The sequence below is a fragment of the Pseudomonas jessenii genome, assembly GCF_002236115.1.
In the GTDB taxonomy this organism is placed as follows: Bacteria; Pseudomonadota; Gammaproteobacteria; order Pseudomonadales; family Pseudomonadaceae; genus Aquipseudomonas; species Aquipseudomonas jessenii.
Genome location: NZ_NIWT01000005.1, coordinates 400,499 through 457,592 on the forward strand (window position 1 = coordinate 400,499; position 57,094 = coordinate 457,592).

The following is a 57,094-nucleotide window of genomic DNA, read 5'->3' on the forward strand; positions in this document are numbered from 1 at the left end:
TTGAAGCTCCATTGCACACCTCGACTCAGACTCGTGACAGATGTCTAAGCTAATGCGGCTTTGATTGGATGACTACCGATTTTTTGCAGGACATGACGACTGCTGACTTGAGGCTCCCATCGCGAGCAAGTTCGCTCCCACAGAGAAGTCTCTGGTGCTCACAAGATTTGTGCTCACTGAAGATCGACTGTGGGAGCGAGCTTGCTCGCGATGGCGATATGTCAGGCGACAAAAAACTTACTTTTCAAACCCGCTGGAAGGAAACACATCCGTCCCGCGCCAGCGCCGTACCGAACGCTGGAAGAACAAACTGTTGGGCACCTGCACCATGGCGCTGCCAGTGCCGACTTCTTCGGCCTCGATCAGCGTGGTGTAAAGAAGATTGATCGCCACTACCCGGCCTTTGACGCCGGGCTTGTCGGTGGTGTCCACCAACTCGACCACGTCACCTATGCGAAACGGGCCGACGGTAAAGATCAGGATCGCGCACAGCAGGTTCGAGAGCACGCTCCACATGGCGAAAAACGCCACCGCCGCGACTGCGACGAAACCGGACAACGCGGTCCAGAGCACCGTGGCCGAAACACCGAGGCGTTCCAGCACGAAAATCAATGCACTGCCCATGATGAGCCAGCGCAGGCCACCGCGCAGCGGCATCAGCAACTGCGGCGGAAACGGATAGCGCTCGCCGAGACGGGTCAGGCATTTGGCGACGAAACGCTGGGCGATGTATCCGGCCAGCAGGATCAGCAGGATTTGCACGCCGAGCCAGATCGGCTCGACCCACACCGCCGGCAGCGGCAGCTTGAAGGCGTCCATCAGGACAGCTCCTCCAGCTCCGCCTGCATGTTTTCCAGCAACTCCAGGGCTTCCATCCAGGCTTCTTCCAGCTCCGCCTCACGCACCTTCAGCTTGGCCTGTTCGGCCAGCAGATCCCGCAATTCGTTCTTGCGCGCCGGCTCGTAGATGTCGCTGTCGCCGAGGCTGGCATCGATCTTCGCCAGCTTTTCGTGGAGCTTGCCGAGTTCGGCTTCAAGCTTGTCAGCTTCGCGCTTGTGCGGCGCCAGTTGCTGACGCAACGCAGCAGCGGCCTGACGCTGGGCTTTCTTGTCGGTCTTGTCCGGGTTGACCGGCGTGTTGCTGACCGGAGCGTTGCGCTGGCGATACTCCACCAGCCAGCGGGTGTAGTCCTCCAGGTCGCCGTCGAATTCCTCGACCTTGCCGTCCGCCACCAGATAGAAATTGTCGGTGGTGCTTTTGAGCAAGTGGCGATCGTGAGAGACCACCAATACCGCACCACTGAATTCCTGCAGGGCCATGGTCAGCGCCAGACGCATTTCCAGGTCCAGGTGGTTGGTCGGTTCGTCGAGCAGCAACAGGTTCGGTCGGTCCCAGGCGATCAAGGCCAACGCCAGGCGCGCCTTTTCGCCACCGGAGAAATTCAGTACCGGCTCGTCGATTCGCGCACCACGGAAGTCGAATCCGCCGAGGAAGTCGCGCAGGGTCTGCTCACGCTCGGTCGGTGCCAGGCGTTGCAGGTGCAGCAACGGGCTGGCCTTGGAGTCCAGCGAATCCAGCTGATGCTGGGCGAAGTAACCGACAACGGTGTTCTCGCCACGGGTCAAGCGGCCGGCCAATGGCGAGAGCTCACCGGCAAGGTTCTTGATCAGGGTCGATTTACCGGCGCCATTCGGGCCGAGCAGACCGATTCGCGCACCCGGGGTCAGTTGCAGCTTGACCTTCTCCAGCACGGCCTTGTCGCCGTAACCCAGGCGGGCATCGGACAGGTCGATCAGCGGGCTGGAAATCTTCTGCGATTCACGGAAGACAAAGTCGAACGGCGAATCGACGTGGGCAGCGGTCAGCTCTTCCATCCGCTCCAGTGCCTTGATCCGGCTCTGGGCCTGACGGGCCTTGGTAGCCTGGGCCTTGAAGCGGGCGATGTAGCTTTCCATGTGCGCACGTTGCACCTGCTGCTTCTCGTACGCCTGCTGTTGCTGGGCCAGGCGTTCGGCACGGGCACGCTCGAAGGCGCTGTAGCCACCGCGGTACAGGGTGATCTTGCGCTGATCGACGTGGGCCACGTGGTCGACCACGGCATCGAGGAAGTCCCGGTCGTGGGAAATCAGCATCAAGGTGCCGGGATAACTCTTGAGCCACTCTTCGAGCCAGATGATGGCGTCGAGGTCCAGGTGGTTGGTCGGTTCGTCGAGCAGCAGCAGGTCCGATGGGCACATCAAGGCCTGCGCCAGGTTCAGGCGCATCCGCCAGCCACCGGAGAAATCCCCGACCTGGCGATCCATCTGCTCGTTGGTGAATCCAAGCCCGGCCAGCAGCTTGCGCGCCCGGGCATCGGCGGTGTAACCGTCGGCGCTGTCGAGTTCCGAGTGCAGTCGGGCCTGAGCGGCACCGTCATGGGCCGCTTCGGCTGCCGCCAGGTCGCGTTGCACCTGGCGCAGGCGCAGGTCGCCATCGAGCACGTAGTCGACCGCCAGGCGTTCGAGGGTGTCGACCTCCTGGCGCATGTGGGCGATACGCCAGTCGGCCGGCAGGAAGCAATCACCCGAGTCCGGGTGCAGCTCACCCCGAAGCAAGGCGAACAGGCTCGATTTGCCGGCGCCGTTGGCACCGATGAGGCCGGCTTTCTGGCCGGCGTGCAGGGTCAGCTCGGCGTCTTCTAGCAGACGTTGCGGGCCACGCTGTAAAGTCAGGTTCTGAAGTCGAATCATAATGGCGGCGGAGTCTACCAGCTTCGCTCGCAACTGGCGCGAGTAGCACTATGTCCTCTGACCTGTGGAGCTTTTCCCTAAGTACTTATGCCCAGCCCGGCGTTGAACCCGCATGCCTGCAATTGCAGTCGGCGGGCATCAATGTGTGCTTGCTACTCTGCGGACTGTGGCTGGGAGAACGTGGCGTCGCCTTTAACGAACACCGATTGCAGCAACTGCGTAGCGTGGCCGAGCCATGGGACGCAGAAGTGGTGCGACCGCTGCGAGCCTTGCGGGTGAATTGGAAGGTCGTTGCCGCCGACGACGGCGAACTGAATGCTTTGCGCGAGCAAGTGAAGGCACTCGAACTGGAAGCCGAGCGACATCTGTTGGTACGACTGGAACGAACGGCGTTGAGTTGGCCGCAAGGTGAGGCGACCGATCTATCGGCCTGGCTCAATGGTGTGGCGGCAGGCGCCGCCCACCTGGACCGCGACGCGCTGCATCAGCTGCGCGTCGCGGTAACCGGCACTTAGGAAGCGCTGGTTGGGGTGGTTGCTGCGATCGATGCGGCGGCCGGCGTTGGCGCTGGCGTGCCTGTCGAGGTGGCTGCTGCTAAAGCAGACGGTGCACCCGGAGCCGGATTGGCTGGCTTGGCAACTGGCGCGGCGGCCGGCTTGGCGGCAACAGGTTTCACTGCTGGTTTTGCAGCTGGCTTCGCCACCGCTGGCTTGGCAGCGGGCTTGGCGGTGGCCGGTTTGGCAGCAGCGGCTGGTTTAGCCGCAGCAGGTTTGGCTGCCGGTTTAGCGGCTGGTTTAGCGGCCGGCTTGGCCGCTGCTTTTACAGCGGGTTTGGCCGCAGTTTTCGCAGCAGGTTTTGCAGCGGTTTTAGCCGCGACAGATTTGGCGGCCGGCTTCGCAGCAGGTTTCGCTGTTGCAGTTTTGGTTGCTGGTTTTGCTGCGGGTTTAGCGGCTGGTTTTGCAGCCGGTTTAGCGGCGGCGGTTTTAGCCACGGCTGGCTTGGCAGCAGCGGCTCTTGCAGCGGTAGGTCGTGCGGCGGCTGGTTTGGCAGCCGTGGTTTTAGCCGCAGGTTTTGCAGCGCTGGCAGCAACCGGTTTTCTCGCAGCCGATTTGGCTGCAGGTTTGGCTGCGGCAGGTTTAGCTGCTGGCTTGGCAGCTGCAGGTTTTGCGGCAGGTTTGGCCGGTGCTTTTGCAGCAGCCGGTTTGGCAGCGGCTTTCTTCGCAGGTGCCGCAGCAGGCTTGGCCGCACGCAAGGACAACACCTTGCCGACAGCCTCTTGTACACGACCGACGCCCTGGGCCAGTTTCAGGCTTTCCTGAGCATCGCGCTTGAGTTGCAGAATGTAGCCGCGGGTTTCCGATTGACGATCCTTGAGGGCATCGAGCAGCTCCTCAAGATCGGCCACTGCGCCCTTGGCCTTGGCTTGTGCCTTGGCTTTTCCGGCCGCCGCAGCGTCCTGCAATTTGGTGCGGGATTTGTGCAGTTTTTCTTGCGCTTTTCCGCGCTGCTTTTCCAGCTTGGCGAGCAGTTTTTCAGCATCAGCCAAGGCTTCGGAACAAGCGGTTTCCAGATGCTCGAGCAGGCTGCTCGAGAGTTGTTGGAGCAAGTGCAACGGAGTGTTTACTGGCTTCTTGGTGGCCGACATGGTTTACCTCCTGGCTGAAGTGAGTGCGGCTCATACTAGACCTCTGCTGCAACCGCCGCTAGGGCATGTTGACACTATCGAAAGCGCTGTGTTGCAAAGGATTGAAAAACTTCTGCCTCGGCGCAAAAGCAGTTCACCGTTGCGCGCATTCTCGCTGGCATAATCGCCCGCAATTCAGGTCGGAGAGTGCCCATGTCGCGCTACCTTTTTTTATCGCTGTGCGTGTTTTTTTCGGTGGCCCAAGCCGGCGAAACAACGCAGAAAAATGAAGCCCACGATCTCGCTTACAGCCTGGGTGCAAGCCTTGGCGAACGCTTGCGCCAGGAGGTTCCCGACCTGCAACTCCAGGCATTGGTCGAAGGATTGCAGCAAGCCTATCAGGGCAAACCGCTGGCGCTGAAGGACGAGCAGATCCAACAGATACTGACCGAGCATGAAGCCCGCATCGCCATGCAGTCCGACGAGCCGCAAAGCGAAATGGCACTGGAAAAAGAACAGCGTTTTCTCACCACAGAAAAAGCCAGGCCCGGCGTGCGCGAACTGGCTGATGGCGTGTTGCTGACCGAGTTGACGCCAGGTACCGGCACCAAGGCCGGACCGAACGGCAAGGTGCAGGTGCTGTACATCGGTCGATTGCCCGACGGCACTGTGTTCGATCAGAACAGTCAGCCGCAGTGGTTCAGTCTCGACAGCGTGATCGCCGGATGGCGCAGTGCGCTGCAAAACATGCCGGTCGGGGCGAAATGGCGACTGGTGATTCCATCGGCTCAGGCCTATGGCGCCGACGGTGCCGGTGACGTGATCGCACCATTCACACCACTGGTGTTCGAAGTCGAACTGCGCGGCGCCACCAGCTGACGATGCAAACGAAAAACGGCGTGCCTTGGCACGCCGTTTTGGGATCTTGCAGGAAGTGCTTCAGGCCTGAACCGAGTCGGCTTCCTTGTGGGCAGTGTGCAGCACTTCGATCAGGCAGTCTTCCAGTTCAAAGCGCTCATGCAACAGTCCGCCGAGTGTCTTGAACTCTTCGGCGACACACTTACCTGCGTCACACAGGTCATTGAAGGCGAGCAGCTTTTCGGTGATGACGTCGATACGCGGGTAGATGGTCTCGGCGAGCTCCAGGCCACGCTTGTCGTTGAAGGCCTTGGCCTCCCCCGTCAGCTGCTCGTAGATCTCGAAGTGCCCGGCCGATACATAATCGACCAGCACGCCGCAGAATTCCTGCAAGGGCTTACGGTGCTCACCCAGCGCCTCAGGCTTTGCGCCGAGAGCGTCATAGGCCCCGATCAGTTCGTGTCGTTCCTGCAACCAGCGATCGATCAGCAGGTGCACTCCGCCCCAGCGTTCCTGAGCATTCTGACAACTTTCGAGCATGGTGATCTCTCTTCCCTTGTGGGTCAGCTGCTCTATGCCCGCTCGCCTCTTGTAACGTCGGTGGGCGGTCAGGCAGAGCGTCATCGAGCAACATAATTCCAATGACACGTGCGGGCCAGATTATGCCCGCACGACACTGGCTTCAAGGTACGCAGGCGATAAAGTTCATACAAGTGTTTAATCACCCGCAAAGGCCCGGTGCGACGACTCGCCGCTGAGTGGTCGCTGATAGCCGGTCCAGACCAGTCGCAGCGACTGGTAAACGGCCAGAATCATCATCGCGACGAAGAGCAGCAGGCTCCACTCGGTGAGACTCAGATCGAACAGCGTCCAGGAAATTTCCACACAATCGGCAGCGCCCTTGAACATTTGCTGTACGACCGAAAGCCACGGAGAGTTGGCCAACAGGTCCGCCAGATGAGTCGAGCACGCCGCTACCTGTTCCGCAGGAAGGCTTTGCAGCAGGACCTGTCGCCATGCAGTGACAGTGCCGGCCAGGCTGCAACAAAGACTGAACAGCCAATAGAGAACGTTTCCGATGCGACCGGGGCCATGGACCGAAGCCATCAGGCAGACGCCGGTAAGGAGCGCCAGGCAAAACCGCTGCACAAGACACAAGCCACAAGGCCGCAGGCCGACTGCATATTCCAGGTAGTAGGAAACACCCATCGCCAGGGCACCCGCAATGAAAGCCATGAAAAACAAGGAGCGTGAGCAGGCCAAAGACATGGCTTTTCCGTAAAAGTAGTGACAGACCATTACGGTAGAGGAAAGCGCGACAGCCTTTCAAGGCAAGTGCCCACAGAGACTTCAGCGCAGGTGTAAGGAAATCCCGACGCAGGCGAGAGGATAAAATGTAGTCCTCTGTAGGACTTTGTCTGCGATGAAATTTCGCGACTGAATTTCAACTAATCATCGCACTGCGGCGAGGGTGATTGCTCCCTCGTCGCAGGTCATCGCTCAGGCGCCGGAGCCCGGTGCCTGCGAGTGGGTCAAGCGCCGACTGGCGTTGGCAGAGGGGCCGCGAGCAAGCGCTCATCCAACAACCCCAGGCCTTCCTGAAACAGCTGGTTGCTGCGCTCGGCATCGCCCATTTGCGCCAGCAAGCGTGCCAGTTCGGCACAGGCTTCCGGATTGCGCTGTACACGCAGGCTGCTTTCCAGATAGTCCCGGGCCTTGCCCCACAAACTGTTTTGCAGGCATAGACGACCCAGTGTCAGCAGCAGACCCGGATCGGCCGGATGGTCCTTGAGCCAGCCTTCGGCGGCCTGCAGCTGGCGGGCCGGATCATTGCCGCGAACCAGTCCGTAGAGTCGGGCCAGATGACTGTCGTAGCTGCGCTTGAGCGCGGTGCGCAGCACTTCTTCGGCCTCGACCTGAGCCCCCAGTTGCCGCAACTGCTCGGCATACGCCAGCACCAGTTGCGGCTCTTGACGCTGTGCCGAAGTCAGTTGCTGCCAGGCACGCTCCAGCGATTGCTTCCCCACTGTTCCGTCTTCTTCCCGTTGCGCCGCCAGGGACAGGTTCGCCCCCCAGGCCCGACGCTCCAGCTCGGCGAGCTCCGCCGCCGGCAGGATTTTGTCCTTGCGCAGCTCCGGCAGCAGGCGAATCACTGCCGACCAGTCACCACGCTGCTGAAGCAGGCGCTGCAACTGACGCAGGGTCTGTGCGTTATGAGGATGGCGTTCACGCATGGCTTGCAGGGTGGCCAGGGCGCCTGCGGTGTCACCGCGATCGGTCTGTAACTGAGCGTGGCTCAAGGCGATCGCCAACTCGGCCTGGGGCTGACGCTCGAGGGCGCGCTCCAGCAAGTTGTCGCTTTCTTCGTGATTGCCGAGTTCGTTCGCTGCACGGGCAGCGCCGAGGTAGTAAAGCAGCGGCTGACGCTCGGCTTCGGCAGCCCGATGCAAGTGACGCTGCGCGCTGGCCCAGCGACCCTCGGCCAGGTCCAGTTGACCGTGCTCGATCGCCACCTGCACTCGACGGCTGCGGTTACGCCGTGACCACGGATTGACTACGCCACTGGAAGCCATCACCAGTTCGACCAGCGACCTGATGCCCCAGATCACCAGCCAGAGCACAGCCACCAGCGCCAAAGTAGCCCACAGGCTCGACTCATAACGGAAGGTCTTGTAGGCAATCAGCACGTAGCCGGAATGCTCGGCAATCGCCAGCCCCAGCGCAGCGGCAGCGGCGATCACGAGGAACACGATCACATAGAGGCGTCTCATGGCGTGGCCTCCGGCGCGGCGTTCGCGGCAGGCCTGGCCAGTGGCTTGACCGAGTCCTCGGCGTTGACGTTGCGCCGTTCCAGATACCCCTGCACCGCGCTCAGGGTGCCGGTCATATCCGGCGTGACGACAGTGACAGGTTGCACGCTCAACTCGGCCACCTGTTCAAGCATGACTTTGCTTTGTGCGTTGTCCGGATTGAAGTTGCCGTTGAGGATGTCCCGCGCCTCGTCCAGCACTTGGGAGTAAACCGCTGGCTGGCCATTGAGTGCGGCCCACTGCGCCTGCTCCAGCGCCAGACTCAGGGCCAGGCGTACCTGGCTCAGACTCTGGCCTGCCAGCAATGGGCGAACGTTCTTGTCGGCATTGAAGTCGATGCGGATGTAGCGCGAAATCTGATCCCACCATTGCGCCCAGCGACTGGCACCGTCGCCATCGGCAGTCAGGCCCAGCAGCGAATCGCCACGGTCCTTGTACTCCGGTGCCAGCTCGGTGAGGCTGGCCACTTGATCGCGCAGCGCGCCCAGACGCAGAAACAGCCCGGTGCGATCCGGTTGTTCGGTGCTGCGCAAGGCGATCAGGGTCTTGGCCACCTGCTCGCGAGCGGCAAAGGAGCCCGGATCGTTTTGCTCACGCAGTATCTCGTCGGCACCCTGGACCAGTGCCTGGGCACTGCTGATGTCCTGCAAGGCGGACAGTCGCAGGCTGGCCAGACGCAGCAGGTGCTCGGCCTCGGCCAGACGCCAGTCTTTGCGGCTGGCACCGAGAACGGTTTCCAGCCGTTGGTTCAACCGCTGCTGATCACCTTGCAGCTGAATCACCAGACGACTGCGTGCTTCCAGTTCATCGGCTGGAGGCAATTGCGCCAAGCGTGCGCTCAGGCGCTCCTCATTGAGTTTGAGGTTTTGCGCCTGGTCATTCAGCGCCTGCACCTGGCTCAGTTGCTGCTGATTATTGGCCTGCAGGTGACGCACCTGCCAGACACCCCAACCGCCTACCGCTACACCGGCCGCGCCCAACAGCAGCGCGATGATTGCCAGACCATTGCCTCGACGCTGCTCGGCAGCAGGTGGCGGCGGCGGCATTTCATCAACAGGTGCATCAACAGGTGCATCAAGCACCGGTCGCGAGTCATCTTTAGGCAAGGCTGTTTCGCTCACGTATCCATCCTTTGCATTAGAAAACGGGTACGGGATGCTCCCGTAACGCCGTCAGCAAGGCCGCGGCACTGGCGCCACGACAATCCACAACTGTTTTGGCCCCGGCGGCACGCGCCAGCTCGGCAACCCTGGGGCTCGGTACAAACAACGGCAACCGCGCCAACTGCGGCCAGGCATCGCCGGCCAGTTGATGCAGGTGCTCAAAACCTTGTCCACTGCTGACCACCAGCCCGTTCAGGCGCTCCGCCTGGATCCGTTGCGGCAGTAGCGTCGGCGGGTAAATCGGCAATCCCCGGCGGTACAGCTCCAGATACTCGACACTAGCACCAAGCTCACGCAAACGCTCAGCCAGCAACTCGCGCCCGCCCTCCCCGCGCAGGATCAGCACTCGTGCATCGGGTTGTGCGATAGCCTCGCGCAGTCGGGAAAGTTCGAGCAAGGCTTCACTGTCATCGCCTTCTGCCGGGAAGCTCACGTCCAGCCCGTGATCCCCGAGGATCTGCGCGGTCGCCGCGCCGACGCTGAACCACTTCACACCGGGCGGTGTTGGCCAATACCGCTCGAGCAGTTCGACGCCGATCCGGGCGGCCGGCTTGCTGACCACGATGACGGCGCAGAACTGATCCAGCGCCAGAATCACCTGGCGCATTGTGTCAGTGGCCTCAATGGGCATGATGTCCAAAAGCGGCAGACTGTTACTGAATATCCCCTGCTCGGCCAAAAAACCGCTCAGCGCCGCCGCTTCTTCGGCGGGACGCGTCAGCAGCAGGCGCCAGCCGATCACTCGTGACCAGCCTCGCCATAGACCGCTTTGAGGATGGCGTCGGCACCCTGGCTGAGCAGGTCTTCAGCGACTCGTACACCCAATGCCTCGGCATCGCCGCGAGGGGCGCGGGCTTGTGCGCTGAGCAGCAGGCCACCGCCTGGATCGCCCACCAGCCCGCGCAACCAGACCTGCTCACCCTCCAGCACGGCGTAGCAGGCAATCGGCACCTGGCAGCCGCCATTGAGGTGCTTGTTGAGGGCTCGTTCGGCGGTCACGCGGGTGGCGGTGTCCTGGTGATGCAGGGGTGTCAGCAACGCATGGATTTCACTGTCGGCGCTGCGGCATTCGATACCCACCGCGCCCTGGCCACCGGCCGGAAGGCTGTCGTCGACACTGATGGCCGAGGTGATGCGGTCTTCGAATCCCAGACGGATCAGGCCGGCAGCGGCGAGGATGATGGCGTCGTATTCGCCGGCATCGAGCTTGGCCAGGCGGGTGTTGACGTTGCCGCGCAGGAAGCGGATTTCCAGATCCGGGCGACGGGTCAGCAATTGAGCCTGGCGGCGCAGGCTGGAGGTACCGACGATGCTGCCCTGGGGCAACTCATCCAGGTTGGTGTAAGTGTTGGAAACGAAGGCATCGCGCGGGTCTTCCCGCTCGCAGATACAGAACAGACCGAGGCCTTCGGGGAAGTCCATCGGCACGTCCTTCATGGAGTGCACGGCGATGTCGGCTTCATTTTCCAGCAGCGCGGTTTCGAGTTCCTTGACGAACAAGCCCTTGCCGCCGATTTTCGACAACGGAGAGTCAAGCAGCTTGTCACCACGGCTGACCATGGGGACGAGGGTCACCAGCAGGCCCGGATGGGCTGCTTCAAGACGGGCCTTGACGTATTCGGCCTGCCACAGGGCGAGAGCGCTTTTGCGGGTGGCGATGCGGATCTGGCGAGAGGACATGGATCAATCCGTACTGAATAGATATGACGGATAATAACAGCTCAGCCAAATCCACTTTGACTTGTATCAGATACTACTCGGCCTCCCTGGCCCCGGATGTCCGGCAATCGGGTGTGAAATTGGCCTGCGAACAGCTTTTTAAAGCTGTTGCATCATTTTGCGCACCCCAGCCACATGACGACGGCTGACGATCAGCGCATCACCGTTGAGGCCTTTGAGGAACAGCTGAAAATGCCCCAGGGGTGTGCGTTGCAATCGCTCGATACGCTCGCGGGCGACAAGTGCATTGCGATGGATACGCACGAATCGGTCACCGAATTCATCTTCGAGGGCCTTGAGCGGCTCATCGAGCAGCACTTCGCCGCTTTCGTGGCGCAAGGTCACGTATTTGTGGTCGGCAATGAAATACACCACCTGATCCAGCGGAATCAGCTCGATCCCTTTACGGGTTCGGGCGCTGATATGGCTGCGCGGGCCGTTGCCGCTTTCGGCAGCAGGGCGGGTCAGGGCGGAGAGCTGGGCACGATTGGGGCGCTCGGCTCTCTTTAATGCGTCATGTAATTGTTCAGTTCTCACAGGTTTCACCAGATAGCCTACGGCGCTGGCCTGTAAGGCTTCCACGGCAAATTCATCGGGCCCGGCGCAGAACACCACGGCGGGGGGAGTTTCGCGTTCACACAACCGAGCAGCCACTTGCAGGCCATCCAGGCCGGGCATGCGGATATCGAGCAGCACGATATCCGGCTTGTGGCTGTCGATCAGTGCCAACGCCTCTTCGCCATTCGTGGCACTAGGCTCCAGGACACTGTACCCCTCGAGTTCGCCAACCATTCGGCTCAGGCGCTCGCGGGCCAAGGGTTCGTCATCAACGATCAGGACATTCATATTGCGCTGGATTCCTGCGTGAGTCTCGCACAAGGATAGCGTAGACAGGTGAAGTGACGTCCGTCACCGCGATCCACGCTAAGACTAGCGCGAGCGTCAAAAAGTGCCGCTGGTCCGACGGCTAAATTTTCATCTACCGGGCGATTGGCGGCCCAGGCCCGCGTTGGCGATGCATCGCCACAGGGTTTGCTGATACGCAATATGAACACCCCACTCTTCTTATAGTCAGCGGCTGCACCGAGAAATGCGCTGATCCTACTGTCCAACTGTAGACGGTTGCCGGGACGATATTGCTCAATTGGAAAATATCGTTCGGCAAAAATGCGCGGCTCTTGCCCCGGCCCGGACTTTCCCTCCCCCAAAAAAACGTATCGACCAGTGTCAGCGACAGGATTGGCAACCCTGTTATTATCCGCGCCAGCGTTCCACGCCTTCTTACTTCAAGCCGATACGAGCGAATTCATGAGCACTGACAAGACCAATCAGTCCTGGGGCGGCCGCTTCAGTGAACCCGTCGACGCCTTCGTCGCCCGCTTCACCGCCTCCGTCACCTTCGACCAGCGCCTGTATCGCCACGACATCATGGGCTCGATCGCCCACGCCACCATGCTGGCCAAGGTCGGCGTGCTGACCGATGCCGAGCGCGACAGCATCATCGATGGCCTGAACACCATCCAGGGTGAAATCGAGGCCGGTCAGTTCGACTGGCGCATCGACCTCGAAGATGTCCACATGAACATCGAGGCGCGCCTGACCGACCGCATCGGCGTGACCGGTAAAAAACTGCACACCGGCCGCAGCCGTAACGATCAGGTCGCCACCGACATCCGTCTGTGGCTGCGTGACGAGATCGACCTGATCCTGGCTGAAATCACCCGCCTGCAAAAAGGCCTGCTGGAGCAGGCCGAGCGCGAAGCCGCCAGCATCATGCCGGGGTTCACCCACCTGCAGACCGCACAACCGGTGACGTTCGGGCACCACATGCTGGCCTGGTTCGAAATGCTCAGCCGCGACTACGAACGCCTGGTCGACTGCCGCAAGCGCACCAACCGCATGCCACTGGGCAGCGCGGCACTGGCCGGCACCACCTACCCGATCGATCGCGAATACACCGCCCAACTCCTGGGTTTCGACGCGGTTGGCGGCAATTCGCTGGACAACGTCTCCGATCGTGATTTCGCCATCGAATTCTGCTCGGCGGCCAGTATCGCGATGATGCACCTGTCGCGTTTCTCCGAAGAGCTGGTGCTGTGGACCAGCGCGCAGTTCCAGTTCATCGATCTGCCCGACCGTTTCTGCACCGGCAGTTCGATCATGCCGCAAAAGAAAAACCCGGACGTGCCAGAGCTCGTGCGTGGCAAGACCGGTCGCGTGTTCGGCGCGCTGATGGGCCTGCTGACCCTGATGAAAGGCCAGCCCCTGGCCTACAACAAGGACAACCAGGAAGACAAGGAACCGCTGTTCGACGCCGCCGACACCCTGCGCGACTCGCTGCGGGCCTTTGCCGACATGGTCCCGGCGATCAAGCCCAAGCACGCGATGATGCGCGAAGCGGCCCTGCGCGGCTTCTCCACCGCCACCGACCTGGCCGACTACCTGGTGCGTCGCGGTCTGCCATTCCGTGACTGCCACGAAATCGTCGGCCATGCCGTGAAGTACGGCGTGGACAGCGGCAAGGATCTGGCAGAAATGAGCCTGGAAGAACTGCGCAAGTTCAGCGACCAGATCGACCAGGACGTGTTCGCCGTGCTGACCCTGGAAGGCTCGGTCAATGCCCGTAACCACATCGGCGGCACCGCGCCGGCGCAGGTGAAGGCTGCAGTGGCTCGCGGTCAGGCGTTGCTCGCCAGCCGCTAAATCGCCAAAAGCTTCGCGAGCAAGCCCGCTCCCACATTGATCGTCACACACAAAATCCGTGTCTGACGCATACCTCGTGGGAGCGAGCCTGCTCGCGAATGCGATCTTCAGAGCGCAACAGAACTACTTTTTGGCAGCAATCATCGCCATGAACGCCGGCATCGCGGCCTCCCGGTCCGCCGCCACACGCTGCACATTCGGGTTCCCCCCCAAAAACTCCAGCAGCGCCTTGGCCTTCGGCATCTCGGCCAACAGATCGATGCCAAACAACTTCTTGGCGACCCCACACGCCAGCGGCACGCTGAACAGGAAATACAGATCCGCCACGCTCAAGCTGTCGCCAGCCACGTAAGGACTGAATTTGGCATGCCGGCCCAGCGCAGCCATCCCCAGCAACAATTCGGCTTTGGTTTTTTCCTTGATCGCATCCGGCAGGGTCATGCCGAAAAAGGCTTCGGGATAGCAGGCCCGGCCTGGCAATTCGATGTACAGCTCGATTTCCTTGGCCAGTGCCAGCACCTGCGCACGCTCGAACGGATCGCTCGGCAGCAGCGGCGTGCCTTTCTGGCTTTGCTCGATGTATTCGAGGATCACGCTGGTTTCATTGATGAAGCCCTGCTCTACCTGCAGCACCGGGACCTTTCCGCGAGGGCTGATGGCCAGTGCCTCGGGGCTGGTGCCAGCGTAAAACGGTACTTCTTCGAAGGGCAGGCCTTTTTCCAGCAGCGCCAGTTTGACCATGTTGTAGTAGTTACTGACGGAGAATCCATAAAGCTTGATCATCACAAAGCCTCCAGGCCATGCGGGGTGGGCAGTGCCTGTTTATAGAACGCTGCCGGGATTCTTGCCAGCAGCATCACGCCGCTGAATGCGGGTAAACTGGCCGCCTTTCCCTGAGGAGCCTGCCATGAGCGAGCCAACCGATATCGACAACGACGAAGAAGAGTTCGCCGAAACCACCCTGATCCAGGCCATCGAAAACCAGATCGAAAGCGACAACCCGCCGGCTGCCAAGGCGACGTTCAACAAGCTGACGCTGGTGGGTTACGAGCGGGAAGAAATCCTCAACTTGATGGCCCACGTTTTGGCGGTAGAAATCGACGCGATCCTCGAAGAAGACCGCGCGTTCAATACCGAATGGTACGAAGCTGCCCTGCGCGCCTTGCCCGAGTTGCCGCCGGAAAAGCAGTAAGCCCACACATCCCTGTAGGAGCGAGCTTGCTCGCGAAAAACCCGAGAGCGCCACGGGGCATCTGGTTTTACGCGTCATAGTTGACGACCTTCGCGAGCAAGCTCGCTCCTACAGAGGAAAAAAACCCTGTCGCGAGCACTGGACATGCCGGACAAGCGGGTTCACCTTAGGGGCGCTGTCGTCCAATTCCTAGAAAGTCTGGAGTCCTTATGTCGCTTACCCCTGAGTTGGTTGCCGAACTGGAAGTCCTCGCACTCTTCAACCTGGACAGTTCCCAGGAAGGTCTGAAAATTCATCAGACCGCTGCCCCGAAACACGTTGCCGCCGCCAAACGCCTCTTTGAAAAAGAACTGACCGACCAGCCTGATGGCGGTTACCTGACCAGCCTGGGTCGTGACGCCGCGCAAAATGTGCAAACCGTGCTGACCATTCTTAACGCCGAAGTAACAGCCTGAATTCTGCCGCATCGCCCACGGAGACCCCGATCCAGGGATTTCCGCGGGCACATCCCCCCTGATTCCTGTCTGCAGCCGATAGAAATCTGACGCCAGAAAAACAAAATCAGCTTAAAAGTCCTCGCCTCAAGGCGCTAAACTGCCCCTCATCCAAAGAGCCCCACGTCCGAGCCCTGCGAGCCGGTTTGAGCTGACATGACGCGCACCCACGAAATCCGCCCCGATCTGGACGAGGGAATCGACCGCAAGGTTCTCAGCCAGCTGCGCGCACGTTTTCTGAAACTCAACGAAGGACGCATGGCTCGCGCCATGGAAGGGTTGTCGACCCGCCAGCAAGGGGTCCTGACCTTGCTGCCGCTGTTTTTCCACGTTAACCATCCGCTGTTGCCCGGTTACGTTTCCGGCAGTACGCCGGCCGGGCTGTCGAATTTCGAGCCGGATGCCAATGTCCTCGCTGAAGCCCAGCGCCTGACCCGCTCGTTTTCCTACAAGCCGCGCCACGGCAGCAACCCGCCGAGGCCGATTCACGGACTGTTCCTGATGGGCAGCCTCGGCACCCTGGCCCAGGCCGACCAGAGCGACATGGATGTGTGGGTCTGCCATGGGCCGGACCTTACCGAGAACGAACTCGCCGAACTGCGCAAGAAATGCCAGTTGCTGGAAGCCTGGGCCGCCAGCCAGGGCGCCGAAGCGCACTTTTTCCTGATCGACCCGACCCGTTTCGTCCGTGGCGAGCGCGATACCCAACTGAGTTCGGAGGATTGCGGCACCACCCAGCACTACCTGTTGCTGGACGAGTTCTACCGCACCGCGATCTGGCTGGCCGGGCGTACGCCGATCTGGTGGCTGGTGCCGGTCTATGAAGAGTCGAGCTACGACCGCTACACCCATACCCTGATCTCCAAACGCTTTATCCGCGGCGATGAAACCCTCGACCTTGGCAACCTGGCCTTCATCCCGCCCGGCGAATTCATCGGTGCCGGGCTCTGGCAGTTGTTCAAGGGCATCGAGTCGCCCTACAAGTCGGTGCTCAAGCTGTTGCTGACCGAGGTTTACGCCAGCGAACACCCCAGGGTCCATTGCCTGAGCCTGCGCTTCAAGCAAGCGGTGTTCGCCAACCGCCTCGACCTCGACGAACTGGATCCGTATGTCGTGGTGTATCGGCGCATCGAGGAATACCTGATCGCCCGCAACGAACCGGAACGTCTGGAACTGGTGCGGCGCGCGCTGTACCTGAAGGTCAATCGAAAACTCACCGGCAACAGCCGCACCCAGAGCTGGCAGCGCTCCTTGCTCGAACGCCTGGCCCATGAATGGCATTGGGACCAGCGTCAACTGACCCTGCTCGACAGCCGCAGCCAGTGGAAAGTCCGCCAGGTCAGCTCCGAGCGGCGGGCACTGGTCAACGAGCTGAACTACAGCTACCGCTTCCTCACGCAGTTTGCCCGTCACGAACAAACGGTCAGCCGCATCAACAAGCGCGACCTGAGTGTCCTCGGCCGCCGCCTGTACGCCGCTTTCGAGCGCAAGGCCGGTAAAGTCGAATTCATCAATCCCGGCATCGCCCCGGACCTGGCTGAAGACACCCTGACGCTTGTGCACGCACCGAACAGGAAAGAGCCGGGGCAAAGCCAGTGGGGCTTGTACAACGGCAGCCTGACGGCACTGGAGTGGGAGCATTTCGCGCCGATCAAACGCAGCCGTCACTTGCTCGAACTGCTGACCTGGTGCCACCGCAATGGCGTGATCGACAGCAGTACCCGCCTGGCCTTGCACCCCGGCACCAGCGACTTGAGCGAATTCGAACTGTTCAACCTGCTCGGCAGCCTGCAACAGACCATCGCCCTGCCCTTGCCCACCGTCGCCGAGGAACCTCTGTTGCGCGCCAGCGTGCCGAGTGAAGTGCTGATCCTGGTGAATGTCGGCATCGATCCGCTCAAGCACCATCGCGACCTGAACATCCTCATGACCACCGAACGCACCGACTCACTGAGCTACGCGGGTGTCCGGGAAAATCTGGTGCTGACTCTGGACCAGGTCACGCTCAATAGCTGGAACGAAGTGCTGGTTGGCCGTTACGACGGCCCCCACGCCCTGCTCGACTGCATCCGCGACTACCTCAACAACCTGCCGGCCGGGCCGCAACAGCCGAAGCTGCGAGTGCGTTGCTTCTGCCATAACCGCGCGCAGTTCATTGCCCAACGGGTCGAGGAAATCCTCGATACCGCACAGAACCTGCTGCTGAGCCGGCTCAATCATCGTTACCTGATCCAGGTCCAGCAGCACTACCACGTGCTGGAGTTGGTGCCGGGCCAGGTCCAGCACATCGCGCTGGCCACTCTGCCGGCACTGATCGATTACCTGGGCGAAGAAATGGCGAGCTACAGCCCGTTGCACCTCGATCCGAAGGCACTGGAAGACCACGACCTCGCGCTGTTCCTGCCAACGGGCCAACCGGACTGCATTCAAGTGTTCTATAGGGTCAACGAAGATCAGGCTGATCTGTACGTGCTCGATGAGTTCAACGCCCTGTGGCAGCAACGCCTGCCCTGGCACGATGAGCAAAGCCTGCTGGTGCCGCTGCAGCGTTTCCTGCAATCGATCCAGTACCGTCGCGATGCCTTGTTGCCGATGGACGCAGCCCACCCGCTGAACCTCGACACCCTGTACTGCCAGTTGCTGCCGTCAGGCCCTGGCCGCGCACGCCGCATCGAAGCCCGGCCGGTGCCGCAGACGCCAGTGAACAAGCCGTTCTACGACGTGCAGGCGATCGTCGGCAAAGCCGCACCGGGTCAGGTGCAGGTGACGCTGTATTGCAATCAACGGGAATTTTCCGAGCTGGAACATGGCGACCAGCTGTTCCGCGTGGTCGCCCGGGAAATCGTCGGGCAGCGCCGGGAAACCGAACGCTACCGCTGCTACATCACCGACCTCGACCTGTCAGGCCTGCTCGGCGAAGGTCAGAGTTCCACCCATTTGTACCTGCGCTACAAAGCCGACCTGGAGCACGCATTGAACGAGGCGCTCGATCAGGTCTGAGGGGGAGTCACTCCGGGAACGCGCCGCCATTGGCCGGCTGCGATTCGACTTCCAGCAGTGTCAGCTTCAGGGTCTTGCCGCCCGGAGCCGGCCAATCGATGTGCTGGCCAACCTTCAGGCCGAGCAGCGCGCTGCCCACCGGCGCCAGGATCGAGACCTTGCCTTCGTCGGCGTTCGCATCCTTGGGGTACACCAGGGTCAGGTGGTAGTCCTTGCCACTGCCTTCTTCGCGGCAATGCACACGGGAATTCATGGTCACGACATCCGCCGGCACTTCATCGTGACCGACCACGGTATCGGCGCGGTCCAGTTCTGTTTGCAGCGCGATAACGCCCGGCAGCGTCTCGTCCAGGCTGTCGATCAGGCGCTCCAGACGCTGGACGTCCAGACGGGTAAGGGTGATGGAAGGTGCGGTCATGATCTGGGCAGACTCCTTTCTTCTGCACGAAAAAAGCAAAACCCCGCCAGAAAAAGGCGGGGTTTTCACAAGCCTCGATGGGTTGAGGCGTTTCTGGACACTATCACAGCTCAAAAAATATACAAGTCATGGCCAAACCGACGCTATGGACTTGTAGAGAACTCCTGTGGCGAGGGGGCTTGCCCCCGTTCGGCTGCGCAGTAGCCGTAAAAACCTGGGGCCGCTACGCGACCCAACGGGGGCAAGCCCCCTCGCCACAATGACTCACTAGGCTGAAGCTTTGCGGTGGGCAGCCTGCTCGCAAATGACGCGCCGACGCTGATCATCGGCCGAACGCCACTCACGAATATCTTCGACATGACGGAAGCAGCCCAGACACACTTTTTGCTCGTCCAGCCGGCACACACCGCTGCAGGGCGACGGTACCGCCGGGCTGACGTTGCTGTAGAGCGGTTTGGGCGCACGGACAGGCGCAGGCTGGGTCACGATCTCACAGGCCTTCGAAATCGAGTTCGACACCGGCCTGCTGCTGGACGATACGCTCAAGCATTTCACCCAACTGCTCTTCGCTCTTGTCGCACATCCAGCGCTCGCTTTCTTCGTCGTAGTCGAAGTGGAAACCACCGGACACCGCCGCCAGCCACAGCTGGCGCAGCGGCTCCTGGCGACTGAAGATCAACTGGCTGGCGTTCTCGAACTTGACCGTCAGCACGCCGGCCGAGCTTTCGAGGTCGATATCCAGGTCGCTTTCGTCAAAGATGTCCTCCAGGGTTTGCTGGGTGGCATCGACCAGGTCATGGAAACGCGCTTCGGACAAACTCATTACGGCAACCTCAAAAAGTGTCTGATCAGGCTCAAGCGCCGCAAGATACGACCGAGCTCCGTCGATTGCAAAGGATAACGACCTGTGGGAGCGGGCTTGCTCGCGAATACGGACTGACATTCAACATTGATGTCGACTGACACGACGCCTTCGCGAGCAAGCCCGCTCCCACAAGGATTGCATGATACCGACCGGCATCGGGCCGAGCCCCGCCGGACGGGCGGTCCGTTGCATAGGCAAGCTGCCGGGTGGCCGGTATACTCCGGCGCAATTAATGCATTTTCAAGGATTTCGCCATGAAGCGCCTGATCTCTTCCCTTGCTGCGCTCCTCGCGGTTGCCTGCCTTGTGTCGGCCTGCGGTCAAAAAGGCCCGCTGTACCTGCCCGATGAAGACCAGGACCCTGTGGAGCAAGCCAAGTCGTCGCAGCAGCAGCCTGCCTCCAAAGCACACAAGCACGACGTCTACCAATAATAAGGGAACCTCATGGACGCTTTTAACTACCGTGACGGTGAACTGTTCGCGGAAGGTGTTGCCCTGTCTGCCATCGCCGAGCGCTTTGGTACACCCACCTACGTTTACTCGCGCGCGCACATCGAAGCCCAATACCTGGCTTACGCCGATGCGCTGGTCGGCACACCGCACCTGGTGTGCTACGCGGTCAAGGCCAACTCCAACCTGGGCGTCCTGAATGTCCTGGCGCGTCTTGGCGCCGGTTTCGACATCGTCTCCCGTGGCGAGCTGGAACGCGTACTGGCCGCTGGCGGCAGCGCCGACAAGATTGTGTTCTCCGGCGTCGGCAAGACCCGTGACGACATGCGTCGCGCCCTGGAAGTCGGCGTGCACTGCTTCAACGTCGAATCCACCGACGAGCTGGAACGCCTGCAAGTGGTCGCCGCCGAACTGGGCGTTCGCGCGCCGATTTCGCTGCGCGTGAACCCGGACGTCGATGCCGGCACCCACCCGTACATTTCCACCGGTCTCAAAGAGAACAAGTTCGGCATCGCCATCGCCGACGCCGAAGACGTGTACGTGCGTGCCGCGCAGCTGCCGAACCTGGAAGTGGTCGGCGTCGATTGCCACATCGGCTCGCAACTGACCACCCTGCCGCCTTTCATCGATGCTCTCGACCGCCTGCTGGGCCTGGTCGATCGCCTTGGCGATTGCGGCATCTACCTGCGCCACATCGATCTCGGTGGTGGCCTGGGCGTGCGATACAAGGACGAGGAGCCACCACTGGCTGCCGACTACATCAAGGCCGTGCGCGAGCGTCTCGACGGCCGTGACCTGGCGCTGGTGTTCGAGCCGGGCCGCTTCATCGTCGCCAACGCCGGCGTGCTGCTGACTCAGGTCGAGTACCTCAAGCACACCGAACACAAAGACTTCGCCATCGTCGACGCCGCCATGAACGACCTGATCCGCCCGGCGCTGTATCAGGCCTGGATGGACGTCACTGCCGTGAGCCCGCGCACCTCCGCTGCCCGCGCCTACGACATCGTCGGCCCGATCTGCGAGACCGGCGACTTCCTGGCCAAGGATCGTCAGCTGGCGCTGGAGGAAGGCGACCTGCTGGCCGTGCATTCGGCCGGTGCCTACGGGTTTGTCATGAGTTCCAACTACAACACCCGCGGCCGTGCCGCAGAAGTGTTGGTGGACGGTGATCAGGCATTTGAAGTGCGTCGCCGTGAAACGGTAGCCGAGTTGTATGCTGGCGAAAGCCTGCTGCCGGAGTAAAACCATGCTGCTGCGTTTTACCAAGATGCACGGCCTGGGCAATGATTTCATGGTCCTCGACCTGGTCAGCCAGCACGCGCACATTCTGCCCAAGCATGCCAAGCAATGGGGTGACCGGCACACCGGCATCGGTTTCGACCAGTTGCTGATCGTTGAAGCGCCGAGCAACCCGGACGTGGATTTCCGCTATCGGATCTTCAACTCCGACGGTTCCGAAGTGGAACAGTGCGGCAACGGTGCGCGCTGCTTCGCCCGTTTCGTGCTCGACAAGCGCCTGACTGCAAAACGTGTGATTCGCGTCGAGACCAAAAGCGGCGTCATCGAGCTCGACGTGCGTAACGACGGCCAGATCAGCGTCAACATGGGCGCCCCGCGCCTGGTACCGGCGGATATTCCGTTCCAGGCACCGGAGCAGGCCAAGAGTTATCAGGTCGACGTCGACGGCACCCCGGTCGATCTGGCCGCCGTGTCCATGGGCAACCCCCATGCCGTGCTGCGGGTCAGCGATATCAACAACGCGCCGGTGCATGAGCTGGGCCCGAAAATCGAACATCACCCGCGCTTCCCGGCACGGGTCAATGTCGGTTTTCTCCAGGTCATCGACCGGAGCCGCGCGCAATTGCGCGTCTGGGAACGTGGAGCCGGGGAAACCCAGGCTTGCGGAACCGGCGCCTGTGCCGCCGCAGTGGCCGCGATCAGCCAGGGGTGGATGGATTCGCCGCTATTGATCGACCTGCCTGGCGGGCGCTTGTCCATCGAATGGGCAGGCCCTGGCCAACCGGTGATGATGACCGGCCCGGCAGTGCGCGTATATGAAGGACAAGTGCGTCTTTGAGTGAGCGAAATCCATGACCGACAAGCCTCAGGTACCCGCACGACAAGCTGACGAATCACCGTCCGAAAGCCTCGAGGCGGCGGCTGTAGCCGCGTACCTGGAGGCTCATCCGGACTTCTTCGTCGAGCACGAAGAACTGCTCCCGTCCCTGCGTATCCCCCATCGGCGCGGCGATACCGTGTCGCTGGTCGAGCGTCAGATGACCATCCTGCGCGACCGCAACATTGAACTGCGTCATCGCCTGTCGCATTTGATGGACGTGGCCCGGGACAACGACCGCCTGTTCGAAAAGACCCGTCGCCTGATCCTGGCATTGATGGATGCTGCCAGCCTGGAAGACGTGGTGATGTGCGTCGAAGACAGCCTGCGCCAGGAATTCCAGGTGCCCTTCGTCAGCCTCATCCTGCTCGGCGACAACGCCATGCCGGTGGGCCGCTGGGTCACCCACGCCGAAGCTCAAGTGGCCATCGGCGGTTTGCTCTCGGAAGACAAAAGCGTCAGCGGCAGCCTGCGCGAGCATGAACTGGACTTCCTGTTCGGCGAAGAACAGCGCAAGCAGATCGGCTCCACCGCGGTTGTCGCCATCAGCCACCAGGGCATCCACGGCATCCTGGCCATCGCCAGCCGTGATCCGCAGCACTACAAAAGCTCGGTGGGCACCTTGTTCCTGAGCTACATCGCTGAAGTCATGGGTCGCGTGCTGCCACGGGTCAACAATTCCCTGCGCTCGGTACGCTGAACATGGAACGACAACTGGACGCTTACTGCGAACACCTGCGCAGTGAGCGGCAGGTGTCGCCGCACACACTGTCGGCCTACCGCCGCGACCTCGATAAAGTGCTGGGCTGGTGCGTCAAACAGAATATCGGCAGCTGGACGGCGCTGGACATCCAGCGCCTGCGTAGCCTGGTTGCCCGTCTGCACGCCCAAGGCCAATCGTCCCGCAGCCTGGCGCGATTACTGTCAGCCGTTCGCGGGCTCTATCACTACCTGAACCGCGAAGGCCTGTGCGACCACGATCCGGCCAATGGCCTCGCACCGCCCAAAGGCGAACGCCGCCTGCCGAAAACCCTCGACACCGACCGCGCCCTGCAACTGCTGGAAGGCGGGGTCGAGGATGACTTTCTGGCACGTCGGGACCAAGCGATTCTCGAGCTGTTCTATTCCTCCGGCTTGCGGCTTTCGGAGCTGACGGGGCTCAATCTCGATCAGCTCGATCTGGCTGACGGCATGGTCCAGGTGCTCGGCAAAGGCAGCAAGACCCGCCTGCTGCCTGTAGGAAAAAAGGCCCGCGAAGCGCTGGAGCAGTGGCTGCCATTGCGAGCCATGGCCAACCCGACGGACGATGCGGTGTTCGTCAGCCAGCAAGGCCGCCGCCTCGGCCCCCGGGCGATCCAGGTGCGGGTCAAGGCTGCCGGCGAGCGCGAACTGGGGCAGAACCTGCATCCGCACATGTTGCGACACTCCTTCGCCAGCCATTTGCTGGAATCGTCCCAGGACCTGCGCGCGGTGCAGGAACTGCTCGGACACTCGGACATCAAGACCACACAGATCTACACCCACCTGGACTTCCAGCATCTGGCAGCCGTCTACGACAGCGCCCACCCACGGGCCAAACGCATGAAAGGCGACGATTCATGAGTATTCAGTTGATCACCTTCGACCTCGACGACACCCTGTGGGACACCGCCCCGGTGATCGTCAGCGCCGAAGCCGTTTTGCGTGAATGGCTGACCGAGCACGCGCCCAACCTGGGGGCAGTGCCGGTGGAACATTTGTGGGCCATTCGTGAGCGCGTATTGAGCAACGAGCCCAGCCTCAAGCACCGCATCAGCGCCCTGCGTCGGCGAGTGCTGTTCCACGCACTGGAAGAGTCCGGTTATGGGCATGACGAAGCCTCGGACCTGGCGGACAAGAGTTTTGAAGTATTCCTGCATGCCCGGCATCAGATCGAAGTGTTTCCGGAGGTCGAACCGACCCTGGAAATCCTCGCCAATCATTACGCCCTCGGCGTGGTCACCAATGGCAACGCCGATGTGCGTCGGCTGGGCCTGGCGGATTACTTCAAGTTTGCGCTTTGCGCCGAAGACATCGGCATTGCCAAACCCGATGCGCGATTGTTCCAAGAGGCCTTGCAACGCGGTGGCGTGACCGCTGAATCGGCGGTGCACATTGGCGATCATCCAGGTGATGACATTGCCGGTGCGCAGCAGGCGGGAATGCGGGCAATCTGGTTCAACCCGGCGGGCAAGGTCTGGGAAGCCGAACGGTTGCCGGATGCGGAGATTCGCAGCCTGAGCGATTTGCCGGCATTGCTGGCGCGGTGGAATTCGGTATCGAACTGACAAAAAACCCGTGGGAGCGAGCTTGCTCGCGATGAGGGCTTAACATTCAAAGTAAATGTTGCCTGACACTCCGCCATCGCGAGCAAGCTCGCTCCCACAGGGATCACCACAGGTTTCATGTTTTTTGTTTCAGGCATGAAAAAGCCCGCAGCGACGGCGGGCTTTTTCAGTAAGCGGGTAGCAGGCTCAAATAGGCCGGCTGCCGTACTTGTTGTCCGGCTTCTTGGGCGGATCGGCGACCACATTGGCCTCCACTTCCTGCACCTTGCCACCCTTGGCCAAAAACTCCTCCATGGCCCGCGCGAGAGCATCGCGTTCCTTGTTCTTGGCTTCGACACTCGGCAGCTCATCGACCGATACCGCTGCCTTGGCCTTGCCTTTGGCGGTCGGAACCGGCGCATCACCACCGTCGTCTTCAGCGACGTCTTCCGCCGCTGCTTCCAGACCTTCTTCGGTTTCGTCGTCGTCGCCTACTTCGAGGTCGTCGTTTTCCAGATCATCGTCGCTCATGTTCTACCTCATGACTTGCGAAAAGCAGATTAGTTATAGCCCAGCTTTGCCCTCTGTCGAAGGCTGCCGGAAAAAAATCAACAGCCGCTGCTGACCAGCGGTTATGCCCCTTCACCGTGCACGGTGGCGAGGACTTTACGGGCACCGCCATGATCACGGTGCTCGCCCAGATAAACGCCTTGCCAGGTCCCCAACGCCAACCGGCCTGCCGCAATCGGCAAACTGAGCTGACAGCCAAGCACGCTGGCCTTGAAGTGCGCCGGGAGGTCGTCCAGGCCTTCGTCGTTATGCTCATAGCCGTCTGTTCCTTGTGGGATCAGACGATTGAAAAATCGTTCGAAGTCGCGACGTACCGCCGGATCGGCGTTCTCGTTGATGGTCAACGACGCCGAGGTATGCTGCAGCCACAAGTGCAACAGACCGACCCGACACGCCTTGAGTTCAGGCAGGCCGGCGAGTAACTCGTCCGTTACCAGATGAAAGCCCCGGGGCCTCGCCCGCAAGGTAATCAGAGTCTGTTGCCACATACAGTTCTCCGCACGTTCGGGGCGCATTCTAGCGCGCTCTGTGAAAAAACAAAGGCCCTAATATTCCTTCAATCCTGTAAGCCTTTGGCTGCACAAAAACACCCGACGTAAACATCATAAAACCTGTAGGAAAAAACCTTTCAGCTCGGCCTTCAACGACAAATTCCAGACAAAAAAATGCCCGGCAAGCCGGGCAGTTTTTTACGCGCTTGCTTACAAGTTGTAGCCGCGTTCGTTGTGAAGCGCCAGATCGATGCCGACCGCTTCTTCTTCTTCGTTGATACGCAGGCCCATGACCGCATCCAGCACCTTGAGGATGATGTATGTAGCGATCGCGGTGTAGATCACCGTGAAGCCCACGCCTTTGCACTGAATCCACACTTGTGCGGCGATGTCGGTCACGGTGCCGAAGCCACCCAGGGACGGAGCAGCGAACACACCGGTCAGGATTGCGCCGAGGATACCGCCGATACCGTGCACGCCGAAGGCGTCCAGGGAATCGTCATAGCCGAGCTTGCGCTTGAGGGTGGTAGCGCAGAAGAAGCACACCACGCCAGCCGCCAGACCGATTACCAACGCGCCCATCGGGCCAACGGTGCCGGCAGCCGGGGTGATTGCCACCAGACCGGCAACCACGCCCGAAGCGATGCCCAGTGCGCTAGGCTTGCCGTGGGTGAGCCACTCGGCAAACATCCAGCCCAGTGCAGCAGCAGCGGTAGCGATTTGCGTCACCAGCATCGCCATGCCGGCGGTGCCGTTGGCCGCAGCGGCGGAACCGGCGTTGAAACCGAACCAGCCAACCCACAGCATGGCCGCGCCCATCAGGGTGTAACCGAGGTTGTGCGGCGCCATCGGCGTGGTCGGGAAACCCTTGCGCTTGCCCAGCACCAGGCAAGCAACCAGGCCTGCTACACCGGCGTTGATGTGCACCACGGTGCCGCCGGCGAAGTCCAGAACGCCCCAGTCCCACATCAGGCCACCGTTGCCGGACCAGACCATGTGCGCAATCGGCGCATACACCAGGGTGAACCAGATGCCCATGAAAATCAGCATCGCGGAGAACTTCATCCGCTCGGCGAACGCACCGACGATCAGCGCCGGGGTGATGATCGCGAAGGTCATCTGGAAGGTGATGAACACCGCCTCGGGGAACAGCGCTGCCGGGCCGGTCAGACTCGCTGGCGTGACACCCGCAAGGAACGCCTTGCCCATGCCGCCGAAGAACGAGTTGAAGTTGACGACGCCCTGCTCCATGCCCGTGGTGTCGAACGCGATGCTGTAGCCATAAATGACCCACAGGACGCTGATCAGACCGGTAATGGCGAAGCACTGCATCATCACGGAAAGAATGTTTTTCGACCGAACCATGCCGCCGTAGAACAGCGCGAGGCCGGGAATGGTCATGAACAGCACGAGAGCTGTCGAGGTCAACATCCAGGCGGTGTCGCCGGAGTTGAGGACTGGGGCCGCCACTTCGTCTGCCGCCAGAGCAAGGCTGGGCATTACGATGGACAACAGGGCTCCTAGCCCTGCGAATTTACGCAGAGTCATATTGTTTTCTCCTGGGGCGTTGGGTTTGTGGCGGCTTAGATCGCGTCGGTATCGGTTTCGCCGGTACGGATGCGAATCGCCTGTTCCAGATTGACCACGAAGATCTTGCCGTCACCGATCTTGCCGGTGTTGGCAGCCTTGGTGATGGCCTCGATTACCCGGTCCAGATCCTTGTCGTCGATGGCGACGTCGATCTTCACCTTGGGCAGGAAATCGACCACGTATTCCGCGCCGCGATACAGCTCGGTGTGACCCTTCTGCCGACCAAAGCCTTTGACTTCAGTGACGGTAATGCCCTGCACGCCGATCTCGGACAGCGACTCGCGTACGTCGTCCAGCTTGAACGGCTTGATGATGGCAGTGACTAGCTTCATGAAAACTCTCTCCCGAATTTGGTGGACTTGCCCCAGGAAAACAAACCCGTCTCAAGTCTAAGCGCAGTGCCTGGCTTTGTAACGCATCGTCGGCCCTGACCTGCCCGTCCGACGCCCCTCACGAAACACTCCCCCCGCTTCGCTTGGCGCACTGCGTTCGTCACAGTGACTGCATCAGTGCATGGGTCATCAGGGTCTAAGCAGAAAGCTTGCCATCTCCATAAAAACTACTGTTTTCAAGCCTTTACCCGCAGATGACTGCTACTTCGCAACAATACCCGACGCGATACGCACTACAACGGTGCGACAGCGTCCGTCCCCATGCGCGAAAATCGTGCATCCCTTGCCCGCGCAAATGACTATAGACACTGCGTGATACACTGCCCGTCATTGTTTCCAGGACATTGCCCATGCTCGCGCCAAAAGACTTCCTCGACGCCCTCACCGGCACCGCCTCCCGCCTTTTCAGCGGCGACACGCCTCTGCCGAAAGCCGAAATCGAAAGCCAGTTCAAAATGTTGCTGCAGAGCGGCTTCAGTAAACTGGATCTGGTGAGTCGGGAAGAGTTCGATAGCCAGATGGTCGTACTGGCACGCACCCGCGCCCGCCTCGAAAGCCTCGAAGCGAAAGTGGCCGAGCTGGAAGCGAAACTGAACCCACCAACCGAATAACACCGCAAATGCTCACTGTGAAACCCAATCCACTGTGGGAGCGAGCCTGCTCGCGAAAAGGTCGAAACGACCTTCAGATTGACCTGTAGGAATTGCCGCAGGCTGCGGTATTCAAGCCCGCAAGAATCCCGGCAACTTCCTACGAAGATCTCATTCCCCGTCCGATTGCGCCGCAAAGCTCCGGTTCCTAAGCTCACTCCCAGCTGATTAGTCAGCAATGGGTTTGACGACTCGAACAGCACCCGACGCACCGTGACGACGTTCGAACCAGAGATTTATTCCTTTCTCGAATTATGGCCGTGCATGGGAGACCTTCGGGCCTGCCGGTATTTCCGCAGGCTCCGGTTCGCAAATCCGCTCGAAAAAGTTTAAGCCCATGTTACATGGCTTAGATAATAGTTCGTGATGAGCACAACTTTTTAAATGGAATACTGTTACCAACACCACAAGGAGCAACACCCATGAAAATATCCAAGTCTTTAATTGCCGTTTTCGCATTGACTGCATTTCACATAAGTTCAGCGGTCGCTGGGCCGTCCGTTACAGTCACATCCAAGAACCTTGGAACACAGACTGCTACGTATACCCCCATAACAAACAACGAAGCTATAACGAAAGCAAACGCATCACCTACTCCACAAGCGTCCGTGATTGCAAATGACTCAGATACGTACGTCATACAAAGCCAGATATCACCTGATTACAATCATGCTAATTTGCGATATCAAATTGGTAACAAGAAATGTATTTATTTAGCTACATTTGTGACTACTCCTGGCTTTGGCGCGAGTAAAATTCCAAAGTGGAATAATACGGCCACGCCTAGTGGTGGGGCCACCTGCACCATCAAAGTAACTAAAGCAAATCCGTCCACCTATGCCTGGTCAGTAGCCATGAAATAAAGCATGTAGCGATATTTAATGGGCTTGTAAGATCTTGATAAAGCATCAACATTTATTAGGCGATGCATCATATTTTAGTCATCGAACAGGGAGCAGAAAAGAATGGTTAATTCACTAAACAATTTTGCAGCTAACAGCGGCCAAGCGCTCGCTGGAACAAAAAAATTGACAGCGACTCCCGGCAAAAACCCAGGCGTCAACCAAAGCACACCCCAAGGCCCACTTGGCAACGCACGAGATAGCAGTACCGTTTCCACGCTAGCGAGCCAATTGAGCGAAGCCTCAGTACGCGCACAGGCCCGGGATGCACGCCTAACTAGAACGGAACTGAGTTCGATGGCTAATAACACATTCAACGAATTGGAGGGCACTAATTATACTGCCAACAAATCAAAATACGACTCTGAAGTTCCCGACACAGATAGTGCCACATTACTAGCGCGCGCCAAAAGTGCGACACAGTATACAAACGGACTCGGCAAAAATCCGTTTTCGGGGATGCCCATGGATCAGCTTGCCTTAATTACTTACGATGACAGCGGCACCTTTACCATCAATGAAAGACGGGCAGCACTGGAAGAGTCAGCCAAACAGGAATTTGCATGGCGACAGAAAGTGGTGGCCGAAGCAGAGTTTGAATACAACAACACTGGAAAACTCACAAACTTCTCCAAAAGTGTCCTTGACCATTACAAGGGCTTGCCCCCAGTTCAGCAAGCACAGTATCCAAACAACTACGAAGCCAAACTTAAGCACTGGATAGATTTAGACTTCAACTATTTTACGAATGTCGCAGAAGGTAAAAAGAAGATGGATGCCGAGAGCTTCGCCGGCAAAATCCTGGATGGCGATAATAGTTTGTTTGACGACACAACTTCTTCAAAACAAGCCACCTCAACATAAGTTGCTTGATTTATACGCGAAATAAATGCGCAGGGGTGTGTCAGGCTGGCTTTGTCAGTAGGTTTTACGACAGCTGCGCAGTCGAACCCAGCGTTTGGCTGCTGTTACATAGCGTGGCTTTCAGCAACATTCTGCGAAAGTTTCCCTCCTCTCCGACCGGACTCCACGACTACCCTTCAAAAACCCGCAGGAAGCGGCTCCCGTCATCTCAAGGAACGACCATGTCCCTCTCCATCGTCCACAGCCGCGCCCAGATTGGCGTGGATGCGCCCGCTGTCACCGTTGAAGTCCACCTGGCCAATGGTTTGCCATCGCTGACCATGGTCGGCCTGCCCGAGGCGGCGGTGAAGGAAAGCAAGGACCGGGTGCGTAGCGCGATCATCAATTCGGGGCTGCAGTTTCCGGCGCGGCGTATCACGTTGAATCTGGCGCCGGCGGATTTACCCAAGGATGGCGGGCGGTTCGATCTGGCGATTGCCTTGGGAATTCTCTCGGCCAGTGTGCAGGTGCCTACGTTGACGCTCGATGATGCGGAATGCCTTGGGGAGTTGGCGTTATCAGGTGCCGTGCGGGCGGTTCGTGGGGTCTTGCCAGCGGCGCTGGCGGCGCGCAAGGCCGGGCGCTGGTTGATGGTGCCGCGAGCTAACGCTGAAGAGGCGTGCCTGGCCTCGGGACTGAAAGTAATTGCGGTGGATCATCTGCTTGAGGCCGTTGCGCATTTCAATGGGCATACACCGATTGAGCCTTATGTCTCCAATGGCCTGCTCTACGCCAGCAAACCCTACCCCGACTTGAATGAAGTGCAGGGGCAACTCGCGGCCAAGCGTGCGCTGCTGATCGCTGCCGCTGGTGCTCACAACCTGTTGTTCAGCGGGCCGCCGGGAACGGGGAAAACCCTGTTGGCGAGCCGCTTGCCGGGATTGCTGCCGCCGCTGGCCGAAAATGAAGCGCTGGAAGTGGCGGCGATTCAGTCGGTCGTCAGTTGTTCGCCGTTGAGCCATTGGCCGCAGCGGCCGTTTCGCCAACCGCATCACTCGGCGTCCGGCCCCGCGCTGGTGGGGGGCGGCTCGAAACCGCAGCCCGGCGAAATCACCCTCGCCCATCACGGCGTCCTGTTTCTGGACGAACTACCGGAGTTTGATCGCAAGGTTTTGGAGGTGCTCCGGGAGCCACTGGAATCCGGCCACATCGTGATCTCCCGTGCCAAGGACCGCGTACGCTTCCCGGCGCGCTTTCAACTGGTCGCAGCGATGAATCCCTGCCCCTGTGGATATCTTGGCGAGCCGAGCGGCCGTTGCTCCTGTACGCCGGACATGGTTCAGCGCTATCGCAACAAATTGTCGGGGCCGCTGCTGGATCGTATCGATCTGCACCTTACGGTTGCTCGCGAAGCCACGGCGCTGAATCCTGCGTTGAAACCCGGCGACGATACTGCCACCGCCGCCGAGTTGGTTGCCGATGCACGAGAACGGCAACAAAAGCGCCAAGGCTGTGCCAATGCATTCCTCGATTTGCCGGGCCTGCGCAGACACTGCAAGTTATCCACAGTTGACGAAACCTGGCTGGAAACGGCGTGTGAACGGCTGACCTTGTCGCTGCGAGCGGCCCATCGACTGCTCAAGGTTGCTCGCACCTTGGCGGACCTTGAGCAAGTCGATGGCATCACCCGTGAACACTTGGCCGAGGCGCTGCAATATCGGCCGACAACACTCTAGTCAGCATCACCCCTTGTTGAGGTCAACCAACGGCGTCTGCCGCACCTCAGTCTCCCGCCCACCCTGAATTTCGCTCACCTGCTTCAAGGCCTTATCCACAGCCGCCTTATCCGCCAACAAGCTGTAGTTGATGCGGAACTGCTTGTGTTCCTTCGGGCCAATCGTCGGCACCAGGTTCAATGGGCGCTGATACCGGCGGTTGTAGGAAAAACTCGTCCCCGGTTCCAGCCCCGTGACATAGCCCTGCCCCTGGGTATCGGTGTTTTTCCACAGGGAGAACACGGGCAGTGTTTGAGTATTGAAGCCGACCGAAACCCCCAGGCTGCCGGCCTTGTTATGTAACACGGTCAACGTATCGCCCTTGGCATCGGCATACGGCACCACGTTGTAAACCGTCTCGTCGTAGTCCTTGGTCGGTGCACGGTAGGTTTGCCAGTCCGGCAGATCGCCTTTGGCTTTGTCGTTGAACGGTGAGACCTGTTTCACCGGCGCGGCGAAGCGGGCGCCCTGTTCCAGGAACGGCGTGCTGAAGTTGCTGTGATACAGCGCCTGGTATTCCTTCGGATAGTCACCGTTGTTGGTCAGGGTGTCGTTGAGGGCGAACGTTACGCTGCCGGGTTCGGTGACCAATTCGGTCGCTACGGAGAAGTCGACTTTCTTGAACGCCTGCTCTTTCAGCTCGCCACGCAGGCTGATGGCGTATGGCGGTTTTTCATCGATGTGCAGGGTGACTTTGTTGGCCGGAATGTTGGCGGCGCGGCCGTGCAGGGTCAGCAGTTCACCATTGTCCATGCCGGGATGGCCGACCCATTCGTAGCCGCAGCGGGTGACCAGCTCATTGAAACCTTCCAGCCAGCCCAAGCCACCGCGGCCATTGAGTTCGATGAAGGACGGGTTGACCACTTCCTTGACCGGCGAATCCCAGCCCATGCGCACATTGCCGACCGAGGCCTGCAAGACGTTCATGCCGCGAGTCGGCACCACCGAGAGTTTCATCGTGCCGTTATCGATGTCGACGATGCTGACGCCCTCCTGCCGACCGCCGTGCAAGGTGCGCAGGGTCACGGAGAAGGGTTTGTCGGTTTTCACCCCGAGTTGCTGGCTGGTGATCTGCCAGCTCTGGGCGGCTTTGTCGGTGTCGAGCAGGACGTAATCCCAGGCCATGGCGTGGGAGGCAGCGGACAGCGCGCTGAGGGCAACGAAGAGTTTGAGCGGGGACATGGGGAAAGCCTTTCTTGGAGTTGTGCATTTTTTATAGCGCTGATGAAACGATTCAGCAAGCATAAAAAAGCTTACGCCCGAGCCTTCCCAAGCTAATTAAATTTGACCTTATGCAACCTCCGCACGCTTACGTTAGTCTCATAAGGTTTGAACCTCCGGCAGATTGACGGCGATATCATTATGACACTAATGTCGCCCGCTAAATGCAGGAGCAAGTACAGACACATTTGTCTGTCATTTTTGCGCAACGGATCGTATGGAGTTTGAATGCGCGGGGCACTATTACGCAGCGGTAAGAGCGGGTCATTCACTGCCCTCGGCGAAACAGGTCAACCGGTCTACCGAGCAGCCCTGCAATTGCGCGAAGCCATTCGCCGCAAGAACCCCGAGTTGGTCGATCATCTGGCCATCCCTCAAAGCGATGAACTCGGGAACCAGATCGATTGGTACAGCGCTCTCGACGGCGATGTGATTCCGTGGAGCAGCGCGACCGAAGAAGAACGTGCCCCTGCCCGCCGCCAGCTTGAAGCGCTGAAGACCGCGCTCGAAGAATTGAGCCAGCGTTTCCTGAGTACGGACTCCGCCGAACAGCCGCAAGGCGACAAAGCCGTGTTCGGTAAGCTGCTCAAGCGCGTGATTCATTTCCCGGACGAAAACTTCGTCTACCTGGTGCAAGGCAAACCGGTGCTGACTTTCTGGGGTTTCGAGCATGCCGGCACCGGCAATGGCGATCCCCTGCACTGCCTCTATCAGGTACCACCCGCGTTCACGCTGCCACCCGAGGTCGAAGCGCCTGTTGTTCCGCCCGTTGTGCCGGTGGTTGCTCGTCCGTGGTGGCGTCGTTGGTGGTGGCTGTTGCTGCTGCCGCTCCTGCTGCTGCTTTTGTGGCTGTTGCTCGGCCTGCGAGGGTGCGTACCGATTCCGTTGGTGGCGGTAGATTTGCTGCCTGACGGCGTTGTGCCAGTAGAAAAACAACTGGAAGAGCCGCCACTGACCGGAAATGTCACGACACTCAACAACGTTCCGGTGACAGGCACCGTTATAGGCTCGACCACTGGAACCGGCACCGCCGTGACTGGAACGCATGGTGTGGAAACGCCGGCCGTCGAGGGTAACGAGGCTGACATGGCACCCGCCGACTTGACCAAAGACCCGGCCATAGACCCGGCAGCTGAAAACAAAACTGAGCCACCAGAAAACAAAACCGCGCCGCCGGATGTCACATCGCCCGAGGCAGAAAAACCCGCCGCTGCCAAACCCGGCCCGCCCCTGAGCATCCCGCCAGACGCCGCCGACGGTGCCGCCAAGTTTCTCGATGGACAGTACAGCGCAGGCGCCGGGATTCAGGATCGCCGAACCGGCAAACCGCTACGTCTGGAGTACCAACTCAAGGACGGTAAGGGCCAAGTCACCGTACATCAGGCCGACGGCTCGAAATGCAGCGGGCCGGTGAGCGCTACTATGAAGGGTGGCAGCCTGGCCATCGACAGCCAGGGCCAGGCCGTTTGCGGCGATGGCAGCACTTACGACATGCCCAAGGTCAGCTGCCGCCCAGGGGCGACCACGATCGCAGACTGCACCGGTGGTTACGGAAAAGAACAATTCCCCATGTCCATGCGGCAAGTGGCCGAATAAAAACGGAATAACCCGACATGTTGCCTGAAGTCACTCAATTCGAAGACACCGTCACACTGGTCAGCGACACCGGCATCCAGTTCATGGATTTCGCCCTGCGCCTGGATCCCCGCAAGGAACCGGCGGGCGAGTTCGCACCGATGATCAGCGGGCTGATCTGCCGCCTGGCGTACAACGAAGAGAAAGACTTCTTTTTCTACGAACCCGAACCGGAAAAGGTCGAAAAAGCCAAACCTGCGTTCAGCGTCGACATGAAAAGCAGCCTCGATTTGCTCGACGGTATTTGGCTGCCGATCCCGTTTTTCCGCTTCATGCCGCCGCATCGCTTCGACGAAGGTCCGACCAACTGGTCGCGCATGCGTTTGGTGAAATTGGCAACTCCTGACATCGACGGTAATACCCACCGCCTGACGATGGCGTTCGACAGCCGTGTGATGCCCAAACGTGATGGCACTGCCTATCTGGCGCCGAACGATGAAGACATCAGCTCCGGCGTGTCTTTCAAACTGGCGACCAAGGCTAGCGAAACCCGCTGGTTCCTGGCGCAGCCGTGGGTCAACGAGTGGTTGCTGGAAGTGTTCAATGAGGGCAATGCCCACCGTTCGCGCGCAGAGCTGGACATCGATATTCGCGCTAACCATCACCTGGCGCACTACCTCAACTTGCTCAGCCTGTTGAGCAAACCGTCAGCCGCCCAGGAGTCGAAGGCCCGGGCGAAAGTTGAAATCCCCGAGCTGAAAGTGGTCGCCAACGACAGCAATGGCCTGGTCAAACCCATACCGGTGGACCTGGTGCTGGACGTCGGCAACTCGCGCACCTGCGGCATCCTGATCGAAAACCACGGTCAGGCCGGCTCCGGCCTGAAGCAGAATTATGTGCTGGAACTGCGTGACCTGATCACCCCGGAACACACCTATAACCTGCCGTTTGAAAGCCGCGTGGAGTTCTCCCAGGCGTACTTCGGCAAGGACCACTGCTCGGTCAAGAGCGGTCGCCACGATGCGTTCCAATGGGCGACGATTGCCCGTGTCGGCAATGAGGCCAGTCGTCTGGCCAGTCGTCGTCGCGGCACCGAAGGCTCCACTGGCCTGTCCAGCCCGAAACGCTATCTGTGGGACGAAAACGCCTATGGCCACGGCTGGCGTTTCAACTGCTCGTATATAAAGACCGACAATGAGCCGTACGCCACCGCCGCGCCGTTCTCGCACCTGATCAACGAAACCGGCGAGGCGCTTTACAGCCTCGAAGAAGACGATCGTCTGCCGGTGTTCATGCCGCGTTACTCACGCAGCTCGCTAATGACCTTCATGCTCGCCGAAGTACTGGCCCAGGCGCTGTCGCAAATCAACAGCCCGGCCCAGCGTTCGCGCCAGGGTCACACCCGCGTGCCGCGCCAGCTCAACAGCATTACCCTGACTGTGCCACCGGGCATGCCACAGGCCGAGCGCAGCATCCTCAACGAACGCATGCTGCAAGCCATCGGCCTGGTGTGGAAAAGCCTCGGCTGGCATGCCGGCGAGGAAGATCCACATCAGGATCAGGCCGTCAGCCCGCGCACGCCGATCCCGAGTATCCGCGTGGAATGGGACGAAGCGTCCTGCGGCCAGTTGGTGTACCTGTACACTGAGGTCAACGAGAACTTCGCCGGTCACCCGGAAGAGTTTTTTGACACCATCGCCCGGCCGGACAAGGTCGACCGCCAACGCATCACCCTCGCGACCATCGACATCGGCGGTGGCACCACCGACCTGGTGATCACCGACTATCGCCTCGACCGTGCGGGCAATACCGGCAGCGGCAGCAACGTGCACATCGTGCCGGAACAGCGTTTTCGCGATGGCTTCAAAGTGGCCGGCGACGACATCCTGCTGGACGTGATCCAGGACTTCATCCTGCCGAGTTTCGAAAAAGCCTTGCAGAACGCCGGCGTAAAGGCCCCGAACTCACTGATGTCACGGCTGTGTGGCGATGAATCGGTCAGCGCCCAGGACATGATCTTGCGTCAACAATTGAACCTCCAGGTGTTCGCCCCGCTGGGCCTGGCGCTGCTCAAGGCGTATGAGCATTACGATCCGCAGGTCCCGCAAGAAGTCATCCCGCAAAGCTACCGCCAATTGCTCGGTGACAATGCCATCAGCCAGACCGTGCTCGACTACGTCAATGTCGCCGTGCGTCGCGATGTCGGCGCTCAGAGCGGTTTCGACCTGTATGACGCGCCGATCAGCTTCGACCTGCAAAAGCTCCATGCCGCGTTTCTCAACGACCAGATCAACATCACCAAGATCCTTGGTGCGCTGTGTGAAGTGGTCGCGCATTACCCCTGTGATGTCTTGCTGCTGACCGGCCGCCCTTCGCGCCTGCCCGGCATCCAGGCGTTCATTCGCAAACTGTTGCCGCTGCCACCGGGGCGTATTCTGGCGCTGCAAAACTACCGCACCGGCGGCTGGTATCCGTTTCACAAGAACGGCCGGATCGACGACCCGAAAAGCACCGCCTCGGTCGGCGCCATGCTCTGCCTGTTGTGCGCCAACCACAGCGTGCCGAACTTCTACTTCCGGGCATCGGCGCTCAAGCCGTATTCAACGGTCAAGCACATCGGCGTCATCGATCTGAACAACGTGATCAAGGATGCCGACGTGCTGTACCGCAACATCCAGTCCGAAGACTACAAAATCAAGCTACCGGAAATTGGCGTTGGCGACGCCGCCGACACGCCGCAGCTGGAAATGCGCGGCGACCTGCGCCTCGGTTTCCGCCAGTTGGCCGCTGACCGCTGGGCCGCTTCGCCGTTGTATACCTTGCGGTTCACCAAGGCGGGTCGGGAGAAGTTTTCCCGGGCAACCGGTGAAAACGGCAGCGCCCCGCTGCTCAAGGTGCGGTTCGAGGTCAAACCGGCGGACAAATACACGCGCAAGCAGGATCTGGTCAGCGACCGCCTCTCAGTTCGCGACATCGAATCCAACAGTAACAACGTCAACTTCAACCCGCGCAGCGACCTCGAGCTGGAACTCAACACCATGCTCGACGCCGGCCTGAGCGAGACCAAGTACTGGCTCGACAGTGGAAGTGTGAAACGCAAATGAAAGACCTGACCCCCGATCAAACTCAGCTCTCTGCCAGTTGGGCCGCTGTTTATGAAGGCGCCGGTCAGGCGCTGGACTGGATTGACCAGACGCGCGGCAATGCGCCGCGCCTGGACAGCGAAGCCGACAACCTGAACATCCGCCTGCACCGCGCCCGCAACCTGGCTCAAAGCCTCGGTCGCGTGGCCTGCACGCCGATGACCATTGGCTTTTTCGGCTTGTCCCAGGCCGGCAAGTCCTACCTGATTTCGGCACTCGCCGCCGGTCAGAACGGTAAGCTGGAAACCGAGTTCGGCGATCATCGCCTGGACTTCATCAAGCACATCAACCCGGTGGGTGGTGGCAAGGAAGCCACCGGCCTGGTAACGCGCTTCAGCCGTCGGGCGACGGAAAGTCAGGACAAGGACTTCCCGGTAGAACTTACGTTGTTCAAGGAAATCGAGCTGGCGAAGATTCTCGCCAACGCCTGGTTCAAGGATTTCGACCTTGAGCGGATTTCCTACGAGATCGACGAGGAGCGCATCCAGCGCGTGCTCAAACCGTTCGAAGGTCGCGAAACCGGGCCGCTGCAAACGGGCGTCAACGCCGACGATCTAGTGTCGCTGTGGGATTACCTGCGCGACAATTTTCGCAACTCGGTGAAGAAGCTTGAGCACCTGTTCTGGCCCAAAGCGTTGCAGCTGGCGCCACGCCTGAATTTCCAGGAACGGGCCGAGCTGTTTTCGATCCTCTGGGGTGAGCAAAGCGAGTTGACACGCGTGTACCAGAAACTGGCCGGCGCGCTGCACAAGCTGGGGCTGCCCGAGACCGTGTTCGCACCGTTGAAGGCCTTGGTGAGTTTCGACAACGACACCTACAGCCAGCGCGACAGCATCATGAACGTCGACATCCTCGAACGCTTCGGCAGCCCGCTGGACTTACCGATCGATGTTCGACCGCTGGTTGGCGATCGCCTGCAAAACAGTCAGGCGATTGCGGTCGCGCAACTGGCGGCACTGACCGCCGAAATGACCTTCCGCCTGATCGAAGCGCCGGTGGATGACATCGTCAATCAGGTCGACCTGCTGGATTTCCCCGGTTATCGCGGGCGCCAGAAACTGCACGAGATCGCCGATTCCAACGACCCGCAATCCAGTACCAAGGACAACTCCGTTTCCCAGCTGATCCTACGCGGCAAGGTCGCCTACCTGTTCGAACGCTACACCGACAACCAGGAAATGAACGCACTGGTGGTCTGCACCAGTTCGACCAAGCAGAGCGACGTCAACGACGTGGGTCCGGTGCTGACCCGCTGGATCGAAAAAACCCAGGGCGCCGACTCGGCTGCTCGCAGCAAGCGCGATACCGGCCTGATCTGGGCGCTGACCATGCTCGACCTGCGCATTACCAACTCCCTGAGCCTGACACCCGATCAGTACGACGAGAGCTGGAACGGCATGGTCAAGCTGACCATGCTGGAGCGTTTCGGTAGCCTGAGCTGGATGCACGACTGGGCCGGTACACCGTTCCAGAACACCTACCTGGTGCGCAAGCCGCGTATGGATGCGGCGTTCATCGGGCAAGACGCAACCGGTGCGGAAACCGGCCTCAATGCCATTTATCAGGAACGTGTCAGCGCGCTGGGCACCAGCTTCGCCAGCAACGCTCTGGTGTGCAAACACATCAAGAATCCGGTCAACGCCTGGACAGAAATGCTGCGCAACGATGACGGTGGCATCAGCCACTTCAGCGGCAGTTTCAAAGGCGTGGCCAATATCGAATTTAAATTGCAGCGTATCCGCGAGCAATTGAGCGAATGCCTCGAAGGCCTGACCACTCACGGCCTGAGCACCTGGTACCACGCTGACGACGACGGCGCCGCAGCCGCCAAGAAAGCCAAAGCGCAAATGATTCTGACGAGCTTGGGCCGTCGCCCGGCGGTACTTGGCGAATTGATCGATCAACTCGACATACCGAGCGAAGAGGTGCGCGACCTGTACCTCAGCGGCGTGTACGAAACCGATGACGAGCCGGCCGTGAACGACGAGCCGGTCACCCCGACACCGAGCCAGAGCCTCTACGGCAATGACACCGGTTTCAATTTCGATTTCAGTGACGACCCGGGCCACGACGCGCCAGTCAGCAGCAAAACCGGCACCCCGGCGCCCGAACCGCAAAGCAACGAGCACCGTTTCGCCAAAGCAGCGTTCAAGGCCTGGATCGCGCACTTGCGTGAACTGACCACCCGGCAAAGCCTGCTCAACCTGCTGGGGCTGGAAAAGGCCTTGCTGGAAGCGGTGGTCGATGAACTGATCACCGCCGGCTATCGCCAGGATTTGCCGGGGCAACTGAGCCGCGCCGTCCTCAAGCGCGCACAAAGTGGCGCGCGGCGCGATCAACTGGTTGAGCGCCAGGTGCTGGAAGTGCAGCGCGTGCTGCGCGATTTCGTGTCCTGGTTCGGCTACCTCCAGAAACCGGTGAGCGAGCGTCCGAACAGCCGCGCCGGTGCCAAGGAGCCCTTGTTTTCTTTCTACACCGACATTGGCCCTGGACAAGTGCCTGTACTGCCGGCGCAACCGGCGAATCAGGCGCAACGGTATCTAGGCGACTGGCTTTCGGGCCTGGCCTACATCACGCAGGACAATGCTGGCCATGGTGCTGGACGTGAAATCACCCCTGAACAGAACGAACGGCTGGGCCAAGTGCTCACAGCCTTCGCAGCGAGATAAGCAATGCCAATTCGTGTCGACCTGCTCGCGTTAGAGCCCAATGTGCCTGGCCAGGCCCGCCTCACTGTGAAGAAATGGCAGGGTGACGAGGAACAGCTGGAGTTTTCCATTCAGCGCAACCAGGACGGTTTTTACCTTCAGGACCACAAGGCCTGGAGCAACAATCCATTCTGGTTCAAGGTCTCGCGTTTCAACCTCGCGGCCAACGGCGAAGCTTTGGAAACCCAGGTCGGACCGGACGTGGTTGACCCACTGCTGGAAGGCGGCGCCAACTCGCAATTCCAGATCGAACTGCGTGAACAGAGCCAAGGCCACGCCGACAAAGGCGTGGTTCGGCCAGGCGTCGGCTTGCTGCCGTCCACGGCCGGCGGCCAGACACGCTCGACTTACGGCGGTGCCGAACTGACGGCGCCGAGCGCACCGGCACCGGAGATCCCGGAGATCCCGGATTTGCCTGAACTGACCCTGTCCACCGCCGAGCCAGAAGTGGAGTTGGAATCGGTACTCACCGAGCGCGCCTATACGCCGCCTCCCGCACCGGTGAAGAAACGCAACAAAGGTCTGATCGGCCTGTTGATTGTGGTGTTGTTGCTGGCGGCGGGCGCCGGATTCTGGTTCTACAAACGCACCCCAGCGCCTGCGGTTGCAGCCACTGCCAGCGCACCTGCCGGCGCCAATGCTCAAGCCTGCACCCTCGACAGTATGAACAGCCTGCCCGAGTTGACCTTCGTCCAGACCTGCATCAAGGCGGCACCCGACAGTGCCAGGTTGTTGGAGATCATCGACCAGGCCAAGGCCAGTAAACACTGCGGCGTCGCCCAGCGCCTGTACGCCAACCGTGCCCAGGCTGGTGACGTGCTGATCGCCAACGCCTATGCCCGTGAATACGACCCTAAATACCTGAAGGCCAGCGAGTGCTTCCCGGCTGCGGACAACGCCACCGCCGCCTACTGGTATGAAACCATCCTCACCCAGGACCCGAACAATGCAGAAGCCAAGCAGCGTTTCGAGGAGTTGCAGAAGTGATGCGTTCACCCATGAGTCGACTCCTGCTGAGCGGTGCCGCCTTGCTCGCGCTGTGCATCAGCCCGCTGTCCCAGGCCGATGACAAACCGCTGATCCAGGCCGGTAAAAAGACCCTGTTCCAACGCGTGCTGACCACACCGGGCTGCAAAATCAGCTCGACGGCGGGCGGTGCCGAAGGTGAAGCACAACCGGTCTTCAGCCGCTTCTATGTGTACGAACGTGCGCAAGCGAACAATGCCGAATGGCTGAAAGTCGGTCCCGACAGTTATGGCAAAACCATTGGCTGGCTGCCTGCCAGCTGCACCACCGACTGGAAGATGCAGCTGACGCTGGCCTTCACTAACCCGGCCAACCGCGACCGGCTGCTGTTCTTCAAGGACCGCGCCACCGTCGAAGGCATCCTCGATGCACCGGACCCGGTCAGCAAAGTCGCGCCGCTGCGGGCCACGCTGAAAAAGGGCCTGCAAGCACCGGGCGTACTGGCTGAAGAACCTGAATACTTCGTCGACCTGCAAAAGCAGTTCTACCTGCTGCCGGTGCTCAGTGGCGAAGAAGTCATGACCGAAAGCGGTTTCCGCACGCGCCTGCTCAATGTGGCCTCCGTCAGCAAGCCGGATGACAAGAACGCCAAGGGCGGGGCTGCAAACAGCCCTGCCGGCAGCAAGGAAGCCGAAGAGAAAAAGGCCAACCAGCTGAAGGAATTCAGCGCGGCTGTGGTATTTGTCATCGACTCGACGATCTCGATGGACCCCTATATCGACCGCACCCGCGAGGCGATCCGCAAGGTTTACCAGAAGATCGAAGCGCAGAACCTCGGCAAGCAGGTCAAGTTCGGCCTGGTGGCTTTCCGCTCCAACACCCAGGCAGTACCGGGGCTGGAATACACCACCAAGATGTACGCCGACCCTACCAAGGTGAAAGACAGCGCCGACTTTTTCGCCAGGATCAAAGACCTCAAACAGGCTAACGTGTCGAGCAGCAGCTTCGATGAAGACTCGTTTGCCGGGGTCATGGAGAGCATCGACAAGGTCGACTGGAGCCAGTTCGGCGCACGCTACGTGGTGCTGATCACCGATGCGGGCGCCATCGAAGGCGACGACAAGCTGTCGAAGACCGGCTTGAGCGCTGCACAGGTACGTATCGAAGCCGCCAACCCGGGTGTGGCGATTTACACGCTGCACCTGAAAACCCCGGCCGGTGCCAAGGACCATGCCAAGGCCGAGGCGCAATACCGGAATCTGTCGACCTACCCGGGTACCAACACTTCGCTGTACTACCCGGTAAACGCAGGCGATGTGCAAGAATTCGGGCGCAAGGTCGACACACTGGCCGCAGCGATCACTACACAAGTCAAAGCCGCCTACATGGGCGAAGACGCCATCGGCAGCGCGGCGAACGCCAAGCAGGACCCGGCCGAGAAAAAAATGCTCGAAGACGCGGCGCTGATCGGCCACGCCATGCAACTCGCCTATCTCGGCGAGAGGACCAACAGCAAGGCCCCGCCAGTGTTCAAGGCATGGATCACCGACCGCGACCTGATCAAGCAGAACATTCCGACCACCGACGTGCGGGTGCTGTTGACCAAGTCACAGCTCAGCGACTTGAGCGACGTGATGAAGCAGATTCTCGATGCCGCCAACGAGGGCCTGATTTCGCCAACGGACATGTTCAATCGCCTGCGCTCGGTGGCGGCGACCATGGGCGCCGATCCCAATCAGCTCAAACAGAACAGCAATGCCAAACTGGCGGACATGGGCGTGCTCGGTGAATACCTTGAAGACCTGCCTTATCAGAGTGAAGTGCTGAACCTGGATGAAGAGACCTGGAAGAGCTGGGATGGTCTGGCACAAGAAAAATTCATCCGCACGCTGAACACCAAACTGCGGCATTACCAGCGTTACAACGCCGATGTCGACCGTTGGGTAGCCTTAGCCAAAGACAGCGATGCGCGGGACAACGTCTACCCCGTCCCGCTGGAAATGATGCCCTGACGAGACGCCGATGCTCGAAATCAAGAACATGCTGGTGCGCCGTGGAGAAGGCGCACAGGCTCATCACGTGCGACTGCCGCACCTGCGGATCGGCGCCGGAGAAATCCTCGCCGTCACAGGTGAGAGCGGCAGCGGCAAAAGCACGTTGCTCGAAGCCATCGGTCTGTTGCTCGCACCGGTAGAACTCGAGCGCTTCCGGCTGGGCCCGACGCACGCTCAGGATATCGCCCAACTGCTGGCCACTGACGATCAGCCTGCGCTTGCAGCGGTGCGTTCACGGCACTTGGGATTCATTTTGCAGAGCGGCGGCTTGCTGCCGTTCCTGAGCGTGAGAGACAACATCAGCCTGCCGCGCCGTTTGCTCGGGATGCAGGCGAAGAGCGATCACATCGACCACGCCGTTGACGTATTGCGCCTGCAAGGCTTGTTGGACAAACAACCCCAGGCCTTGTCGATTGGCGAGCGCCAGCGCGTCGCCTGCGTTCGGGCAATTGCCCATGAACCGCTGCTGCTGTTGGCCGACGAGCCGACCGCCGCGCTCGACCCTCACAGTGCCCGGCGATTGTTTGAGTTACTCCTGAGCCTGGTGTCGAGCATGGGCCTGAGTGCGCTCGTTGTATCCCATGACTGGGCCCTGCTGAAGGATTTCGGGTTGCCGCGACTCGGTGCTATCAACCATCTGGGAGAGACTCTGTTTGAACCGATGGACTGATCGCTTGCGCCTGCTGGGCTCACTGGCACTGCAAGACCTCTGGCACGACCGCAAGGTCTCGCTGTGTATCGCCGCTTCCCTGGTGGCGGTGATCGCGCCGTTGTTGTTGCTGTTCGGGCTCAAACACGGGGTGGTCAGCCAGCTGCAGGACGAACTGCTGCGCGACCCGCGCAACCTTGAAGTGAAGATGCTCAGCAACGGTAACTACGACGCAGCCTGGATCGAGCGTTTGCGCCTGCGCCCCGAGACCGGCTTTGCCCTCGGCCAGACCCGCTCGCTCAATACCCAGGCGGACCTGCTGATCGGCATGCAACGCTTTGTCGAAGGCGCGGAAATCATCGCCACCGAGCCCGGCGACCCACAGCTGAATCTGGCGTCCCTCAACCCCGTCGGCAATCAGGTGATCCTCAGCGCCAGCGCAGCGCAACGCTTGCAGGCCAAGGCCGGCGACAGCGTGCAGCTACGGGCCTTGCGCCGCCTGGAAGGTGTCAATGAACGCGGCGAGATGACGCTGACGGTACTGGCCGTGCTCGACGGTGCCCGCTTCGGTCGCGCGGCCGGGTTCGTCGCCCCGCCGCTGTTACTGGATCTGGAGCGCTTTCGCGACGGTTATCAGGTCAGTGAGTTCGGCGTTACTACCGGCAAGCCTCAGGGGAATCTACAACCGCTGTATGCCCGCGCCCGCGTGTATGCGCGCGACATCGACCAGGTCGCGCCGCTGGAACACTGGCTCAACGAACAACACATCGAAACGTCGAGCCGACTGGCCGACATCGACAACGTCAAAGCCATCAACCATGTGCTGGGGTTGATCTTCGGTGTGATCGCCATGGCGGCACTGATCGGCTGCGTGGCGTCCATGGTTGGCGCGTTCCTGGCCAACATAGACCGTAAACGCAAAAGCCTGGCGGTCCTGCGCCTGCTGGGCTTCAAGCGCAGGTCCGTCGGCGGTTTCGTGGTCCTGCAAGCGCTGGTGCTGAGTTTGGCCGGCTACGTGGGCGGGCTGGGCTTTTATACCGTGGGCAGTCATTTGTTCGACTCCCTGCTCGGCAGCAGCCAGGCCACCGGTACCTTCGTTTGCCACATCACGGTCTGGCACGGCGTTGCCGCCCTGCTCCTGACCTTTCTGGTCGCTGCCCTGGTGGCCATGATCGGCGCGCTGAGAGCCATCAACATCCAACCTGCGGAGAGTCTGCGTGAGCTATAAACGTTTTGGCTTGCTGTTACCCCTGAGCCTCGGCTACTTGCTCGACGCCTCGGCGGCGGGCTGGGAAGAGAAGTATTACAACCCGATGCCCGAGGCTGGCGACGTCGTGCTGCCGATGCCCTGCGAAGGTTCGATGGTGTTTCGCAAAGTGTTCATTCCGGTCGCAGGTCCCTTGGATGACTACCCGATCAACATCGGTCAGGACGGCGCGGAATACGGCTATGTCGAGCAGACCCGCCCGACCTTTATCGCCGGCAGTTTTACCGGGGCCAGGAACGACAAGTCCCGCTACTACCTGATGGCCAAGTACGAGATGAGTCAGTTGCAATACGCCGCGCTGACCGAAGCGACCTGCCCCACCGCTGCCACCAAAATGCGCTTGCCGCAAACGGCGGTGAGCTGGGTGCAAGCCATCGACGCCGCCGACAAGTACAACCTGTGGCTGCGCAAAAACGCCGCCGGCAAGCTGCCAAAGGAAGACGGCGCCCTGGGATTCCTGCGCCTGCCGACCGAGGTCGAGTGGGAGTTCGCCGCGCGCGGCGGGCTGGAAGTCGGTGCCGCTGAATTCCGCGACACGCACTACCCGATGCCAGAAGGCATCAACGCCTACGAGTGGTTCGCCGGGGCGCAATCGTCCAACGGCAAAGTGCAATTGACCGGCCTGCAAAAGCCCAACCCGCTGGGCCTGCATGACATGCTCGGTAACGTCGACGAAATGATGTTCGAGCCGTTTCGCCTGAACAAACTCGACCGCCAGCACGGTCAGGCCGGCGGCTATGTCATCCGTGGCGGCAACTACCTGACCGCACAGGCCGACCTGCGTACGGCATTGCGTAAGGAAGAGCCGTATTACAACGCCGAAGGCCAGGTGAAAAACAAGACCACCGGCCTGCGACTGGTGCTGGTCTCCCCGACCCTAACCTCTCGCGAACGGGTCGCCAGCATCGAAAGCAGCTGGAAGAAACTCGGCACCGGCAGCAAGGAAACCGAATCCGCCGACAAAGGCACCGTACAATCGCTGAACAGCCTCGCCTCGGGTGTCGAAGACAAAGCGCTCAAGGAAAAGCTCCAGGCCCTGGAGAACCAGCTGCGCGCCAGCAACCAGCAGCAGGAAGAAACCCGCGACCAGGCGATCCGCGCCAGCCTCAACCTGGGTGCGTTCCTGTGCACCAAGATGCTCGACGACGGCCAGTACGTCGACTTCCTGCAAAAGAACTACAAGCTCAACTGCGAAAGCGCAGACAAAGATGCCAGTTGCGACATGCGTAAAGGCAAGCTCAACGAGCAAAAGGATCGCCTGCACAAACTCAGCCGCTACTACGCCAGCAGCCTGGTGGAATCGGCTACCTTGTACGGCCAGCCACTGCTTGAATCGCAAGTCCCGGTGATGGAAGAAATCATCACCCGCAACAAACAGCTGCAAGACCTCAAACCTTACTTGCGCACCCACTGGGCCAATCAGAAGGCGTTCCTGCAAAAGCAGAAAATCGACACTGAAGCCTGGCTGACCAGCTGCAAAACCGTCACTCAATAACAAAGCGTCAACACCGTTACGTAGGAGTTTCACCATGTCGCGCAGCCTTTGGACTCGCTTCAAGCTACAGATCGCTTTCGTAGTCGCCGGCAGCCTGCTAATGAGCGGTTGCGCCAACACCGGCAGCTCCATGTTGGGCGAAGGCGAAGGCGACGGTGCCGACCCGCGCCTGACCCAGGGCAATGACGCAGAGTTCTTCAGCAAGTCCGGTTACCAGGCCTGCGCCGTCGGCGCCGGTGTCGGCATCCTCGCTTGCGCGCTGTCCAACAGCAGCAACAAAACCGTGTGCGTCATCGCCGCCGGTATTACCGCGTGTGGCGTGGCCATGGGCGCGAACTATTACCTAGATCAACGTCGCGCCCAATACGCCGACACCACCACCCGCTTGGCGAAGATGAACAGCGACGTCGAACAAGACACGCAGAACGTGATCGCCCGGACTGCGACCGCTCAGCAAGTGATCAATGATGACAATGCGCAAATTGCCCAGATCAAAAAGGACATCGCCAACAAGAAAGTCGACAAGAGCAGGGCTCAGGCGCAAATCGCCGGGATCGACTCGGACATCGCACGCCTGCGCAAAGACCTTACCAACATGCGTACCAAGGTCACCGAGTACAGAAAAGTGGCAGACGCCGAGCGTTCGCAAGGCACCAGCGCCGAGATCCGACAGGTGGACATGAACATTCAGAGAATGAACCAGAAAGTCGTCAGCCTGCAGAAGGAAGTCGACGCTCTGTACAGCCAACGCTCCGCAATCACCCTGGGTTAAGCACATGACGCTACGACAACTAATGGTCATCACTGCCGTCCTGGCCCTGAGCGGTTGCGCGACCCAGCCCGGCGAATGCGATGCAACCAATCGCGACAGCAGCCTGCTAACCAAGATGAACTGTGACTACTCCGGTGGTTACAGCGATCAGGTCAAGCAGAAGGAACTGGCCCTGAGCGAGTCCCGACAGCAAAACGCAATGTTCCGTCAGGTGTACGAGAACATTCAGGCCCAGCAGCTCAGCACCAAGACCGATCTGGCCAGCCAGCAGAAATCCCAGGCGGCGCTGAATCAGTCGCTGGCGCAACTGCTGACCTCGCTCAAGGCTCGGCGTGGCAATGAGGCCCAGGTGCAGAAGCAGATTGCCGACCTCGAGAAGCAGCTCAAGGCTTCGCAAGCGGTGCCAACGGCCAAATCAACACCCGCGACACTGGCGGCCAAGCAGCAAGAGCTGAAAACGTTGCAGAAGAAGGTCAATCAGCTGCAATTCAGCCTCGGCTACGAAGAGTAACTTTTCACCCCGCAAGCGTCCCGATGGATGCCTGCACTTTTTCAGGAATCGTCGTCATGCAGCGGGTCATCAGGGATGCGCAAGCCACATCGGAGGGGATGAGTGCGCTGCAAGCCAAAGTCGCCCTCATCCAGAAACACTTTCCGCCGACCGTCGCCAGTCTGTTTGCTATCCCGCGGATGGGCAGCGGCGACGTGCTGGAATGGTGGACCGAACTGGGTGGCCAACCCACGCCTTATGCCGATCTCAACGAGGACGCGCAACGACGTTTGCTGGAGACCTATGAAGTGCGTCAGACGTCCCTCGGACAGCTGGCGGATGAACTGCAAAAACGCGGTCAACCGACGGAAGCGAATGACCTGCGCAGCCTGCTCGGTACGCCTGAGCTGGACAAACTCTACAGCCTCAACGGTGAGCCTTTGGTGGTGCGGTGGAACCAGCGTCCGCCCAAACCGATCGTGCCGCCAGTGGTGCCCGTCCTACCGCCGTCGCGTCGTGGCTGGTGGATCGCGGCAGCCTTGCTCGCGCTGCTGTTGCTGCTTCTGGCGCTCTGGCTCTGGTGGTTCCTGCACCGTGAGCCGGTTGTCGTGGTTCCGCCTGTAGTGCCGGTGGCTCCGGTAGTGACGCCGGTTGAGAAACCGGTTGAGCCTGTCCCCGAACCTGTCGTGGAACCAGAACCCACGCCAGAACCGGTACCGGAACCCAAGCCGGTCCCGCCACCAAAACCGGCACCGGCACCGGCACCGGCACCGGAACCCAAGCCGACCCCGCCACCCAAACCGGTTCCACCACCAAAACCGGTAGTGGCTGCCCCGCCACCCGCCCCGACGCTGGACAACTTCGCATGCCGCAAAACAGCGCCGAAGTCAGAGGTCCCGCAGTTCGTGGTGGTGCTCGACACCTCGGGTTCGATGGATTTGAACATCAAGTCAGTGAAATCCGACGAGGACTGGTTCTTCGGTCCTGACATCAACAAGCTCCTGGACCCGAACCGCACCATGCGGCTTACCGCCAAACCCAGCCGCATGGACGTCGCCAAGGACTCGCTGGCCGGCATGATCAACGGGCTGGACCCGAAGATCGACACACGCCTGATCACCTTCGCCGGCTGCGAAAGAACACCGGACCAGGGTTTGTTCAAGTTCGGCGACCGCCCGCGGCTGATCAACGGGATTCGAGGCCTGGTTCCCGACGACGGCACACCGCTGGCCGACAGCCTGGCCCACGCGGCGAGTACCGTCGACGGGCGCAATAACGATGCGGTGATCGTGATGTTCGTCGACGGTGAAGACGGTTGCGGGCAGGACGTTTGCGCGGTATCCCGTCGAATCGCCAGGGAACAACCGCGCCTGCGGGTCAATGTGGTGAAAATCGGTGCTGGCGGCCCGTCACGCTGTATCGCTGAAAACACCGGAGGTCGGGTTTACAACAGCACCAATGCGGCTGAGTTGGGTAACCTGTTGAAACAGGCGAGCAAGGAAGTGTCCAGCAATGCCAAGTGCGATTAGCTTGGGGACTGTTCCGACTTGCCCGCGATGATTCATCTCAAGTGCTCGACCGCCGGTAACTCCATGGCCCGAACCTCACCCAAAAGAAAATCGCTGAGGCGGCGCAAACGCTCGCCTCCGGGGCGGGTTTTCGGCCAGACCAGGAAATAATTCTCACCGCTGGCGACGGCTGTCGGCCACGGCAAACTCAGACGTCCCTGCGCGACATCCTCCGCGACCATCAGCAAATCGCCCATGGACACGCCGTAGCCACGGGCGGCTGCAATCATGCCCAGTTCCAGCGTGTCGAACACCTGACCTCCCTTGAGCGAGACCTGATCGGTCAGGCCCATGCGCTCCAGCCAGTTGCGCCAGTCACGGCGGTCCGGTGTCGGGTGCAGCAGCTCGGTACTGGCCAGGCGCGCGACGTCCCATGGTTGATCCTTCAGAAGATTCGGCGCGCCCACCGGAATCAGCTCTTCGGGGAACAGGAGAGTCGCCTCCCAGTCCGGTGGAAAATGCCCATTGCTGAGGATGACGGCGCAGTCGAACGGTTCGTCATTGAAATCCACTGAATCGACGTCCATCCACGCACTGGTCAATTGCACTTCGTTGCCCGGCTGCAGATGACGGAAGCGGCTGAGGCGCGCCAGCAACCAACGCATGGTCAGGGTCGACGGAGCTTTCATGCGCAGGATGTCGTCTTCGGCGCGCAAGGTATTGCAGGCCCGCTCCAGGGCGGTGAAGCCTTCGCGAATGCCCGGCAACAGCAAACGGGCCGACTCGGTCAGTTGCAGGTTGCGGCCACTGCGATGAAACAAGCGGCAGGCAAAATGCTCTTCGAGCGTACGAATATGCCGGCTGACCGCACTTTGGGTAATCGACAGCTCTTCGGCCGCGCGGGTAAACGAACTGTGCCGCGCCGCCGCTTCGAATGCGCGCAGGGCATACAAGGGAGGAAGACGACGGGACATTGGGAAAGCTCCTACTGCGGGGTTCGCCTACCCTAGCAGAAACTCTCCAGCATGAGTTTGAATCATGCCATCCATCCTTTTTATCCCTTTGTGAAAACCGTGCAGAGCGCCGAGAATCGGTGCTTTCCTGTTCCCTTTGATAATCGAGCGTGATGACCATGCAGCATCCAGCACGTACTGAACTCTGGGCCATCCTGCGGCTGGCGGGGCCGTTGATTGCCTCGCAGTTGGCGCACATGCTGATGGTCCTCACCGACACCCTGATGATGGCGCGCCTGAGTCCCGAGGCCCTGGCCGGTGGCGGGCTCGGTGCGGCGACCTATTCGTTCGTGTCGATTTTCTGCATCGGCGTGATTGCGGCGGTCGGCACCCTGGTGGCGATCCGTCAGGGTGCCGGCGATATTGTCGGGGCCACTCGACTGACCCAGGCCGGGTTGTGGCTGGCGTGGCTGATGGCGCTGGTCGCCGGTTTGCTGTTGTGGAACCTCAAACCGGTGCTGCTGCTGTTCGGCCAGACTGAAAGCAACGTCAACGCAGCCGGGCAGTTTTTGATCTTCCTGCCGTTCGCCCTGCCCGGCTACCTGAGCTTCATGGCCCTGCGCGGGTTCACCAGCGCCATTGGCCGTGCAACGCCAGTGATGGTCATCAGTGTTGGCGGTACGGTCGCCAACTTCCTGCTCAACTATGCGCTGATTACCGGCATGTTCGGCCTGCCGAAACTGGGGCTGACGGGCATCGGGCTGGTCACGGCGATTGTCGCCAACCTGATGGCACTTGCGCTGGCGTGGCACATTCGTCGGCATCCGGCTTATGAGGCCTATCCGCTGCGCCAGGGCCTGTCGCGGCTGAACCGCCAGTACCTGAAGGAGCTGTGGCGTCTGGGCCTGCCGATTGGCGGCACCTACGCGGTGGAAGTCGGGCTGTTTGCCTTCGCCGCGCTGTGCATGGGCACCATGGGCAGCACACAGCTGGGGGCTCATCAGATTGCCCTGCAAATCGTTTCGGTGGCGTTCATGGTCCCGGCGGGGATTTCTTATGCGATCACCATGCGCATCGGCCAGCACTACGGCGCCGGGCAATTGCTGGATGCGCGGCTGGCCGGGCGGGTCGGCATTGCCTTCGGGGCGGCGGCGATGCTGTGTTTCGCCATGGTCTTCTGGCTATTGCCAAACCAGTTGGTCGGCCTGTTCCTCGACCACAACGACCCGGCGTTTCGCGATGTCATCAACCTTGCCGTGAGCCTGTTGGCGGTGGCGGCATGGTTCGAACTGTTCGACGGCACGCAAACCATTGCCATGGGCTGTATCCGCGGACTCAAGGATGCCAAGACCACTTTCCTGGTCGGCCTGGGTTGCTATTGGCTGATTGGCGCACCGGCGGCGTGGTGGATGGCGTTCCACCTGGACTGGGGGCCAACGGGCGTCTGGTGGGGCCTGGCGCTGGGGCTGGCGTGTGCGGCGGTGAGCCTGACGCTGGGATTTGAGTGGAAGATGAAGCGGATGATCAAGCGCGACACGACGTCAGTGCAGCGTTTCGAGGTTGCTCAGCCTGACTGAGCCCCCTGTAGGAGCGAGCTCGCTCGCGATGGTCGTCAACGATAACGCTGGTTGGCAGGTGCCCCGCGGGGTTCTCAGGTTTATCGCGAGCAAGCTCGCTCCTACAGGGCTCTGTGGCAACCTCAGCCCACGATTTCCAGCATCGGCTGCTGATTGCTGCCAAACGTCAGATACTCCACCAGTTCGGCCAGCGGCAAAGGCCTGCTGATCAAATACCCCTGCACCTGATCGCATTCAAACCCACGCAGCAGATCCAGTTGCTCCGGCGTTTCCACGCCTTCTGCGACCACCTCGAGGTTGAGGTTGTGCGCCAGGTTGATCATCGCGTGGACCAGTTTGCGGTTTTCCTCACGCTGCTCCATGCCGCCGACAAAGCTCTTGTCGATCTTCAGCAAGGTGATCGGCAGGCTGTTGAGGTGCACGAACGACGAGAACCCGGTGCCGAAGTCGTCGAGGGAGAAGCGCACACCGAGGCGCCCAAGGGCGTCCATGGTCTGCTTGACCAGATCGCTGCGACGCATCACGGCGGTTTCGGTCAGCTCGAACTCCAGCCACTGCGCTTCGACGCCGCGCTCGGCAATCAGGCGACTGAGAGTCGAAAGCAACTGGCTGTCCTGGAACTGCCGGAATGACAGGTTGATCGCCATGTGCAACGGTGGCAATCCCAGCTCGAGCAGCGCCTGCATGTCGCGCAAGGCCCGGGAAATTACCCAGTAGCCCAGCGGCACGATCAGACCACTTTGCTCGGCCAGCGGCACGAATTCACTCGGTGGAAGCAAGCCGCGCTCGGCATGCCGCCAGCGCACCAAAGCTTCGAGGCCGACGATCTGCCCGTCTTCGAGGTTCAGCCGTGGCTGGTAATGCAGCTCCAGCTCATCGCGGCGCAGTGCCCGACGCAACTCGGTTTCGAGGTCGGCGATGCTGCGGGCATTGCGGTTGATGCGCTCGTTGAAAATGTGAAAAGTGCAGCCCTGGGTGCTTTTGGCCTGCTGCATGGCGATGTGCGCATGCCACATCAGCGGATCCGCACCGGCCTGGGCCCGGGCGTAGGCAATGCCCAGGCTGGAACCGATCAACAGGCTTTCGCCATCGACCCAATAAGGTTCGGCCAGTACTTCGCTGATGCGCTCGGCCATCCACTCGGCACGCTGGGGAGCACGACGGGTGTCGATCAGCAGAGCGAATTCATCACTGCCCAGGCGCGCCAGTTGATCGCCGGCCTCAAGCTGACTCTTGAGCCGCGCCACCACTTGCAGGATCAGGCGATCACCGGCCTGATGGCCGAGGGCGTCGTTGGCATAACGAAAGTTGTCGAGGTCGAGATGACCGAGGGCCAGGCCGCGACCGTCGTTTTCCGCCAGGCGCGCCGTCAGCAGAGTCTGGAAGCCCTGGCGGTTAGCGATGCCGGTCAGCGGATCTTGCTCGGCCAGACGTTGAAGGGTGTTTTCCAGAACGCCACGTTCGCGCACATGGCGTAGGCAACGGCGCAACATGCCGGGATCGAGATGATCACGCACCAGCCAGTCACTCACGCCGTCGGGCGGGATCAGCGGCTCATGGTCGAGCAACAACACCGTCGGCAGGCTGCAACGACCCGGCGCCGGCTGAAGTTGCGGGATGGTCAATAACACCGCGCTGCGGTTGTCATCGAACAGGCTGCTGACCGACTCCCAACTCGGCGCGCTGATGAGCACGGCCGAGCTCCCCATAGGAGCCAGACACTCGCGCAACAACGCTGCCCACGCTGGCTCTTCGGCCAGTAGCAGCAAACGCAAGGGTTCGACAGGCGTAGACAAGCTAGCTCCCTAGACTCTGCAAAGATGTAGGCGACGGGCATTATGCCGTTCCGATGACCAATGACAATGACATCGGTGAGCAAAACGAGACCTTTGTATCCGGAAATACGAACATTAGCCGCAAATTCGTTGCGCATCCTGCGTGAAAGTAACAAAACCGGCAATTACAGATAGCGTGGTACGTCACAAGTCGGACAGAGCAGCACAATTCGCTGAGCCTGTTAAAATGCCGGCCCATTTCGTGACTGACTCCTGAATTTACCTATGTCCCGACTCAATCCCCGGCAGCAAGAAGCCGTGAGCTACGTCGGCGGCCCTCTTTTGGTGCTCGCCGGTGCTGGCTCCGGCAAGACCAGCGTGATCACGCGCAAAATCGCGCACCTGATCCAGAACTGCGGCATCCGCGCCCAGTACATCGTCGCCATGACCTTTACCAACAAGGCCGCCCGCGAGATGAAGGAACGGGTCGGCACCCTGCTGCGCGCCGGCGAAGGTCGTGGCCTGACGGTCTGCACCTTCCACAACCTGGGCCTGAACATCATCCGCAAGGAACACGTGCGGCTGGGCTACAAACCGGGCTTCTCGATCTTCGACGAGACCGACGTCAAGGCCCTGATGACCGACATCATGCAGAAGGAATACTCGGGCGACGACGGCGTCGACGAGATCAAGAACATGATCGGCGCCTGGAAAAACGACCTGATCCTGCCGGCCCAGGCCCTGGAAAACGCGCGCAACCCCAAGGAACAGACCGCTGCCATCGTCTACACCCACTACCAGCGCACGCTCAAGGCGTTCAACGCGGTGGATTTCGACGACCTGATCCTGCTCCCGGTGAAGCTGTTCGAAGAACACGCCGACATCCTGGAAAAATGGCAGAACAAGGTGCGCTACCTGCTGGTGGACGAATACCAGGACACCAACGCCAGCCAATATTTGCTGGTGAAAATGCTCATCGGCAAACGCAACCAGTTCACCGTGGTGGGCGACGACGACCAGTCGATCTACGCCTGGCGCGGCGCACGTCCGGAAAACCTGATGCTGCTCAAGGACGACTACCCGTCCTTGAAAGTGGTGATGCTGGAGCAGAACTATCGCTCCACCAGCCGCATCCTGCGCTGCGCCAACGTACTGATCTCGAACAACCCCCACGAATTCGAAAAACAGTTGTGGAGTGAAATGGGCCACGGCGACGAGATCCGCGTGATCCGGTGCCGCAACGAGGACGCCGAAGCCGAGCGCGTGGCCATGGAAATCCTCAGCCTGCACTTGCGCACCGACCGCCCGTACAGCGATTTCGCGATCCTGTATCGCGGCAACTACCAGGCCAAGCTGATCGAGCTGAAGTTGCAGCACCACCAGGTGCCGTATCGCCTGTCCGGCGGCAACAGCTTTTTCGGACGTCAGGAAGTGAAAGACCTGATGGCCTACTTCCGCCTGATCGTGAACCCGGACGACGACAACGCCTTCCTGCGGGTGATCAACGTGCCGCGCCGCGAGATCGGCTCGACCACGCTGGAGAAGCTGGGCAACTACGCCACCGAACGCAAGATCTCGATGTACGCCGCCACCGACGAAATCGGCCTGGGCGAGCATCTCGACAGCCGCTTCACCGATCGCCTGTCGCGCTTCAAGCGCTTCATGGACAGGGTGCGCGAGCAGTGCGCCGGCGAAGACCCGATCTCGGCCCTGCGCAGCATGGTCATGGACATCGACTACGAGAACTGGCTGCGCACCAACAGCTCCAGCGACAAGGCCGCCGATTACCGCATGGGTAACGTCTGGTTCCTGATCGAGGCGCTGAAGAACACCCTGGAAAAAGACGAAGAAGGCGAGATGACCGTCGAGGACGCCATCGGCAAACTCGTCCTGCGCGACATGCTCGAGCGCCAGCAGGAAGAGGAAGACGGCGCCGAAGGCGTGCAGATGATGACTTTGCATGCGTCCAAGGGCCTGGAATTCCCCTACGTGTTCATCATGGGCATGGAGGAGGAAATCCTCCCGCACCGCTCAAGCATCGAAGCCGACACCATCGAAGAAGAACGTCGCCTGGCCTATGTGGGCATTACCCGTGCGCGCCAGACCCTGGCCTTCACCTTCGCCGCCAAGCGCAAGCAGTACGGCGAGATCATCGATTGCGCGCCGAGCCGCTTCCTCGATGAGTTGCCGCCGGACGACCTGGCCTGGGAAGGCAACGACGACACACCGACCGAAGTCAAAGCCGTGCGAGGCAACAACGCACTGGCGGATATACGCGCGATGTTAAAGCGCTAGAATTGACCACTTTTTTAAAAACCTTAGGGCGCACAAGGCGCCAACAGAGGACAGCTTCATGGAAGCCCTGCACAAGAAAATTCGCGAAGAAGGCATCGTGCTTTCCGACCAGGTCCTGAAAGTCGACGCCTTTCTGAACCACCAGATCGACCCGGCCCTGATGAAGCTGATCGGCGACGAATTCGCCACGCTGTTCAAGGATTCGGGCATCACCAAGATCGTCACCATCGAAGCCTCGGGCATCGCTCCGGCGATCATGACCGGTCTGAACCTGGGCGTGCCGGTGATCTTCGCCCGCAAGCACCAGTCCCTGACCCTGACCGAAAACCTGCTGTCGGCGACCGTGTACTCGTTCACCAAGCAGACCGAAAGCACCGTGGCCATCTCTCCGCGCCACCTGACCAGCAGCGACCGCGTGCTGATCATCGATGACTTCCTGGCCAACGGTAAGGCGTCCCAGGCACTGATTTCGATCATCAAGCAGGCCGGCGCCACCGTGGCAGGCCTGGGTATCGTGATCGAGAAATCGTTCCAGGGCGGCCGTGCGGAACTGGACTCGCAGGGTTATCGCGTAGAGTCCCTGGCGCGTGTGAAGTCGCTGGCCGGTGGTGTCGTGACCTTCATCGAATAAAGGCCACACTGCACATCCCCCTGTGGGAGCGAGCTTGCTCGCGATTGCATAGTGTCAGTCGACATCTTCGTTGACTGATACACCGCTATCGCGAGCAAGCTCGCTCCCACAGTTGTTTTTTTTTGGGGGGGGGCAGTTACTGCGCAGTCGCCTTGAGGCCCGTGAGCAACAGCCGCTGAAACAAATCTTCCTTGAGGCCTTCCGGATCGGTCAATTGCATCCGCTCCAGATGCTCTGGAAACAACGCAGGCTCCGGCGCATCCAATGCTGCCTTGCCCAACTCCAGCACCTCGCTCAGCTTGAACTTGCTCTTGAGCCAGTTCAGCGCCCGCAACACATCCCGCTCAACCTCGGTGAAATCACAACCCAGCGGATAC

Annotated in this window: 53 protein-coding genes and 1 pseudogene (2 of these 54 cut by a window edge); 30 read left to right on the forward strand and 24 right to left on the reverse strand. The window is 60.4% G+C overall.

What is annotated here, in order from left to right; all coding sequences use genetic code 11:
* The 3 genes from rhtB to PSJE_RS18635 form a co-directional block, all read right to left on the reverse strand.
* Positions 1–12, reverse strand: the start of a protein-coding gene (gene rhtB / locus PSJE_RS18625; protein WP_057712801.1) for a homoserine/homoserine lactone efflux protein. 621 nt of this gene lie to the left of the window's left edge; 12 of the gene's 633 nt are visible here — the first part of the coding sequence; the start codon lies at positions 10–12; its stop codon lies beyond the left edge, outside the window.
* Between the two features lie 225 nt (positions 13–237).
* Positions 238–819 carry a mechanosensitive ion channel family protein gene (locus tag PSJE_RS18630; protein ID WP_057712800.1) on the reverse strand — a complete coding sequence of 194 codons (582 nt, stop codon included), beginning with the start codon at positions 817–819 and terminating at the stop codon, positions 238–240.
* On the reverse strand, positions 819–2,729 hold the full coding sequence (locus tag PSJE_RS18635) for an ATP-binding cassette domain-containing protein (RefSeq protein ID WP_090452095.1): 1,911 nt from the start codon (positions 2,727–2,729) through the stop codon (positions 819–821). Before PSJE_RS18635 ends, PSJE_RS18630 begins: the two co-directional genes overlap by 1 nt.
* A gap of 50 nt (positions 2,730–2,779) precedes the next feature.
* On the opposite strand from PSJE_RS18635, the gene PSJE_RS18640 reads away from it, so the two are divergent.
* Complete coding sequence (locus tag PSJE_RS18640) at positions 2,780–3,244, forward strand: TIGR02444 family protein (RefSeq protein ID WP_090452097.1); 465 nt, start codon at positions 2,780–2,782, stop codon at positions 3,242–3,244.
* Here PSJE_RS18640 and PSJE_RS18645 read toward each other — a convergent pair.
* Entirely contained in the window at positions 3,241–4,374 is a 1,134-nt protein-coding gene (locus PSJE_RS18645; RefSeq protein WP_090452099.1) for an AlgP family protein, read from the reverse strand. The genes PSJE_RS18640 and PSJE_RS18645 overlap by 4 nt on opposite strands.
* A gap of 192 nt (positions 4,375–4,566) precedes the next feature.
* Here PSJE_RS18645 and PSJE_RS18655 point away from each other — a divergent pair, with 192 nt between their 5' ends.
* Positions 4,567–5,232 (forward strand): FKBP-type peptidyl-prolyl cis-trans isomerase, encoded by a 666-nt coding sequence (locus tag PSJE_RS18655; RefSeq protein WP_090452101.1) that lies wholly within the window; start codon positions 4,567–4,569, stop codon positions 5,230–5,232.
* Between the two features lie 60 nt (positions 5,233–5,292).
* Here PSJE_RS18655 and rsd read toward each other — a convergent pair whose 3' ends face one another.
* The 8 genes and pseudogenes from rsd to PSJE_RS32230 form a co-directional block, all read right to left on the reverse strand.
* Entirely contained in the window at positions 5,293–5,751 is a 459-nt protein-coding gene (gene rsd, locus PSJE_RS18660; RefSeq protein WP_090452103.1) for a sigma D regulator, read from the reverse strand.
* Positions 5,752–5,928: 177 nt separating this feature from the next.
* Positions 5,929–6,480, reverse strand: a complete 552-nt coding sequence (locus PSJE_RS18665; protein WP_057712793.1) for a disulfide bond formation protein B — start codon at positions 6,478–6,480, stop codon at positions 5,929–5,931.
* 263 nt (positions 6,481–6,743) lie between these two features.
* Positions 6,744–7,982 carry a heme biosynthesis protein HemY gene (locus PSJE_RS18670; protein ID WP_090452105.1) on the reverse strand — a complete coding sequence of 413 codons (1,239 nt, stop codon included), beginning with the start codon at positions 7,980–7,982 and terminating at the stop codon, positions 6,744–6,746.
* Complete coding sequence (locus PSJE_RS18675) at positions 7,979–9,142, reverse strand: uroporphyrinogen-III C-methyltransferase (protein WP_090452107.1); 1,164 nt, start codon at positions 9,140–9,142, stop codon at positions 7,979–7,981. Before PSJE_RS18675 ends, PSJE_RS18670 begins: the two co-directional genes overlap by 4 nt.
* Before the next feature lie 16 nt (positions 9,143–9,158).
* Positions 9,159–9,926, reverse strand: a complete 768-nt coding sequence (locus tag PSJE_RS18680; RefSeq protein WP_057712790.1) for a uroporphyrinogen-III synthase — start codon at positions 9,924–9,926, stop codon at positions 9,159–9,161.
* Entirely contained in the window at positions 9,923–10,864 is a 942-nt protein-coding gene (gene hemC, locus PSJE_RS18685; RefSeq protein ID WP_090452109.1) for a hydroxymethylbilane synthase, read from the reverse strand. The genes PSJE_RS18680 and hemC overlap by 4 nt, the downstream gene beginning before the upstream one ends.
* Positions 10,865–11,002: 138 nt before the next feature.
* Positions 11,003–11,749, reverse strand: coding sequence for a LytR/AlgR family response regulator transcription factor (locus tag PSJE_RS18690; protein ID WP_057712788.1), 747 nt, complete (start codon positions 11,747–11,749; stop codon positions 11,003–11,005).
* A pseudogene (locus tag PSJE_RS32230) lies at positions 11,746–11,862 on the reverse strand (sensor histidine kinase); the annotation flags it as partial. The gene PSJE_RS18690 and the pseudogene PSJE_RS32230, both read right to left, overlap by 4 nt.
* Before the next feature lie 349 nt (positions 11,863–12,211).
* Between PSJE_RS32230 and argH the strand changes: the two are divergent.
* On the forward strand, positions 12,212–13,606 hold the full coding sequence (argH, locus tag PSJE_RS18695) for an argininosuccinate lyase (RefSeq protein WP_008001478.1): 1,395 nt from the start codon (positions 12,212–12,214) through the stop codon (positions 13,604–13,606).
* Between the two features lie 123 nt (positions 13,607–13,729).
* Here argH and PSJE_RS18700 read toward each other — a convergent pair whose 3' ends face one another.
* Entirely contained in the window at positions 13,730–14,389 is a 660-nt protein-coding gene (locus PSJE_RS18700; RefSeq protein WP_057712787.1) for a glutathione S-transferase family protein, read from the reverse strand.
* Between the two features lie 124 nt (positions 14,390–14,513).
* Here PSJE_RS18700 and PSJE_RS18705 point away from each other — a divergent pair, with 124 nt between their 5' ends.
* The 3 genes from PSJE_RS18705 (at position 14,514) to PSJE_RS18715 (ending at position 18,292) form a co-directional block, all read left to right on the forward strand.
* Positions 14,514–14,798: a hypothetical protein gene (locus PSJE_RS18705; RefSeq protein WP_057712786.1), complete on the forward strand. Its 285-nt coding sequence runs from the start codon at positions 14,514–14,516 to the stop codon at positions 14,796–14,798.
* 209 nt (positions 14,799–15,007) lie between these two features.
* On the forward strand, positions 15,008–15,253 hold the full coding sequence (locus tag PSJE_RS18710) for a TIGR02647 family protein (protein WP_090452110.1): 246 nt from the start codon (positions 15,008–15,010) through the stop codon (positions 15,251–15,253).
* 195 nt (positions 15,254–15,448) lie between these two features.
* A complete protein-coding gene (locus PSJE_RS18715; protein ID WP_090452111.1) occupies positions 15,449–18,292 on the forward strand; it encodes a class I adenylate cyclase in 2,844 nt (947 codons plus the stop codon).
* Between the two features lie 7 nt (positions 18,293–18,299).
* Here the strand turns inward: PSJE_RS18715 and rnk are convergent, their stop codons facing one another.
* From rnk to cyaY, 3 genes are all read right to left on the reverse strand, one after another.
* Positions 18,300–18,710: a nucleoside diphosphate kinase regulator gene (gene rnk / locus PSJE_RS18720; RefSeq protein ID WP_007992229.1), complete on the reverse strand. Its 411-nt coding sequence runs from the start codon at positions 18,708–18,710 to the stop codon at positions 18,300–18,302.
* 267 nt (positions 18,711–18,977) lie between these two features.
* Complete coding sequence (locus PSJE_RS18725) at positions 18,978–19,196, reverse strand: DUF1289 domain-containing protein (RefSeq protein ID WP_090457714.1); 219 nt, start codon at positions 19,194–19,196, stop codon at positions 18,978–18,980.
* A 4-nt stretch (positions 19,197–19,200) separates the two neighbouring features.
* Complete coding sequence (cyaY, locus tag PSJE_RS18730) at positions 19,201–19,533, reverse strand: iron donor protein CyaY (protein ID WP_090452113.1); 333 nt, start codon at positions 19,531–19,533, stop codon at positions 19,201–19,203.
* Between the two features lie 296 nt (positions 19,534–19,829).
* Between cyaY and lptM the strand changes: the two genes are divergently transcribed.
* From lptM to PSJE_RS18765, 6 genes are read left to right on the forward strand one after another with little or no spacing between them, the layout of a single operon-like run.
* Complete coding sequence (lptM, locus tag PSJE_RS18740; protein ID WP_007980804.1) at positions 19,830–20,006, forward strand: LPS translocon maturation chaperone LptM; 177 nt, start codon at positions 19,830–19,832, stop codon at positions 20,004–20,006.
* A gap of 12 nt (positions 20,007–20,018) precedes the next feature.
* Positions 20,019–21,266 (forward strand): diaminopimelate decarboxylase, encoded by a 1,248-nt coding sequence (gene lysA, locus PSJE_RS18745; protein ID WP_057712781.1) that lies wholly within the window; start codon positions 20,019–20,021, stop codon positions 21,264–21,266.
* A gap of 4 nt (positions 21,267–21,270) precedes the next feature.
* Positions 21,271–22,101, forward strand: coding sequence for a diaminopimelate epimerase (gene dapF / locus PSJE_RS18750; RefSeq protein ID WP_057712780.1), 831 nt, complete (start codon positions 21,271–21,273; stop codon positions 22,099–22,101).
* 13 nt (positions 22,102–22,114) lie between these two features.
* Positions 22,115–22,840: a DUF484 family protein gene (locus PSJE_RS18755; protein WP_015097340.1), complete on the forward strand. Its 726-nt coding sequence runs from the start codon at positions 22,115–22,117 to the stop codon at positions 22,838–22,840.
* Positions 22,841–22,842: 2 nt separating this feature from the next.
* Positions 22,843–23,742 (forward strand): tyrosine recombinase XerC, encoded by a 900-nt coding sequence (gene xerC / locus PSJE_RS18760; RefSeq protein ID WP_090452116.1) that lies wholly within the window; start codon positions 22,843–22,845, stop codon positions 23,740–23,742.
* Entirely contained in the window at positions 23,739–24,446 is a 708-nt protein-coding gene (locus tag PSJE_RS18765; RefSeq protein ID WP_090452118.1) for an HAD family hydrolase, read from the forward strand. Before xerC ends, PSJE_RS18765 begins: the two co-directional genes overlap by 4 nt.
* Before the next feature lie 186 nt (positions 24,447–24,632).
* On the opposite strand, the gene sutA is transcribed toward PSJE_RS18765, so the two are convergent.
* The 4 genes from sutA to glnK all read right to left on the reverse strand — a co-directional run bounded on the left by sutA (position 24,633) and on the right by glnK (position 27,408).
* Complete coding sequence (sutA, locus tag PSJE_RS18770) at positions 24,633–24,956, reverse strand: transcriptional regulator SutA (RefSeq protein WP_008050867.1); 324 nt, start codon at positions 24,954–24,956, stop codon at positions 24,633–24,635.
* 101 nt (positions 24,957–25,057) lie between these two features.
* On the reverse strand, positions 25,058–25,483 hold the full coding sequence (locus PSJE_RS18775; protein ID WP_057712777.1) for a secondary thiamine-phosphate synthase enzyme YjbQ: 426 nt from the start codon (positions 25,481–25,483) through the stop codon (positions 25,058–25,060).
* 213 nt (positions 25,484–25,696) lie between these two features.
* On the reverse strand, positions 25,697–27,034 hold the full coding sequence (locus tag PSJE_RS18780) for an ammonium transporter (protein ID WP_057712776.1): 1,338 nt from the start codon (positions 27,032–27,034) through the stop codon (positions 25,697–25,699).
* A gap of 35 nt (positions 27,035–27,069) precedes the next feature.
* Positions 27,070–27,408, reverse strand: a complete 339-nt coding sequence (gene glnK, locus PSJE_RS18785; RefSeq protein WP_002555808.1) for a P-II family nitrogen regulator — start codon at positions 27,406–27,408, stop codon at positions 27,070–27,072.
* Positions 27,409–27,818: 410 nt separating this feature from the next.
* Between glnK and PSJE_RS18790 the strand changes: the two genes are divergently transcribed.
* From PSJE_RS18790 to PSJE_RS18805, 4 genes are all read left to right on the forward strand, one after another.
* Positions 27,819–28,079 carry an accessory factor UbiK family protein gene (locus tag PSJE_RS18790; RefSeq protein ID WP_046038993.1) on the forward strand — a complete coding sequence of 87 codons (261 nt, stop codon included), beginning with the start codon at positions 27,819–27,821 and terminating at the stop codon, positions 28,077–28,079.
* Between the two features lie 461 nt (positions 28,080–28,540).
* Positions 28,541–28,981 carry a hypothetical protein gene (locus PSJE_RS18795; RefSeq protein WP_090452120.1) on the forward strand — a complete coding sequence of 147 codons (441 nt, stop codon included), beginning with the start codon at positions 28,541–28,543 and terminating at the stop codon, positions 28,979–28,981.
* Positions 28,982–29,083: 102 nt separating this feature from the next.
* Entirely contained in the window at positions 29,084–29,884 is an 801-nt protein-coding gene (locus tag PSJE_RS18800) for a hypothetical protein (RefSeq protein WP_224795435.1), read from the forward strand.
* Between the two features lie 221 nt (positions 29,885–30,105).
* A complete protein-coding gene (locus PSJE_RS18805; protein ID WP_057712774.1) occupies positions 30,106–31,599 on the forward strand; it encodes a YifB family Mg chelatase-like AAA ATPase in 1,494 nt (497 codons plus the stop codon).
* 6 nt (positions 31,600–31,605) lie between these two features.
* On the opposite strand, the gene PSJE_RS18810 is transcribed toward PSJE_RS18805, so the two are convergent.
* Positions 31,606–32,820, reverse strand: a complete 1,215-nt coding sequence (locus tag PSJE_RS18810; protein WP_090452124.1) for an aldose 1-epimerase family protein — start codon at positions 32,818–32,820, stop codon at positions 31,606–31,608.
* 267 nt (positions 32,821–33,087) lie between these two features.
* Here PSJE_RS18810 and PSJE_RS18815 point away from each other — a divergent pair, with 267 nt between their 5' ends.
* The 11 genes from PSJE_RS18815 to PSJE_RS18865 are packed head-to-tail and all read left to right on the forward strand — an operon-like array spanning position 33,088 to position 49,507.
* The gene (locus tag PSJE_RS18815) at positions 33,088–34,455 is read left to right on the forward strand and encodes an SrfA family protein (RefSeq protein ID WP_057712772.1); all 1,368 of its coding nucleotides are present in this window, start codon (positions 33,088–33,090) and stop codon (positions 34,453–34,455) included.
* Between the two features lie 17 nt (positions 34,456–34,472).
* Positions 34,473–37,538, forward strand: coding sequence for a virulence factor SrfB (locus PSJE_RS18820; protein WP_057712771.1), 3,066 nt, complete (start codon positions 34,473–34,475; stop codon positions 37,536–37,538).
* The gene (locus tag PSJE_RS18825) at positions 37,535–40,246 is read left to right on the forward strand and encodes a putative virulence factor (RefSeq protein ID WP_090452126.1); all 2,712 of its coding nucleotides are present in this window, start codon (positions 37,535–37,537) and stop codon (positions 40,244–40,246) included. The genes PSJE_RS18820 and PSJE_RS18825 overlap by 4 nt, the downstream gene beginning before the upstream one ends.
* Positions 40,247–40,249: 3 nt before the next feature.
* Positions 40,250–41,272, forward strand: a complete 1,023-nt coding sequence (locus PSJE_RS18830; RefSeq protein WP_090452128.1) for a hypothetical protein — start codon at positions 40,250–40,252, stop codon at positions 41,270–41,272.
* Positions 41,273–41,283: 11 nt separating this feature from the next.
* Positions 41,284–43,263, forward strand: a complete 1,980-nt coding sequence (locus PSJE_RS18835) for a vWA domain-containing protein (RefSeq protein WP_057716539.1) — start codon at positions 41,284–41,286, stop codon at positions 43,261–43,263.
* Between the two features lie 10 nt (positions 43,264–43,273).
* Positions 43,274–43,975: an ABC transporter ATP-binding protein gene (locus PSJE_RS18840; RefSeq protein ID WP_090452130.1), complete on the forward strand. Its 702-nt coding sequence runs from the start codon at positions 43,274–43,276 to the stop codon at positions 43,973–43,975.
* A complete protein-coding gene (locus PSJE_RS18845) occupies positions 43,959–45,182 on the forward strand; it encodes an ABC transporter permease (protein WP_090452132.1) in 1,224 nt (407 codons plus the stop codon). Before PSJE_RS18840 ends, PSJE_RS18845 begins: the two co-directional genes overlap by 17 nt.
* Entirely contained in the window at positions 45,172–46,716 is a 1,545-nt protein-coding gene (locus PSJE_RS18850) for an SUMF1/EgtB/PvdO family nonheme iron enzyme (RefSeq protein WP_090452134.1), read from the forward strand. Before PSJE_RS18845 ends, PSJE_RS18850 begins: the two co-directional genes overlap by 11 nt.
* Before the next feature lie 34 nt (positions 46,717–46,750).
* The gene (locus PSJE_RS18855) at positions 46,751–47,488 is read left to right on the forward strand and encodes a hypothetical protein (RefSeq protein WP_090452136.1); all 738 of its coding nucleotides are present in this window, start codon (positions 46,751–46,753) and stop codon (positions 47,486–47,488) included.
* A 4-nt stretch (positions 47,489–47,492) separates the two neighbouring features.
* On the forward strand, positions 47,493–47,999 hold the full coding sequence (locus PSJE_RS18860; protein ID WP_090452137.1) for a hypothetical protein: 507 nt from the start codon (positions 47,493–47,495) through the stop codon (positions 47,997–47,999).
* Positions 48,000–48,055: 56 nt separating this feature from the next.
* Positions 48,056–49,507 carry a VWA domain-containing protein gene (locus PSJE_RS18865; protein WP_090452139.1) on the forward strand — a complete coding sequence of 484 codons (1,452 nt, stop codon included), beginning with the start codon at positions 48,056–48,058 and terminating at the stop codon, positions 49,505–49,507.
* 32 nt (positions 49,508–49,539) lie between these two features.
* Here the strand turns inward: PSJE_RS18865 and PSJE_RS18870 are convergent, their stop codons facing one another.
* The gene (locus PSJE_RS18870; RefSeq protein ID WP_057712762.1) at positions 49,540–50,460 is read right to left on the reverse strand and encodes a LysR substrate-binding domain-containing protein; all 921 of its coding nucleotides are present in this window, start codon (positions 50,458–50,460) and stop codon (positions 49,540–49,542) included.
* A 158-nt stretch (positions 50,461–50,618) separates the two neighbouring features.
* Between PSJE_RS18870 and PSJE_RS18875 the strand changes: the two genes are divergently transcribed.
* Positions 50,619–52,016 (forward strand): NorM family multidrug efflux MATE transporter, encoded by a 1,398-nt coding sequence (locus tag PSJE_RS18875; RefSeq protein WP_057716538.1) that lies wholly within the window; start codon positions 50,619–50,621, stop codon positions 52,014–52,016.
* Between the two features lie 122 nt (positions 52,017–52,138).
* Here PSJE_RS18875 and PSJE_RS18885 read toward each other — a convergent pair whose 3' ends face one another.
* Positions 52,139–53,812, reverse strand: a complete 1,674-nt coding sequence (locus PSJE_RS18885) for a putative bifunctional diguanylate cyclase/phosphodiesterase (RefSeq protein ID WP_090452142.1) — start codon at positions 53,810–53,812, stop codon at positions 52,139–52,141.
* Positions 53,813–54,076: 264 nt separating this feature from the next.
* Here PSJE_RS18885 and rep point away from each other — a divergent pair, with 264 nt between their 5' ends.
* Positions 54,077–56,086 (forward strand): DNA helicase Rep, encoded by a 2,010-nt coding sequence (gene rep / locus PSJE_RS18890; protein ID WP_007989511.1) that lies wholly within the window; start codon positions 54,077–54,079, stop codon positions 56,084–56,086.
* Between the two features lie 58 nt (positions 56,087–56,144).
* Entirely contained in the window at positions 56,145–56,717 is a 573-nt protein-coding gene (locus tag PSJE_RS18895) for a xanthine phosphoribosyltransferase (protein WP_057712760.1), read from the forward strand.
* 136 nt (positions 56,718–56,853) lie between these two features.
* Here PSJE_RS18895 and PSJE_RS18900 read toward each other — a convergent pair whose 3' ends face one another.
* Positions 56,854–57,094: the end of an acetyl-CoA hydrolase/transferase C-terminal domain-containing protein gene (locus PSJE_RS18900; RefSeq protein ID WP_090452144.1), read on the reverse strand. Its footprint extends 1,682 nt past the window's final position; only the last 241 of its 1,923 coding nucleotides appear in the window; its start codon lies off the right edge, out of view — the gene reads right to left on this strand; it ends in the stop codon at positions 56,854–56,856.

Bases quoted from the DNA above. Each gene is read 5' to 3' on its own strand.
- PSJE_RS18635 (WP_090452095.1), bottom strand. From the start codon at position 2,729: ATGATTCGACTTCAGAACCTGACTTTACAGCGTGGCCCGCAACGTCTG.
- sutA (WP_008050867.1), bottom strand. From the start codon at position 24,956: ATGAGCGACGATGATCTGGAAAACGACGACCTCGAAGTAGGCGACGAC.
- PSJE_RS18895 (WP_057712760.1), top strand. From the start codon at position 56,145: ATGGAAGCCCTGCACAAGAAAATTCGCGAAGAAGGCATCGTGCTTTCC.
- PSJE_RS18860 (WP_090452137.1), top strand. From the start codon at position 47,493: ATGACGCTACGACAACTAATGGTCATCACTGCCGTCCTGGCCCTGAGC.
- rnk (WP_007992229.1), bottom strand. From the start codon at position 18,710: ATGACCGCACCTTCCATCACCCTTACCCGTCTGGACGTCCAGCGTCTG.
- PSJE_RS18875 (WP_057716538.1), top strand. From the start codon at position 50,619: ATGCAGCATCCAGCACGTACTGAACTCTGGGCCATCCTGCGGCTGGCG.
- PSJE_RS18640 (WP_090452097.1), top strand. From the start codon at position 2,780: ATGTCCTCTGACCTGTGGAGCTTTTCCCTAAGTACTTATGCCCAGCCC.
- PSJE_RS18870 (WP_057712762.1), bottom strand. From the start codon at position 50,460: ATGTCCCGTCGTCTTCCTCCCTTGTATGCCCTGCGCGCATTCGAAGCG.
- dapF (WP_057712780.1), top strand. From the start codon at position 21,271: ATGCTGCTGCGTTTTACCAAGATGCACGGCCTGGGCAATGATTTCATG.
- PSJE_RS18700 (WP_057712787.1), bottom strand. From the start codon at position 14,389: ATGATCAAGCTTTATGGATTCTCCGTCAGTAACTACTACAACATGGTC.
- lysA (WP_057712781.1), top strand. From the start codon at position 20,019: ATGGACGCTTTTAACTACCGTGACGGTGAACTGTTCGCGGAAGGTGTT.
- glnK (WP_002555808.1), bottom strand. From the start codon at position 27,408: ATGAAGCTAGTCACTGCCATCATCAAGCCGTTCAAGCTGGACGACGTA.
- PSJE_RS18865 (WP_090452139.1), top strand. From the start codon at position 48,056: ATGCAGCGGGTCATCAGGGATGCGCAAGCCACATCGGAGGGGATGAGT.
- PSJE_RS18755 (WP_015097340.1), top strand. From the start codon at position 22,115: ATGACCGACAAGCCTCAGGTACCCGCACGACAAGCTGACGAATCACCG.
- PSJE_RS18655 (WP_090452101.1), top strand. From the start codon at position 4,567: ATGTCGCGCTACCTTTTTTTATCGCTGTGCGTGTTTTTTTCGGTGGCC.
- PSJE_RS18705 (WP_057712786.1), top strand. From the start codon at position 14,514: ATGAGCGAGCCAACCGATATCGACAACGACGAAGAAGAGTTCGCCGAA.
- hemC (WP_090452109.1), bottom strand. From the start codon at position 10,864: ATGTCCTCTCGCCAGATCCGCATCGCCACCCGCAAAAGCGCTCTCGCC.
- argH (WP_008001478.1), top strand. From the start codon at position 12,212: ATGAGCACTGACAAGACCAATCAGTCCTGGGGCGGCCGCTTCAGTGAA.
- PSJE_RS18690 (WP_057712788.1), bottom strand. From the start codon at position 11,749: ATGAATGTCCTGATCGTTGATGACGAACCCTTGGCCCGCGAGCGCCTG.
- PSJE_RS18630 (WP_057712800.1), bottom strand. From the start codon at position 819: ATGGACGCCTTCAAGCTGCCGCTGCCGGCGGTGTGGGTCGAGCCGATC.
- PSJE_RS18775 (WP_057712777.1), bottom strand. From the start codon at position 25,483: ATGTGGCAACAGACTCTGATTACCTTGCGGGCGAGGCCCCGGGGCTTT.
- lptM (WP_007980804.1), top strand. From the start codon at position 19,830: ATGAAGCGCCTGATCTCTTCCCTTGCTGCGCTCCTCGCGGTTGCCTGC.
- PSJE_RS18790 (WP_046038993.1), top strand. From the start codon at position 27,819: ATGCTCGCGCCAAAAGACTTCCTCGACGCCCTCACCGGCACCGCCTCC.
- PSJE_RS18670 (WP_090452105.1), bottom strand. From the start codon at position 7,982: ATGAGACGCCTCTATGTGATCGTGTTCCTCGTGATCGCCGCTGCCGCT.
- PSJE_RS18645 (WP_090452099.1), bottom strand. From the start codon at position 4,374: ATGTCGGCCACCAAGAAGCCAGTAAACACTCCGTTGCACTTGCTCCAA.
- cyaY (WP_090452113.1), bottom strand. From the start codon at position 19,533: ATGAGTTTGTCCGAAGCGCGTTTCCATGACCTGGTCGATGCCACCCAG.
- PSJE_RS18805 (WP_057712774.1), top strand. From the start codon at position 30,106: ATGTCCCTCTCCATCGTCCACAGCCGCGCCCAGATTGGCGTGGATGCG.
- PSJE_RS18835 (WP_057716539.1), top strand. From the start codon at position 41,284: ATGAGTCGACTCCTGCTGAGCGGTGCCGCCTTGCTCGCGCTGTGCATC.
- PSJE_RS18715 (WP_090452111.1), top strand. From the start codon at position 15,449: ATGACGCGCACCCACGAAATCCGCCCCGATCTGGACGAGGGAATCGAC.
- PSJE_RS18840 (WP_090452130.1), top strand. From the start codon at position 43,274: ATGCTCGAAATCAAGAACATGCTGGTGCGCCGTGGAGAAGGCGCACAG.
- PSJE_RS18780 (WP_057712776.1), bottom strand. From the start codon at position 27,034: ATGACTCTGCGTAAATTCGCAGGGCTAGGAGCCCTGTTGTCCATCGTA.
- rsd (WP_090452103.1), bottom strand. From the start codon at position 5,751: ATGCTCGAAAGTTGTCAGAATGCTCAGGAACGCTGGGGCGGAGTGCAC.
- PSJE_RS18800 (WP_224795435.1), top strand. From the start codon at position 29,084: ATGGTTAATTCACTAAACAATTTTGCAGCTAACAGCGGCCAAGCGCTC.
- rep (WP_007989511.1), top strand. From the start codon at position 54,077: ATGTCCCGACTCAATCCCCGGCAGCAAGAAGCCGTGAGCTACGTCGGC.
- PSJE_RS18665 (WP_057712793.1), bottom strand. From the start codon at position 6,480: ATGTCTTTGGCCTGCTCACGCTCCTTGTTTTTCATGGCTTTCATTGCG.
- PSJE_RS18815 (WP_057712772.1), top strand. From the start codon at position 33,088: ATGCGCGGGGCACTATTACGCAGCGGTAAGAGCGGGTCATTCACTGCC.
- PSJE_RS18825 (WP_090452126.1), top strand. From the start codon at position 37,535: ATGAAAGACCTGACCCCCGATCAAACTCAGCTCTCTGCCAGTTGGGCC.
- xerC (WP_090452116.1), top strand. From the start codon at position 22,843: ATGGAACGACAACTGGACGCTTACTGCGAACACCTGCGCAGTGAGCGG.
- PSJE_RS18855 (WP_090452136.1), top strand. From the start codon at position 46,751: ATGTCGCGCAGCCTTTGGACTCGCTTCAAGCTACAGATCGCTTTCGTA.
- PSJE_RS18820 (WP_057712771.1), top strand. From the start codon at position 34,473: ATGTTGCCTGAAGTCACTCAATTCGAAGACACCGTCACACTGGTCAGC.
- PSJE_RS18710 (WP_090452110.1), top strand. From the start codon at position 15,008: ATGTCGCTTACCCCTGAGTTGGTTGCCGAACTGGAAGTCCTCGCACTC.
- PSJE_RS18830 (WP_090452128.1), top strand. From the start codon at position 40,250: ATGCCAATTCGTGTCGACCTGCTCGCGTTAGAGCCCAATGTGCCTGGC.
- PSJE_RS18795 (WP_090452120.1), top strand. From the start codon at position 28,541: ATGAAAATATCCAAGTCTTTAATTGCCGTTTTCGCATTGACTGCATTT.
- PSJE_RS18810 (WP_090452124.1), bottom strand. From the start codon at position 32,820: ATGTCCCCGCTCAAACTCTTCGTTGCCCTCAGCGCGCTGTCCGCTGCC.
- PSJE_RS18765 (WP_090452118.1), top strand. From the start codon at position 23,739: ATGAGTATTCAGTTGATCACCTTCGACCTCGACGACACCCTGTGGGAC.